This window comes from Trichocoleus sp. DQ-U1 (genome assembly GCF_039961925.1).
Lineage (GTDB): Bacteria > Cyanobacteriota > Cyanobacteriia > Cyanobacteriales > FACHB-T130 > FACHB-T130.
This window is the reverse complement of record NZ_JAMPKB010000018.1, coordinates 1-57,671: the sequence shown is the minus strand read 5'-3', so window position 1 is coordinate 57,671 and position 57,671 is coordinate 1. Positions and strand designations below refer to the sequence as shown.

General features: G+C 46.7%; 53 protein-coding genes and 1 tRNA gene. 33 read left to right on the top strand and 21 right to left on the bottom strand.

The window, feature by feature from the left end:
- Positions 1–32: 32 nt before the first annotated feature.
- Positions 33–401, bottom strand: a complete 369-nt coding sequence (locus tag NDI34_RS10070) for an aspartyl protease (protein ID WP_190412966.1) — start codon at positions 399–401, stop codon at positions 33–35.
- On the bottom strand, positions 398–718 hold the full coding sequence (locus tag NDI34_RS10065; protein WP_190412967.1) for a hypothetical protein: 321 nt from the start codon (positions 716–718) through the stop codon (positions 398–400). The genes NDI34_RS10070 and NDI34_RS10065 overlap by 4 nt, the downstream gene beginning before the upstream one ends.
- A 158-nt stretch (positions 719–876) precedes the next feature.
- Here NDI34_RS10065 and NDI34_RS10060 point away from each other — a divergent pair, with 158 nt between their 5' ends.
- Positions 877–1,362 (top strand): gluconokinase, GntK/IdnK-type, encoded by a 486-nt coding sequence (locus NDI34_RS10060; RefSeq protein WP_190527495.1) that lies wholly within the window; start codon positions 877–879, stop codon positions 1,360–1,362.
- Between the two features lie 51 nt (positions 1,363–1,413).
- Here NDI34_RS10060 and NDI34_RS10055 read toward each other — a convergent pair whose 3' ends face one another.
- The gene (locus tag NDI34_RS10055) at positions 1,414–2,016 is read right to left on the bottom strand and encodes a hypothetical protein (RefSeq protein ID WP_242030332.1); all 603 of its coding nucleotides are present in this window, start codon (positions 2,014–2,016) and stop codon (positions 1,414–1,416) included.
- Positions 2,017–2,205: 189 nt separating this feature from the next.
- Positions 2,206–3,033: a fasciclin domain-containing protein gene (locus NDI34_RS10050; RefSeq protein WP_190428676.1), complete on the bottom strand. Its 828-nt coding sequence runs from the start codon at positions 3,031–3,033 to the stop codon at positions 2,206–2,208.
- Between the two features lie 698 nt (positions 3,034–3,731).
- Here NDI34_RS10050 and NDI34_RS10045 point away from each other — a divergent pair.
- The 5 genes from NDI34_RS10045 (at position 3,732) to NDI34_RS10025 (ending at position 9,665) form a co-directional block, all read left to right on the top strand.
- Complete coding sequence (locus NDI34_RS10045; RefSeq protein ID WP_190412970.1) at positions 3,732–4,001, top strand: GlsB/YeaQ/YmgE family stress response membrane protein; 270 nt, start codon at positions 3,732–3,734, stop codon at positions 3,999–4,001.
- A 351-nt stretch (positions 4,002–4,352) separates the two neighbouring features.
- Positions 4,353–5,153: a glutathione S-transferase family protein gene (locus tag NDI34_RS10040; protein ID WP_190437541.1), complete on the top strand. Its 801-nt coding sequence runs from the start codon at positions 4,353–4,355 to the stop codon at positions 5,151–5,153.
- 144 nt (positions 5,154–5,297) lie between these two features.
- Positions 5,298–7,037, top strand: coding sequence for an ATP-binding protein (locus tag NDI34_RS10035; RefSeq protein ID WP_190437538.1), 1,740 nt, complete (start codon positions 5,298–5,300; stop codon positions 7,035–7,037).
- Between the two features lie 563 nt (positions 7,038–7,600).
- Positions 7,601–8,590, top strand: a complete 990-nt coding sequence (locus NDI34_RS10030; protein ID WP_348232582.1) for an RNA polymerase sigma factor, RpoD/SigA family — start codon at positions 7,601–7,603, stop codon at positions 8,588–8,590.
- A 556-nt stretch (positions 8,591–9,146) separates the two neighbouring features.
- A complete protein-coding gene (locus tag NDI34_RS10025) occupies positions 9,147–9,665 on the top strand; it encodes a hypothetical protein (protein ID WP_348232581.1) in 519 nt (172 codons plus the stop codon).
- Between the two features lie 143 nt (positions 9,666–9,808).
- Here NDI34_RS10025 and cobO read toward each other — a convergent pair whose 3' ends face one another.
- Entirely contained in the window at positions 9,809–10,483 is a 675-nt protein-coding gene (cobO, locus tag NDI34_RS10020) for a cob(I)yrinic acid a,c-diamide adenosyltransferase (protein WP_190412975.1), read from the bottom strand.
- 207 nt (positions 10,484–10,690) lie between these two features.
- On the opposite strand from cobO, the gene NDI34_RS10015 reads away from it, so the two are divergent.
- Positions 10,691–12,295 carry an ATP-binding protein gene (locus tag NDI34_RS10015; RefSeq protein WP_348232580.1) on the top strand — a complete coding sequence of 535 codons (1,605 nt, stop codon included), beginning with the start codon at positions 10,691–10,693 and terminating at the stop codon, positions 12,293–12,295.
- Between the two features lie 212 nt (positions 12,296–12,507).
- Positions 12,508–13,599: a response regulator gene (locus NDI34_RS10010; RefSeq protein WP_190412977.1), complete on the top strand. Its 1,092-nt coding sequence runs from the start codon at positions 12,508–12,510 to the stop codon at positions 13,597–13,599.
- 200 nt (positions 13,600–13,799) lie between these two features.
- On the opposite strand, the gene NDI34_RS10005 is transcribed toward NDI34_RS10010, so the two are convergent.
- Complete coding sequence (locus NDI34_RS10005; RefSeq protein WP_190428680.1) at positions 13,800–14,153, bottom strand: hypothetical protein; 354 nt, start codon at positions 14,151–14,153, stop codon at positions 13,800–13,802.
- A gap of 155 nt (positions 14,154–14,308) precedes the next feature.
- On the opposite strand from NDI34_RS10005, the gene NDI34_RS10000 reads away from it, so the two are divergent.
- Positions 14,309–14,827, top strand: a complete 519-nt coding sequence (locus tag NDI34_RS10000; RefSeq protein ID WP_348232579.1) for an O-acetyl-ADP-ribose deacetylase — start codon at positions 14,309–14,311, stop codon at positions 14,825–14,827.
- 74 nt (positions 14,828–14,901) lie between these two features.
- Here NDI34_RS10000 and NDI34_RS09995 read toward each other — a convergent pair whose 3' ends face one another.
- Positions 14,902–15,072 (bottom strand): hypothetical protein, encoded by a 171-nt coding sequence (locus NDI34_RS09995; protein ID WP_348232578.1) that lies wholly within the window; start codon positions 15,070–15,072, stop codon positions 14,902–14,904.
- 27 nt (positions 15,073–15,099) lie between these two features.
- On the opposite strand from NDI34_RS09995, the gene speY reads away from it, so the two are divergent.
- The 9 genes from speY to NDI34_RS09950 all read left to right on the top strand — a co-directional run bounded on the left by speY (position 15,100) and on the right by NDI34_RS09950 (position 30,495).
- Positions 15,100–16,293 carry a deoxyhypusine synthase gene (speY, locus tag NDI34_RS09990; RefSeq protein WP_190412981.1) on the top strand — a complete coding sequence of 398 codons (1,194 nt, stop codon included), beginning with the start codon at positions 15,100–15,102 and terminating at the stop codon, positions 16,291–16,293.
- 354 nt (positions 16,294–16,647) lie between these two features.
- The gene (locus tag NDI34_RS09985; RefSeq protein WP_190683646.1) at positions 16,648–17,865 is read left to right on the top strand and encodes a response regulator; all 1,218 of its coding nucleotides are present in this window, start codon (positions 16,648–16,650) and stop codon (positions 17,863–17,865) included.
- 29 nt (positions 17,866–17,894) lie between these two features.
- Positions 17,895–18,260: a response regulator gene (locus NDI34_RS09980; RefSeq protein WP_190412983.1), complete on the top strand. Its 366-nt coding sequence runs from the start codon at positions 17,895–17,897 to the stop codon at positions 18,258–18,260.
- Between the two features lie 35 nt (positions 18,261–18,295).
- On the top strand, positions 18,296–18,883 hold the full coding sequence (locus NDI34_RS09975; RefSeq protein WP_190437513.1) for a chemotaxis protein CheW: 588 nt from the start codon (positions 18,296–18,298) through the stop codon (positions 18,881–18,883).
- Positions 18,884–19,005: 122 nt separating this feature from the next.
- The gene (locus tag NDI34_RS09970; RefSeq protein WP_348232577.1) at positions 19,006–24,429 is read left to right on the top strand and encodes a GAF domain-containing protein; all 5,424 of its coding nucleotides are present in this window, start codon (positions 19,006–19,008) and stop codon (positions 24,427–24,429) included.
- Positions 24,430–24,640: 211 nt separating this feature from the next.
- Positions 24,641–28,471 carry a response regulator gene (locus tag NDI34_RS09965; RefSeq protein WP_348232576.1) on the top strand — a complete coding sequence of 1,277 codons (3,831 nt, stop codon included), beginning with the start codon at positions 24,641–24,643 and terminating at the stop codon, positions 28,469–28,471.
- A gap of 112 nt (positions 28,472–28,583) precedes the next feature.
- Complete coding sequence (locus tag NDI34_RS09960; RefSeq protein ID WP_348232575.1) at positions 28,584–29,138, top strand: chemotaxis protein CheW; 555 nt, start codon at positions 28,584–28,586, stop codon at positions 29,136–29,138.
- 263 nt (positions 29,139–29,401) lie between these two features.
- On the top strand, positions 29,402–29,878 hold the full coding sequence (locus NDI34_RS09955) for a deaminase domain-containing protein (RefSeq protein ID WP_348232574.1): 477 nt from the start codon (positions 29,402–29,404) through the stop codon (positions 29,876–29,878).
- Between the two features lie 143 nt (positions 29,879–30,021).
- The gene (locus NDI34_RS09950) at positions 30,022–30,495 is read left to right on the top strand and encodes an SMI1/KNR4 family protein (protein ID WP_348232573.1); all 474 of its coding nucleotides are present in this window, start codon (positions 30,022–30,024) and stop codon (positions 30,493–30,495) included.
- Between the two features lie 122 nt (positions 30,496–30,617).
- Here the strand turns inward: NDI34_RS09950 and NDI34_RS09945 are convergent, their stop codons facing one another.
- The 3 genes from NDI34_RS09945 to NDI34_RS09935 all read right to left on the bottom strand — a co-directional run bounded on the left by NDI34_RS09945 (position 30,618) and on the right by NDI34_RS09935 (position 33,131).
- Positions 30,618–31,250 carry a hypothetical protein gene (locus NDI34_RS09945; protein WP_348232572.1) on the bottom strand — a complete coding sequence of 211 codons (633 nt, stop codon included), beginning with the start codon at positions 31,248–31,250 and terminating at the stop codon, positions 30,618–30,620.
- Between the two features lie 63 nt (positions 31,251–31,313).
- Positions 31,314–31,718 (bottom strand): hypothetical protein, encoded by a 405-nt coding sequence (locus NDI34_RS09940; RefSeq protein ID WP_348232571.1) that lies wholly within the window; start codon positions 31,716–31,718, stop codon positions 31,314–31,316.
- A gap of 15 nt (positions 31,719–31,733) precedes the next feature.
- Positions 31,734–33,131, bottom strand: a complete 1,398-nt coding sequence (locus NDI34_RS09935; protein ID WP_348232570.1) for a hypothetical protein — start codon at positions 33,129–33,131, stop codon at positions 31,734–31,736.
- A 282-nt stretch (positions 33,132–33,413) separates the two neighbouring features.
- On the opposite strand from NDI34_RS09935, the gene NDI34_RS09930 reads away from it, so the two are divergent.
- Both NDI34_RS09930 and NDI34_RS09925 read left to right on the top strand, forming a co-directional pair.
- The gene (locus NDI34_RS09930; protein ID WP_348232569.1) at positions 33,414–34,763 is read left to right on the top strand and encodes an inorganic phosphate transporter; all 1,350 of its coding nucleotides are present in this window, start codon (positions 33,414–33,416) and stop codon (positions 34,761–34,763) included.
- A gap of 640 nt (positions 34,764–35,403) precedes the next feature.
- Positions 35,404–37,161, top strand: a complete 1,758-nt coding sequence (locus NDI34_RS09925; RefSeq protein WP_190414759.1) for an EamA family transporter — start codon at positions 35,404–35,406, stop codon at positions 37,159–37,161.
- Between the two features lie 304 nt (positions 37,162–37,465).
- Here the strand turns inward: NDI34_RS09925 and NDI34_RS09920 are convergent.
- Positions 37,466–37,550, bottom strand: a tRNA-Ser gene (locus NDI34_RS09920).
- Positions 37,551–37,613: 63 nt separating this feature from the next.
- Between NDI34_RS09920 and NDI34_RS09915 the strand changes: the two genes are divergently transcribed.
- From NDI34_RS09915 to NDI34_RS09870, 10 genes are all read left to right on the top strand, one after another.
- The gene (locus NDI34_RS09915; RefSeq protein ID WP_348232568.1) at positions 37,614–37,982 is read left to right on the top strand and encodes a 2Fe-2S iron-sulfur cluster-binding protein; all 369 of its coding nucleotides are present in this window, start codon (positions 37,614–37,616) and stop codon (positions 37,980–37,982) included.
- 52 nt (positions 37,983–38,034) lie between these two features.
- Positions 38,035–38,529: a thermonuclease family protein gene (locus NDI34_RS09910; protein WP_242030333.1), complete on the top strand. Its 495-nt coding sequence runs from the start codon at positions 38,035–38,037 to the stop codon at positions 38,527–38,529.
- A 60-nt stretch (positions 38,530–38,589) separates the two neighbouring features.
- Positions 38,590–39,414: an inositol monophosphatase family protein gene (locus NDI34_RS09905; protein WP_190683630.1), complete on the top strand. Its 825-nt coding sequence runs from the start codon at positions 38,590–38,592 to the stop codon at positions 39,412–39,414.
- 113 nt (positions 39,415–39,527) lie between these two features.
- Positions 39,528–40,502, top strand: coding sequence for a J domain-containing protein (locus NDI34_RS09900; protein WP_190427489.1), 975 nt, complete (start codon positions 39,528–39,530; stop codon positions 40,500–40,502).
- Between the two features lie 140 nt (positions 40,503–40,642).
- On the top strand, positions 40,643–41,866 hold the full coding sequence (locus NDI34_RS09895) for an ATP phosphoribosyltransferase regulatory subunit (protein ID WP_190673617.1): 1,224 nt from the start codon (positions 40,643–40,645) through the stop codon (positions 41,864–41,866).
- A 188-nt stretch (positions 41,867–42,054) separates the two neighbouring features.
- The gene (locus tag NDI34_RS09890; protein ID WP_190414753.1) at positions 42,055–42,279 is read left to right on the top strand and encodes a 4Fe-4S dicluster domain-containing protein; all 225 of its coding nucleotides are present in this window, start codon (positions 42,055–42,057) and stop codon (positions 42,277–42,279) included.
- 90 nt (positions 42,280–42,369) lie between these two features.
- Entirely contained in the window at positions 42,370–43,098 is a 729-nt protein-coding gene (locus tag NDI34_RS09885) for an ABC transporter ATP-binding protein (protein ID WP_190427495.1), read from the top strand.
- Positions 43,099–43,473: 375 nt separating this feature from the next.
- Positions 43,474–43,959: a M67 family metallopeptidase gene (locus NDI34_RS09880; RefSeq protein ID WP_348232604.1), complete on the top strand. Its 486-nt coding sequence runs from the start codon at positions 43,474–43,476 to the stop codon at positions 43,957–43,959.
- Positions 43,960–44,057: 98 nt separating this feature from the next.
- Positions 44,058–45,230: a molybdopterin-synthase adenylyltransferase MoeB gene (gene moeB / locus NDI34_RS09875; protein ID WP_190534159.1), complete on the top strand. Its 1,173-nt coding sequence runs from the start codon at positions 44,058–44,060 to the stop codon at positions 45,228–45,230.
- A 293-nt stretch (positions 45,231–45,523) separates the two neighbouring features.
- Positions 45,524–46,171 carry a hypothetical protein gene (locus tag NDI34_RS09870; RefSeq protein WP_348232567.1) on the top strand — a complete coding sequence of 216 codons (648 nt, stop codon included), beginning with the start codon at positions 45,524–45,526 and terminating at the stop codon, positions 46,169–46,171.
- A 41-nt stretch (positions 46,172–46,212) separates the two neighbouring features.
- Here the strand turns inward: NDI34_RS09870 and NDI34_RS09865 are convergent, their stop codons facing one another.
- From NDI34_RS09865 to NDI34_RS09850, 4 genes are all read right to left on the bottom strand, one after another.
- Positions 46,213–46,857: a molybdenum cofactor guanylyltransferase gene (locus NDI34_RS09865; protein ID WP_348232566.1), complete on the bottom strand. Its 645-nt coding sequence runs from the start codon at positions 46,855–46,857 to the stop codon at positions 46,213–46,215.
- Between the two features lie 401 nt (positions 46,858–47,258).
- On the bottom strand, positions 47,259–48,395 hold the full coding sequence (locus NDI34_RS09860) for a polymorphic toxin type 47 domain-containing protein (RefSeq protein WP_348232565.1): 1,137 nt from the start codon (positions 48,393–48,395) through the stop codon (positions 47,259–47,261).
- A gap of 15 nt (positions 48,396–48,410) precedes the next feature.
- The gene (locus NDI34_RS09855; RefSeq protein ID WP_348232564.1) at positions 48,411–49,223 is read right to left on the bottom strand and encodes a hypothetical protein; all 813 of its coding nucleotides are present in this window, start codon (positions 49,221–49,223) and stop codon (positions 48,411–48,413) included.
- A gap of 443 nt (positions 49,224–49,666) precedes the next feature.
- Positions 49,667–50,497, bottom strand: a complete 831-nt coding sequence (locus NDI34_RS09850) for an N-acetylmuramoyl-L-alanine amidase (RefSeq protein WP_348232563.1) — start codon at positions 50,495–50,497, stop codon at positions 49,667–49,669.
- A gap of 157 nt (positions 50,498–50,654) precedes the next feature.
- Here NDI34_RS09850 and NDI34_RS09845 point away from each other — a divergent pair, with 157 nt between their 5' ends.
- Positions 50,655–51,863, top strand: a complete 1,209-nt coding sequence (locus tag NDI34_RS09845) for a NupC/NupG family nucleoside CNT transporter (RefSeq protein ID WP_190437462.1) — start codon at positions 50,655–50,657, stop codon at positions 51,861–51,863.
- A 13-nt stretch (positions 51,864–51,876) separates the two neighbouring features.
- The gene (locus NDI34_RS09840; protein WP_348232562.1) at positions 51,877–52,437 is read left to right on the top strand and encodes a DoxX family protein; all 561 of its coding nucleotides are present in this window, start codon (positions 51,877–51,879) and stop codon (positions 52,435–52,437) included.
- 103 nt (positions 52,438–52,540) lie between these two features.
- Here NDI34_RS09840 and NDI34_RS09835 read toward each other — a convergent pair whose 3' ends face one another.
- From NDI34_RS09835 to NDI34_RS09820, 4 genes are all read right to left on the bottom strand, one after another.
- Entirely contained in the window at positions 52,541–52,972 is a 432-nt protein-coding gene (locus NDI34_RS09835; RefSeq protein WP_348232561.1) for a hypothetical protein, read from the bottom strand.
- 131 nt (positions 52,973–53,103) lie between these two features.
- Positions 53,104–53,583 carry a hypothetical protein gene (locus NDI34_RS09830; RefSeq protein WP_348232560.1) on the bottom strand — a complete coding sequence of 160 codons (480 nt, stop codon included), beginning with the start codon at positions 53,581–53,583 and terminating at the stop codon, positions 53,104–53,106.
- 170 nt (positions 53,584–53,753) lie between these two features.
- Positions 53,754–53,963, bottom strand: a complete 210-nt coding sequence (locus NDI34_RS09825; RefSeq protein ID WP_348232559.1) for a hypothetical protein — start codon at positions 53,961–53,963, stop codon at positions 53,754–53,756.
- Positions 53,951–54,448: a 2TM domain-containing protein gene (locus tag NDI34_RS09820; RefSeq protein WP_190437454.1), complete on the bottom strand. Its 498-nt coding sequence runs from the start codon at positions 54,446–54,448 to the stop codon at positions 53,951–53,953. Before NDI34_RS09820 ends, NDI34_RS09825 begins: the two co-directional genes overlap by 13 nt.
- 271 nt (positions 54,449–54,719) lie before the next feature.
- On the opposite strand from NDI34_RS09820, the gene NDI34_RS09815 reads away from it, so the two are divergent.
- Complete coding sequence (locus tag NDI34_RS09815; protein WP_348232558.1) at positions 54,720–55,841, top strand: site-2 protease family protein; 1,122 nt, start codon at positions 54,720–54,722, stop codon at positions 55,839–55,841.
- 297 nt (positions 55,842–56,138) lie between these two features.
- On the opposite strand, the gene NDI34_RS09810 is transcribed toward NDI34_RS09815, so the two are convergent.
- Both NDI34_RS09810 and NDI34_RS09805 read right to left on the bottom strand, forming a co-directional pair.
- Positions 56,139–56,798 carry a hypothetical protein gene (locus NDI34_RS09810; RefSeq protein WP_190527434.1) on the bottom strand — a complete coding sequence of 220 codons (660 nt, stop codon included), beginning with the start codon at positions 56,796–56,798 and terminating at the stop codon, positions 56,139–56,141.
- 5 nt (positions 56,799–56,803) lie between these two features.
- Positions 56,804–57,436 carry an AAA family ATPase gene (locus tag NDI34_RS09805; RefSeq protein ID WP_190414741.1) on the bottom strand — a complete coding sequence of 211 codons (633 nt, stop codon included), beginning with the start codon at positions 57,434–57,436 and terminating at the stop codon, positions 56,804–56,806.
- Positions 57,437–57,671: the final 235 nt, after the last annotated feature.

Here is a 57,671-nt window from a genome sequence, read left to right as displayed (position 1 = left end):
TATGAAGCGCTTGGAAGGCGATCGCTTTCTCCTTACTCTTCTCCTAACGTCAGCAAACCTGCTTTTCTATCTACTACTAACCGCCGATTTTCTAGCCAGGGTAAACCCAGTAAAACCTCGGTAATTTCTTCACCCCCTAAAACGGGAATAGTAAACTCTTTACCCTCCATAACAACAGTTCCTCGATAAAGATTAAACGTTGCCTCTCCCCTTGCTGTCTGCATTTGCTCTTTCTTGACAAATGACCATCCCAAACTCTCTACATCTTGGATATCCATTACCAACCAGTCAGTGAATCCGGTGTCTAGCAACGCATTCACTGTAACTAATGAACCATCATCCGCGATTAAGTCAATCTCAAAAAATAGCTCGCCCTTCTCGCCAAAATAGCCTTGGATCATATTTTGCCGCAAGTCCCGGTTTCATTCAGGCGCATTGCCATCAGCACTGCTGTAGGGTGCTTCTGCTTGGCTTTTTGGAAACTGACTTCTTCATCGGGGTCAATGAAATAGTCTCCGCTTTCTGGCTCAATATGTATGAACCAGTCGTAATGCTCCGCGACTAATTCCGGGTAAACTTGGTTAAAAATTTCCCGACATCGCTTGCCAAATGCTTCATCCTCAGCCTTGCGTTTTGCTATCTCTTCTGGAGAAAGCGGGGGGCGATCGGGAAAAATTCGGCTGCCACGCGGTACTCGTCTGTGGGTTTTCTGGGTCATGATTACCGTTCCGTAGTCGTGTAACTATTTAATAGTATATCTTTATGTATGTGTGGCGATTTAATGGGCGCGATCGCTTAATTTCAATTATTTAAAATCGACAAGATTATGGAAGCGATCGCATTTTAAAATAACTGAAACGGATTAGTAATAAAAAAGTGATTATTCTCGTCATGGGCGTATCTGGTAGCGGCAAATCTACCGTCGCCCAGCTACTCGCACAAGAACTAAACTGGGGCTTCAGCGACGCCGACTGCTTCCACTCAACCGCTAATATTGAAAAGATGAGCCGTGGCATTCCCCTCACCGATGCCGACCGAATGCCGTGGTTGCAAGCCATGCAACACGCCATCGACCAATGGCTACAGGAAGGCAAGAATCGGGTACTAGCGTGTTCTGCCTTAAAAGAATCCTATCGTCAGATGCTGTGGCGAGATCCACAACAGATGCGCCTCGTTTATCTCAAAGGGAGTTTTGAGGCGATCGCGCAGCGGCTGGAGGAGCGTCAAAGTCACTTTATGACCAAAACACTCCTGCAAAGCCAGTTTGACACCCTTGAGGAACCACAGAATGCCCTCTGGGTGGATGTTTCCGAGCCGCTAGACGTAATCGTGCAGCAGATTCGCAGGCGTCTAGAAATCTAAAACGAGCGATCGCAAATGATTCCAACTCCGCTGTCTCGCCACAGGCAATCCCTAAAATCTCAAACCCACACCACCCTGGACTGAAACAGCCGTACCGCCGCCATCGCGGTAGGCATCAAAAGCAATAATCGCATTGCCAAAAAGAACAGCATTGCTGTTGGGAACGACGTAATCAATCCCCGGTTGAATCGCAAAACTGGTTTTATCCCCTACCGGCGAAGGTGTCCGATTCCCACTGCCAAAAGCAACGCCTGCACCCACATAGACATCTGTTTGCCAGTTGAGGGGGATATCATAGGAAATCGTTGGCACAACCGCTGGACTCGCCCCAATTAGCGCTTGTGCCCTTAAGGAAAGGGGAGCTTGCAAGAGTTTGTAGCGTACAGCAACCACCCCACCGATTTGGCGACCTTCTCCAAAATCATTATCATTAATCCCCACCGTAGCACCAACACCCACATAGCTGCCGTATGCTGCTTGAGCCGATGCTGGCTGACAAAAAGCAAACCCTATCTTACCGGAAGTCGAATCCGTTACGGGAAGCAAAAAGTAAAACGCAAAAAATAAAAAGTAAAAAAGGCTTTTTTTTACCTTTTTCCTGTCACCTTCTAAGGCGACTCCTTCTTGCAGAAATAAATCCTTGAAACGCTCCATTTCCCCACTCCTCAGCGCCCATGAAGCAAAATGCTCCATGTTTGTGTCGATTGTATTCTAATTTATCCTGAATTTCCTCAGTACCAAATTATTCATAGCCAGAGATAAAAAACACCGCCCCAAGCTTTCTCGGAACGGTGTTTATTCTTTTGAAACGTTAGCGTTACAAACGATGACTCTGTTTCACATCTACTTGGTCGGCATCGGTGGCATAATCACCTTGTCAATCGCATGAATGATGCCATTAGTGGCTTCGATGTTAGCCTGAGAGACATTGGCGTTGCCCACCATCACGCCATCGTTTCCAACCTTAACGGTGACTGGGCTGCCTTCAACTGTCGTCACTTCTCCAGATTTCAACTGGGAAGAACTCACTTTGCCGGGAATGACGTGGTAGGTCAAAATCTGAACCAGCATCGCTTTATTTTCTGGTTGCAGTAACTTTTCGACAGTGCCTTCGGGTAAAGCTGCAAATGCTGCATCAGTCGGTGCAAAAACCGTGAACGGTCCTTGTTGTTCCAGGGTTTCGGTCAAACCTGCGGCTTCCAAAGCAGCAGTCAGAATTTTGAATGAACCATTTTGGGCAGCAAGCGCAACCAAGTTGCTACTTGAAGGCATCGTCCCTTGTGTAGCAGCCGGGTCAGGACCTTCGCCGGGGGCTGGCATCATCCCTTCTGTGGCAGGGGGCTGAGTGCTGTTGCTGGGGGATTGCATCATCCCTTCTGTAGCAGGGGGCTGAGTGCTGTTGCTGGGGGATTGCATCATCCGGTCGGTAGAAGACGGCTTCGGCTGAGCGCCTTGGCTAGGGATAGCGGTAGGGGATGGTACAGTTCTTGGGGTTGACTGAGCGCTGCGATCGCGATTGTAGGGCGGCTTGCTGAAAACGTCTGATTGAAGAATTTCAGGGTTGGGATTCACCTGGGCACCAGCTGGCAGACCCATAAGGGTACTAGCACCGATAACTCCCATCAGGCTAGCCAGTTGTTTAATCAAACTGTTGCGTTTTTGATTGGTCATTGCTAAGGGTTTCCCTAAAAACTTAGACCTAGTTAACTTCACATTTTGTTACATATGTTTACCTCTGCCTAAAGTGTGAGTTCCTCTGCCAACCGATGGGGAAACCGGGACAACACAGGGGGATTGAACAATCTAAGTAGCTAAATAGGCGAAAAGGTGCAACTTATTTCTTATTAAGAATATCAGCGTTAGCTTTCTTCGTGGCGGCTTGTTAAGAGTTAGAGGTTGCAAGGCGGCTGGTACGCTCTTCAGACTAAAAGGAGAATTTTGTTGCGATCGCGCCTACGTTTACCTACGCTCATCTAGGCAGAAACCATTCCTGTCTCGGAGCGATTCCGGCTTTTCTCCCTCCTGCCTACTTTCTGTTAGGGGAGTAAAAAGTTCGCGCGTCTGACTAAATAGAGCTTTGTTCTCCGCTTTGCTGAGGCTAGCACCGCCCTCTCCACTGGGCGAGTTGAGTCATGATTGCCGTTTCTGGCTTCAACCGCCCTCAGTCAGCCAAAATTTATTGCAATCCAGTTAATTAACTGGAAATACTACTTCTTTATATATAAACAAACTTAAGCAATAGCTTCATTATCTATGCCTTTTGATTATACCCTCTGATAGAGGTGGACAATTAAGCCAGCTTGTTATTCTAATAACAACAAAAAGATAACAACATCAACAAAAAACATTAATAAGAACGGAGCAAAAAAATGGGAATTATTGCTTGGATTGTTTTAGGTCTGATTGCAGGTGCGATTGCTAAAGCTATTTATCCCGGTCATCAAGGCGGCGGTATCCTCGCCACAATGGTATTAGGTATTTTAGGTGCCTTGGTTGGTGGTTATTTAGGACAAGTTTTACTGGGATCATCGGGAGGCGCAGCCTACGGAGCGTTGACAGTACCGAGTATTGCTTTTGCTGTTCTAGGCGCAATGGTTCTGCTATTCCTGTGGGGCTTGTTAACTCGCCAGAGAGCTTAATTAAGGGTTCCCTTTTATTACCATCTAGCATTTAGAAAGCACCCCAGCTTAGCCTGGGGTATTTTTATTGGCTCTATTTTGTGTTACAGCCGTCGTTATTTGGCTGCATTTAACAAAGCCGATTCGCTCATTTTTTATTAAAAAAATAAAGCCATTTGAACTCAACTTTTAATTTGGCAAAGTTGTAATTTTTCAAGCTGTATTTTTTATAAGCAAAAATAAGTAATTTAATAAGTACATCTGCCCAAAAACAATAATTTTTGCTTTTAGTTCCACCGATGCAAATAATAACAATAGTAGGCTAAAAGCGTTAGATTAACAGTGTTACTTAAAAATAGAAGGAGATAAAAAATGCTGGAGTTGTACCAATTTGAGCTATCCCACTACTCCGAAAAAGTGCGACTGCTGCTGGATTATAAAGGTCTGCCCTACCGCAAAATTGAGGTAACACCAGGAGTGGGACAGGTAGAATTGTTCCGGATGTCTGGTCAACGACAGGTACCCGTCCTGAAGGATGGCAATACAGTAATTGCTGATTCGACAGCGATCGCTAAGTACCTCGATAAGCAATATCCCGACCGACCCCTAATCCCCGTTGACCCGAAACAAAAGGGACTGTGCTTACTGATTGAAGCCTGGGCAGATGAATCTATTGGTTCCAAAAGTCGTAAGGTGTTATTTGGGGCACTCAGCCAAAATCAGAACTTCCGCACCTCGATTTTACCGAGCAACACGCCAGATGCTCTCAAGACTCTCGTGGGGGCACTGCCTGGTGAAGTGCTGAATCTCCTGGGTCTTGGCGTCGGATACGGCCCCGATGCCGTACAAGCGGCGACAGAGGATCTTCAGCAAGACCTAGAGAGCCTATCCCTGCTACTATTGGAAAGCCCTTACTTAGTCGGCGATTATCCAACCTTGGCAGATTTTGCCGTCGCTGGACTGAGTATGCTGATTAAATTTCCCTCTGGCCCCTATCTTGACCTTCCCGAAACCCTTAGAGGCAAAGGAATCCCTGGTTTGGCTGACCGTAGCGCCTACGAGACATTTTTCAACTGGCGCGATCGCCTTTATGCCGATTATCGCAAACCCCTAAGTGCCAACACAACCGCCGGAGCTACAGGATCAACGCCGACATCAATTGAGATAGATTAGGCAATCCATTTTAGATTTTAGATTTTGGATTGGTTTAAAAATCCAAAATCTAAAATTGAGTGAATAGCTAGGCTCCGAGAATTAGGGTAAACTTTGGATGCCTAAGGGTTCTGAAGCAACACTAAAAAGACTCCAGAAGCGATTATGGAAATGCCATTAGGGTCGGTAATTCAAGGTTCCCTCAGTCAGGGACTAGAAGTAAGACTGCATCCCGATATTTCTGTTGAGGATATGCGGGTTGGCAAATTTCTGGTAGTCAAAGGTGCCCGTTCAGATTTCTTCTGTATGCTCACAGACGTTTCCCTAGGCACCTCCAGTCAGCGAATTGTCGCCAATCCTCCCAGTCCAGAGGACACTTTTTTGCAAGCGGTTTTAGCAGGGAGTGGCACCTATGGCACCATCAATCTGACGCCGATGTTAATGCTGACACGAGAAGCAACAAAGTCAGTAGGCGCTTATGTGGTGGGTGCCGAAAATCCTAACTCCAACGGCAAATCCAACGGAGGAACTCTCGCATCCTTTCAGCTGCAAAGTAGCGCTGATACTGAGATGGAGTTGATGCCTGTTAAGACAATTCCCAGCCACTTCAGCCAGGTTTATGATGCGACGGAACGCGATTTCCGCGCCGTCTTTGGTTGGGAAGATGACCCCACTCGGTGCAACTTCGCCATCGGTCAACCTTTGGATATGGATGTGCCCGTATGTCTGGATTTACACCGATTCGTGGAACGCAGCAACGGCGTTTTCGGGAAATCTGGCACCGGCAAATCCTTTCTCACCCGCTTACTCTTATCTGGCATCATCCGCAGGCAGGCAGCGGTCAATTTAATTTTTGATATGCACTCGGAATATGGCTGGGAAGCCGTCCGCGAAGGCAAACACTTCAGCACTGTCAAAGGCTTGCGGCAGCTATTCCCAGGACAGGTGCAAATTTACACCCTTGACCCCCAATCTACCAAGCGGCGGGGGGTGCGTGACTCTCAGGAACTGTACCTCAGCTACGACCAAATCGAAGTCCAAGACATCATGCTGGTGCGGAATGAGTTAGGTCTTTCTGAAGCAGCTTTGGACAATGCCAATATTCTGCACGCCGAGTTTGGCAACTCCTGGATTGTCCAACTGTTGAATATGACCAACGAGGAAATCCAGCTGTTCTGCGAGGAGAAGAAGGGTCATAAGGGTTCAATTATGGCGTTGCAGCGCAAGCTGATGCGCCTGGAAAATCTCAAATATCTGCGAACTGCCTGTCCCCACAACTACGTTAATCAAATTTTGCAATGCCTTGATGCAGGTCAGCACGTGGTGATTGAGTTTGGTTCTCAGTCAGATATGCTCTCCTATATGCTGGTGACGAATATGATCACCCGCCGCATTCACAAAGCTTATGTAAGCAAGTCTGAATTGTTTTTGCAGACCAAGAACCCGATCGATCGTCCTCAGCAGCTAGTCATTACGATAGAAGAAGCCCACCGCTTCCTTGACTCCGCCATCGTGCAAAGTACCATTTTTGGTACGATTGCCCGCGAGATGCGAAAATACTTTGTCACCCTTCTGGTGGTAGATCAGCGTCCCTCTGGAATTGATAATGAGGTGATGTCCCAGATTGGCACCCGCATCACTGCTTTGCTAAACGATGACAAAGACATCGACGCCATTTTTACTGGCGTCTCTGGCGGCATGAGTCTGCGTTCCGTTCTGGCAAAGCTGGATTCTAAGCAACAAGCCTTAATTTTGGGTCACGCGGTTCCGATGCCCGTCGTGGTAAGGACTCGCCCTTACGATGAAACGTTCTACAGAGAAATTGGCGATACTTGCTGGGAAGAGATGCCAGACGATGAAGTGTTCGCTGCGGCTGAAGCCGCTAAAGCTGATATTGGTTTTTGATCGTGGTTTTTAATCCGTAGTCAATAGTCATTGGACTATTGACTACGGACTTCTAGGCAAAAATAGTTCGGTTATCCCACAACGACTAGAGTACCCGTTGAAGGGTTTTCCGTGGATGATTATATATATAGGACACAGATAGGACGCTTTTAGCTAATGATTTTCCGGGTGGTACTCAAGGGTTAACAGGAATTTGCCAGAGCAGCAAGTTTAACCCAATCGGATGAACCTTTCAACCTGGAGCGTCGTCTATCATTAGTGATACGATAGAAATGTAAAACAAACTCATACCGACTTTGACTTTTTAGCCTTTATTACCTATCAGGAGTGGCTAAATGGGGGTCGATACCAGCTCTTTAAGGCATCCCCCAGCCGAAAGGTTTGACGATTAGCTTTTTGTGTGTTATGTTTGCCTATTCAATTGGGTAGGCGATCTTTACAACTTTTGCAGGATGTGTTCCACTAATTGACCTAGCTACTCTCATTGTAAGAGCTGGCAATCTCCCGCTAAGGTCAACCCCTGCTACAGAATTGTTGCTTGTTTACGGAGTCACCACTCACTCATGCCCACTGCCAACACCCTAAAAAAGACGACTAAACAACCCACGTTTACGGCTGATATGGTTCGCACCTATCTGCATGAGATTGGGCGCGTGCCCCTGCTGACCCACGAACAAGAGATTGTCTTCGGCAAGCAGGTGCAGCAAATGATGGCGCTGCTGGAGGCGAAGGAGACCTTGGCTGAGACATTGCAGCGAGAACCAACTCATCAAGAGTGGGCAGACCATGTTAGCTTGAGTGAACCCGAACTTGACCGGATAATCAAACTGGGAACGCGGGCAAAGCGCAAGATGATAGAAGCTAACTTGCGTCTAGTGGTCGCGATCGCGAAGAAGTACCAGAAGCGTAACATGGAATTCCTGGATTTGATTCAGGAAGGTACTCTCGGCTTGGAACGCGGCGTCGAGAAATTTGACCCGATGCGCGGTTACAAGTTTTCGACCTACGCCTACTGGTGGATTCGCCAAGCGATTACTCGCGCGATCGCTCAACAAGCCCGTGCGATTCGTTTGCCCATCCACATCACCGAAAAGCTTAATAAAATTAAGCGGGTGCAACGGGAACTAGCTCAGACGCTTGGTCGCAGTGCTACCCCCGGTGAAATCGCTAAGGCGCTGGACTTAGAACCCGCGTTGATCCGCGAGTACTTGAATATCGCCCGTCAACCAATTTCTCTGGATGTGCGCGTTGGCGATAACCAGGATACCGAACTGCAAGACCTTCTGGAAGACGAAGGGCCAACCCCTGACCATTATATGACTCAGGAGTCGCTGCGGCAAGACCTGGACGATCTTCTGGCAGAACTAACCCCACAGCAGCGGGAAGTGCTAACTCTGCGCTTTGGCTTGGAAGATGGTAACGAGCTATCTCTAGCAAAAGTCGGCGAACGCCTAAGCCTCAGCCGCGAACGGGTACGCCAGCTAGAACACCAAGCCCTCGCCCATCTACGCAAGGGTAAGGCGAATGTCCGCGAGTATATCGCTGCTAGTTAATTGTAGAGGCGGGATTGACCCGCTATGCTCCTGCCTCCCAGATCATCCTATAGCGATCGCTCCTAAAACCCGTCCTTACAGCTAAGTAAGGGCGGGTTTTTCAGTCATTTCAATCCCCGCTTTTAGCTGTGTCTACCTGTTGAAGTTTTTTGTAGACATCTAAAATCTGTTACTGCTCTTTTTTTATATTTTTGTAAAGTTTCGTAAAGCCGTTCGGGAACTCGAACGGGTGCCAGTGAAGTCATCCACAGTTAAGGAACAAGTACTACAGACAAGCCCACACTGACCCGATTTGGGAAAGCTCATAAAACGGGTGAATAAAGTGAGTATAAATACGCATTTTGATTTTAGAAGGCAATTTAATAACCGGGAATCAAAGATGAATGCGTTGCTTGTCTTAACAAAAAAAACTCCTTTCGGATGACCTACGGTTCATTCAAATGGGTGAAGCTTTACACCTAAGGAATTAGGTACTTTGTAATTAGATGCTTGAGGGTGTCTGCTCGTAATTGCTAGGGGGGAAAAAACGGTGCTTAACAAGTTTTATCAGCAATTTATGTCTCGGCTTCCGCTTGAAGTACCTGCCCTAGGATTACTTCTAACGATGAGCTTCGCAACCAGCACAGTTGCATTGCAAGCACCAACATCCTTCAGTAAGACGGGAATCGTTGGCACAAATTCCGTTTCCCTTGCACAAATGCCAGCATCAAACACTTCAGTGGCTGACGGTATTTATTTGTATGGTAGCTCCCAAAAGACAGAAGAGATTGGTCAAGAATATATAGTATTTGAGGCGCGTCAGGGAAAGGTAAGGGGTGCATTTTATATGCCTTCCTCAGAATATAGTTGTTTTTCCGGCAAGGTTGGGGCACAGCAAATCAATCTAACCGTTCAAGATCCCTACGACAGTACAACATATTCTCACTCAATTGCCCTCAGCGAAGCCCCCCCAGTCGCCTCTGCCGATAGTCGGTTGCCCATTGAAGATAGTTTACGGCTCCAGGGCTATCACCCAATTAACAAAATTAGCGCTAACGACCAGCAAATCTTGAACGCTTGTAAAGTTAACTTCTAACTAGAAGTAAGCTTTGGCTGTGCAAATCAAGGTAGTTGTCAGTAGTTTGTTGCTACTAACCCATGACTAATCACCAGAAAAACAATTAGCTCCTCCAAAAACCCGTTTTCTTGAAGAAAACGGGTTTCTTTATTTTTTGAACTTCAAAACTCGATTCCTGGCTGCGCTTTGACGCCCTGTTCCCGGAACGGATGCTTAACGAGGGTCATTTCCGTTACCAAGTCGGCTCGTTCAATTAGGGCTGCTGGGGCACCTCTGCCGGTGAGAATAACGTGAGAATCCGCAGGCTTTTCCTCCAACCCAGCTAGCACTTCCTCAACGCTCAAATAGCCGAGTTTTAAAGCTACGTTGATTTCATCCAACAGCACTAGCTTAAATTCAGGATTGCGGATAAAGCTGAGTCCAGTTTCCCAAGCCTGATGCGCTTTCTGGATATCTCGCTGTTGGTCTTGAGTTTCCCAAGTGAAGCCTTCTCCCATCGCGTGGAACTCTAGCTGACCTTCCCAGCGACCGAGGACAGCTTTCTCAGCGGGTTCCCAGGCTCCTTTAATGAATTGTACGATCCCGACTCGATAGCCGTGACCAAGCGATCGCATTACCATTCCCAAAGCAGCAGTGGTTTTTCCCTTGCCATTGCCTGTATTAACAATAATTAAGCCTTTCTCCTGAGATGCCTTTGCCACCCGCTGCTCTTGAACTTCCTTGCGCCGCTGCATCTTGCGCTGGTATTGTTCTGGAGTTAGTGATGATGTTTCTGTCTCCAGTAAGTCAGCAGATTCTAAATTTTTATTTAAATCAGTCGGGGTAGGAGTTGTCATCAAGTCTGCCTAGAAAAAACTTTCACACCTATTAAAATAGCCCCAAAGGGATATGCATCAGGATAAGCCATCGGCAATTCCTTCTAATTGCAGGGAAGCGCTCCCAGTCATCACTTCAAGACAGAGGGCATAACCCCCCTTCCATTTTGCCTATAGATTCAGCAACACTGATTTCAGTATAAATTTACTTACCTTCTTTTAAGATTTATGTCTTTAACCTTATCAATCTCTTCTGAACAAGGTGCAGAGCAACTTAATCTGAATTTGGAGTCTACATTGCAGGGATTAACCCTGTCTGAGGCTTGCATTGAATACAACCACACAGCCGCAGAGGTTCTCAGGCTTTTCGAGGAAAAACCGCTACTACCGGGTTTAATCCTCATGGATAAAAACCAACTAGTCGGGATGATCAGTCGCAGGCGTTTTTTTGAATATCTGAGCCGTCGTTACAGCTTGGAGTTACTGTCGAAACGAAGTTTGCGATCGCTCTATCAATTCAACCATACCGAAATTCTAGTTTTTCCCAGTTATACTTCCATTACCGCAGCGGTGCGGGAGTCTTTGAAGCGAGCGCCTGAATTGATCTATGAACCGATCATCGTACAAACAGCACCCGGAATTTATAAATTGTTAGACGTGCATCAACTTCTGCTGGCTCAGTCAGAGGTGCATGAAATTACAATGGCAGCATATAAGCAAATGGGATTGGCGCTGCAACAGGCAAAAAACCAACTTTTAGCCGTCTTAGATGCCGTGCCTGGATTTGTCTCCTGGATTAGCTCGGATTTACAATACCTGGGCGTCAACCAGCATTTAGCTGCATCCTTTAACTTGTCTTCAGAGGAATTTGTCGGTCAGGAACTTAGCTGTTTTGACAGTAGCCCCAACTTTAGTGAATTTGTGGAGCAATTCTTTGCTTCCCCGACGAAAACAACCTCTCAGGAAGTGACCGCAGAAGTTGACGGCAATATCAAAAATTATCTTATGGTGGCGCAGAAATACAACCAAGATCAAGCGGCTGTCACAGTAGGAATTGATATTACCAAACGAAAGCAATTAGAAGAAGAACTGCGAGCATCGCTTGAGCGAGAAAAAGAACTCGGCGACCTAAAATCCCGCTTTATCTCCATGACTTCCCACGAATTCCGCACTCCCCTGAGTACGATCCTCTCTTCTGCCGAATTATTGGAACATTACAGTAACAATTGGTCTGAAGAGAAAAAACTCATCCACCTGCATCGCATTCAAATCGCTGTTAAGCACATGATTGGACTGCTTGATGATGTATTAATCATTGGTAAAGCCGAAGCCGGACAGTCGGACTTCAAACCTGAACCGCTGCATCTGGAAGAATTTTGTATTGAATTAGTGAAAGAATTGCAACTGAATGAGGGCAATTCCCGTGCAATTAACTTGATTAATCATTGCAAATATACCTCCTTTAGTCTAGATGAAAAATTGCTGCGACATATTCTTAGCAATCTCCTTTCAAACGCGATAAAATATTCGCCTGAAGGGAGTCCAGTCAGATTTGAAATTACCCAACAAAAAGATGCAATCGTCTTCCAAATTGAAGACAAAGGAATTGGGATTCCTCTGCAAGAGCGTCAGTGCTTATTTGAAGCATTTCATCGATCCGCGAATGTCGGCAACATCCCTGGAACTGGTTTAGGATTAGCAATCGTTAAGAAGTGTGTGGATCTTCACGGGGGTGAGATTACCGTTAAGAGTAAAGTGGGTGTGGGCACTAAATTTAAAGTAAGACTACCCCTGAAGAGTGCTGTAGAGGCAAGGTCTACCCGCCCGTGCTAAGGTAAGCTTTCTTGCAAGATAAAGTCTAAAGTCTTTATTTAAAAGGAAAGTTTGGGTGTATAGAAGAAAGTGCCCCGAACATACTCAAACCTTATTAAAGCTGCTCGGTTGTTGTGCATTGAATTTGGACAATCCTAGCGAACATCTTGTTTGCAGTCCTGGGAGCTGACATTTTTAATTTTTAATTGCTTACCTGCTAGGCGATCGCTGATATGGCAAAGATTCTGGTAATTGAAGATGAAATATCTATCAGAGAGAACATTCTGGAGTTGTTAGAAGCAGAGGGATTTGACGCTATTGCAGCCGAAAATGGTCAAATAGGGTTGCAGTTAGCTCAAGCAGAAATCCCCGATTTAATTCTCTCCGATGCGCTAATGCCGGAACTCGACGGTTATGGCGTTCTGAAGGCACTTCGCTCTAACCCTGTCACGGCAACGATTCCCTTTATCTTTCTCACTGCCAAAGCAGCAAAAACAGATTGGCGTCAAGGGATGGAATTGGGTGCAGACGACTACCTCACCAAGCCATTTACGAGAGCGGAATTACTGGGAGCGATCGCAGCGAGGATGGAAAAACAGGCGGCGATTGAGCGACATTCGCAAAAAAAACTCGATGATTTACGCAGCAATATCTCTTTCTCCCTCCCTCACGAACTCCATACTCCCCTCAATGGCATTTTGTGTTGTTCGCAAATGTTAATTGATGAAGCCGACTCCCTAGAACCGCAAGAAATTCTAGAAATGGCAGTCGATATTCGTACCTCTGCGGAACGTTTATCTAAGTTAGTCCAGAATTTTTTACTCTTCGCTCAATTAGAGCTAATCGGAACCGATCCGCTTCAGATAGCGGATCTTAGACAAAACAGCCGAACTGATTCAGCGAAGAGCGCGATCGCAGAAGCGGCGATTAAAAAAGCCAAGCAAGTTTGCCGGGAAATGGATTTGGAATTAGACCTCCAAGAAGCTGCCGTCTTAATTTCAGAGCCAAAATTGCGAAAAATTGTGGAAGAACTAATCGATAATGCCTGTAAATTTTCGTCTCCCAACACCGCAATTCGCGTTGCCACTCGATGTAAAAATAGCACTTTTGTACTGTCCGTGAGCAACTTCGGACAGGGGATGACACCAGAGCAAATTGCGACAATTGGAGCCTATATGCGATTTGAGCGCAAACTCGCTTCACAGCAAGGCTCTGGTTTGGGCTTGCTCATTGCTAAACGCCTAGCCGAACTACACGCTGGCGAATTATCAATTGAGAGTATTCCCACTCAAAAAACCATTGTGCGTGTTGCCCTGCCTATGTGAACGAATTTAAAACTATGTGCAATTTGTAGCACAACTATTATCTGTAAATAGATATAAATAAACTGCTAAATTAAATCTCTCCCCTTGCTGAGGAAAAATCAAAGTTTTGATTTTACATCTCTAATTGAGCGCCGATCGCTAATCGCCCATAACTATTAACAATTAGCTACGAGCGATTAGCCATTAGCGATTATCTGGTCTTAATTCAACCACGGAAACTGGCTGGAAGTAGCATCGGGTTCTTCAACTAAATGAGCCATATCGCCCTGGTAGTTCTCGTTAATGAAAACCGCTTTACTCTTCAAATGTTCGGGTACATAGCGGAGGTTGACAGGGATACCATGCGCCAGCAGAAATTCTGCCAGATGATCGGGATGAATGTACAAACCTTCTGCATGAAGCCGTTGCAACATTTCCTCAAAATTAGACCAATGATTATGGTGCTGACTCTGAGATGCTGATTGAACTCTAACTGGATTGCGAGAGGAAAGATTGCTTGCCATCTTGTCATATTGACTGGACTGAGACAAAATCCTTCTCTGGATTAAAGCCATGAGAATGACCTTTTTCCAGTTTACAAAAATTTGAGATTTATCGAATTGTGGCGAGCGCTTTTGCGATCCCCGCAGGGAGCTTTGCAACACCCCTATGATGGCAATTATGACTCAGCCGGTCTTGGCCAGTTTTTTGTGCTAAGGAAAAAAATCCCATGATTTTAGGCAAAATTGCAATCGTTCAAGGCGATATAACTCAGCAAAAGGTAGATGGGATCGTCAACGCAGCGAATACCTCCTTACTCGGTGGTGGCGGCGTCGATGGGGCGATTCACCGCGCCGCTGGACCAGAATTGTTGTCAGAATGTCGCCAGTTGAAGGGCTGTGCCACTGGTGAAGCAAAGATTACAAAAGGTTACAATCTCCCCGCCAAGTGGGTAATTCACACAGTTGGCCCAATTTGGCGAGGGGGCGATCGCCAGGAAGATGAGCTGCTAGCTAGATGTTATCGCAATTCTCTGGCTTTGGCGGAGCAATACGAGATACGCAGCATTGCTTTCCCAGCTATTAGCACGGGTGTCTATGGGTTCCCGATAGAACGCGCCACTAGAATTGCTGTAACTGAAGTGAAGAAGTTTTTGGAGCGCACTACCTCGATAGAGCAGGCGATTTTCGTTTGCTTTGGGGATACTGCCTATAATTCTTACTCGGCTGCGATAAAAGAAATTATTTAAGACAAGGTAGCGCTCGCCTGAAAAAATCCTAAGTGCTGTAAGGGCAAAAAGACCCCACCGATACTGAGTAGAATTCAATCAGATAAAGGATGGCGCGATCGCGATCGCTGCTTACCCGACAAAATTATCTGCGTGAGGATGCAACGAGTGCGATCGCTCTCGCTCTCATTTATCTTTTCCCCACACTTATATTTTTCCTGCTCCAGTTGGGTTTCTGACTCGCTTTTGCTGGTTATAGTTGACAATGCGGTTCATTCTTTTAAAAGTAAAAAATGTCACAACTGCCCGGTAACAAAATCGCACCCGCCCCCATGCCGACAGCAATTAATGTTGTCGATCTAATTGATGGTTACTTCAGCGCCTACAACTCAGCGCGTCTGCGGGAAATGTGTCACTTGCTCAGCCGAGAGGTCATGCGTGAGGGCGTCACCGTCGGAGTCAGTCTATCAGGCGCGATGACCCCCGCTGGGATGGGTGTGGGAATTTTGGCTCCCCTGATTCGCCACGGTTTTATTGACTGGATGATCAGCACGGGTGCCAATCTTTACCACGATATGCATTTCGGGCTGGGTTTCGACCTTTACGCAGGGAATCCGTTTGCAGATGATGTGAAACTGCGCGAAGAAGGCACCATTCGCATTTATGACATTATCTTTGGCTACGATGTGCTGCTGGAAACTGATGCCTTCATCCGAAAGATTTTGCAAGCAGAACCGTTCCAAAAGCGGATGGGAACTGCTGAATTTCACTACCTGCTTGGAAAGTATGTTCGGGAAGTGGAAAAGCAGTTAGGAGTGAAAAATTCCTGCTTATTGGCGACAGCTTATGAATGTGGTGTGCCTATTTATACTTCTTCGCCGGGGGATAGTTCGATTGGGATGAACGTAGCAGCATTGTCCCTAGAAGGCTCAAACTTAGTGCTAGATCCAGCCATTGATGTGAATGAGACAGCTGCGATCGCCTACTGCGCTCGTGAAACCGGCAACCCAGACGTAGAAGGCAAAAGCGCCGCCGTGATTATTGGCGGTGGTAGTCCCAAAAACTTCCTGCTGCAAACTCAACCGCAACTTCACGAAGTGTTGGGATTAGAGGAACGAGGTCACGATTACTTCGTACAAGTCACCGATGCGCGCCCTGATACCGGCGGACTCTCTGGTGCAACACCCAGCGAAGCCGTTAGCTGGGGCAAGATTGACCCCGAAGAGTTACCTAGCACCATTGTCTGTTACACCGACAGCACAATTGCCCTGCCTCTCATCGCCGCCTACGTGATGAACCAATGTCAGCCCCGCCCCCTGAAGCGCTTGTACGATCGTCGAGAAGAGATGTTCTCAAAATTGCGGACGGACTATCAAGCAGCAAAAACCCAGCCTTCCGATGAAATTCCTGCCGCTGTTGTCGAAAATGCTTCTGAACAACCTGTAGCAACTTATCCCTGCGGCAGGCTAATTCCTAATACCCAATAGCAGGCTGCTTTTGGATCAAATCCCCCAAGTTGCATCAACCTGGGGGATTTTTTATTCCGTTTTATGCTCAATAAACTATCTTAATTTTTACTCAACTAAGACTCAATTTACTATTATCAAAGCGAAATCAAATTGTTTGCTCGTATCTTAATAAAAATTATTAAAATAGGGGGGTTTCGTAAATTTACGGAACGCCTAAAATTCTAAAAATATTTCAGTGAAATTACTGAGACTTGTTATTTCTATATAGTGCTATTAATTAAATTAATAGGCTTTTTTATCAGAAATATTTATAAATGTAAACTCTGGTTTTCGCTAAAGTCAAGCGAACTTTGCAAGAAGGAATCAAGAATTATGACCGCCCAACCTATGACGATTACTGCTTTTGCTAGCAAGCTGACTACTTTGAAGGAAGCTCGCTTTAGTGGGCGGCTGTTCCTGAAAGGTACTTTGGGGCGAGAGTGGATTCTTTACTTCTACCTGGGTCGGATTTTGTACGCAACTGGAGGAACTCATCCGGTTAGAAGGTGGCAAAGACATTTAGGAATAAATTGTTCTAATGTTAGTCCGAATCAACTTAGTTTACAAACTGATATTTCTGAAACTTCTTCCGATCTTAGCAAAAACTGTCGAGAATATTATTTGTTATGTTTATGGCTGAAGCAGCAAAAAATTACCCGCGAACAAGTTGTAAAAATAATTCAAGGCATTGTTCTTGAATTATTGTTTGACATTACTCAAGAAGTACCAAAAGCATTACAAATCAAGCAAGAAAATGCCTTAGCCCCCCAGTTGTTATTGATTGATGCCGAACAAGCGATCGCGAAAACTCAAGAAATTTGGCAAGCCTGGAAAATCGCTAAAATTTCTGATGTGCTTCCCAATCGAGCGCCATCGATCAAGCAACCAGAACAACTCCAACAAAAAACCTCGCCTACCGTTTATAAATCTCTGACATTGTTATTAGATGGGCAAAGAACCTTACGAGATATTGCGGTTCAAACTAAGCGCAATGTTGCGGAAGTAACCCGATCTCTATTGCCTTACCTTGAAACTGGATTAGTAGAGTTAAATGATATTCCTGATTTAGCAAATCCGGTTTCCCCGACTTCTTCAGAATTACCTGCTAAGAATCTTCCGACTTCTTCAGGCAAAACACCCGCTCAAGCGGCAACTCGAAAACCACTCATTGCTTGTGTGGATGATAGCCCGTTGGTTTGCAAAAATATGGAAAAGATTCTTACGTCAGCCGGGTATCAATTTTTGGCAGTACCAGATTCGATGCGAGCGATCGCTACTTTATTAAACCGCAAACCTCATATCATCTTTTTAGACTTGGTAATGCCCAATACGAACGGCTATGAAATTTGTACCCAATTGCGTAAAGTTTCTGCTTTCCGAGATACCCCAATTATTATTTTGACAGGAAATGACGGTATCATTGACCGAGTCCGAGCTAAGGTTGTCGGAGCTTCAGATTTCATGGGGAAACCAGTCGATGCAGAAAAGGTGCTAGCGATAACCAACAAGTACCTCAAGCACCTCAAAAACAGTTCCCTCGTGGTCAGTTGATTTTTGTTTTTCCTAGGAGCCTTAATACAATGCATACTGCTTTAATCGTTGAAGATACCCTAACTGAAAGGGAAACTTTTGCTAGCTGCTTGCGACGAGGTGGATTAAATGTTTTAACAGCCAATACTGGAGAAGAAGCCTTAGAAAAAATCAGTAGCCATAAACCTGATGTGATCATTTTAGACGTTGTATTGCCCGGTCGTAGCGGCTTTGAACTCTGCCGCGAACTCAAAGCAGATGCAGAAACCAGCAAAATTCCAGTCGTGATGTGTTCCACCAAAAGCACTGATATGGATAAATTTTGGGGTATGAAACAAGGAGCAGATGCCTACATTCCAAAACCAGTCGATCAAGAGGAACTACTGCGTACTGTTAATCAATTAATTAAAGGTTAGGAAAAATCTTCGTCAGCACCGTCAAGAGACAAGCAATGGAATCTGAATTTTTGTCTGGAAACAAAGCTTTAATTCAACAATTTGAAATCCCAACCGCAGAACATAAAGCAGTCGTGGGAGAGCAATTTTTGCGGTTTCATCTTTTTCCTGACATTACCGCACTATTCCCCATGCACCAAATGACAGAGGTGCTGACAATTCCAGTTAGTCAGATTGTCCCCATTCCTCATATGCCAGCTTGGGTGATGGGAGTTTATAACTGGCGCGGTGAGATTTTATGGATTGCGGATCTCGGTCATTTGGTAGGGCTGACTCCCTTATACTTACAGGCAATTAACCGATCAACCTACACAGTCATTGTGATTCATGGGGAACAGCAAATCCTTGGTAAACAGCGAACTGGTAGCCAAATCACAGGAAAAAAGATGCTGGGATTGGTAGTGAATCGAGTCGAAGACATCGAAAGCTGCGATCCAGATTTAATTCAATCTCCTCCACAATCATCTGTCACCCCGGAATTGGTGCCATTTTTACGGGGATATTGGCTGAAATCAAATGGTGAAATACTGGTGGTTCTAGAGGGAGAATCCATCATGGCTGGAATGCCTAAGCCAGAAGTTTGAATGGCTGTTTGAATATCCAGATGTCTTTCTTTGGGTCTGGAATTTCAATTTTTTAACCTCTATCTGTATCCCTTAATCAACTCAACTCGCCACACTCATCTACCTTTAGCAAAGTTTAAACTATGAAGACGCCTTCCGATCCTCAATCAGATACAACAAAAGCCAATATTAAGCGTCGTCTCCGGGGTCGCAAGACAGGTGTTAGCCATCAACCCCCTCCTCTTAAGCTCATTCCGAACCAACAAGATTTAAACGGCTCTCAAAATCTTGAGCAAAAGGTAGAGAACAAGGGAAAAGAGCAGCTAGAGCAAACAGAGCAAGACCAGCTTAACCCGCCGTCTCCACAACTGAATCTATCTAAAAGTCCCACGCTCCGCAGCCAATTGTTGAGGACAATCTTACCTGTGGTACTAGCACCGCTAGCGATCGCAGGTATCGTGAGCTGGGGGATGACGAATTATCAAGCATCTGGGCGCACCGAGACGAAATTATGGAATGACGCGCTGCTATCCTCCAACTTGGCTGGCGTAAAGGTCAAGGATGCTTTGATTTCGTCGTCTTTGACAGAAAATTCCTTAACTATTGATGTTGCGCGTGCTGCTAACTTTGACGAACTAGCGGTGCCGTTGGAGCATGTGGGACTGAGTAACACTGAAAAAATTCAGATTTTGGCTCCGGCAAGCAAAGCCGTTATTAGTACCATTACATCTAACGGAGCGATCGCGCAGAAAGAAGTGTTGGGTGGCGATGCGGTTTTACAAACAGCCACCGCTCTGTTAGCCGAACTAGAAGTACAAAAGGCTAATTTTGGGGAAAACGCTCCCCTTGGGAAAAAACCAAGCTACGTTGCCACTACAGGTCAACTCCAGGGACTTACCATTGTCCCTTACGTTCGCCAAGAGGGACAATTAGTTCTGAGTACTTCATTCGATCGGGACGGCAGAAAGTATAGCCTTGCCGCAGTTCCTGGCATCGATTTGGTCAGTGTCACCTCAATTGAACTTTCGGAAATTGCTGCGGCTGGAAATGAGCATGGACTAATTTTTGTCCTAATTTTTCTTTCCTTGGGAGCCGTAGGTGCAGGCATTGTGGTGAGTTTAGCACGTCGCTGGTCTGCTCCTTTGAAAGAATTGACGGGTACATCAGAGCAGGTTGCTGCTGGAAATTTGGATGCCTACGTTGAACCTCGCGGGACTACTGAAACCCAAACTCTAGCTGTCAGCTTCAATAACTTGGTGGCACGAGTTAAAGACTTATTAAGCAAGCAAGAAGTTGAAGGCAAGCGATTACAACTGTGTGCCGATATTGCTACCAGTGCCAGAGAATCTCTTGATATTCACGAAGTATTCAAGAAAGCAGTTCAAGGCACGCAACAAATCCTGAATGCAGAACGAGTATTCATCTATCGCTTCAATCCTGACTGGAGTGGCTATGTTGTTGCCGAAGCGGTAGCGCCCGGATTGCCGACCTGCATGAAAATCAAGGTAGCTGATACCTACTTCACCTCTTCCAAGGTGGGAGTAGAACTCTATCGGAAGGGCCGCGTTTTTGTCATTGATGACATCTACAAAGCCAATCTCACCCCTTGCCACATTGAATTATATGAGCGATTAAAAATCAAAGCCAATGTAATTACCCCGCTGATTAGCGGAGACAAACTACTCGGCTTGATGTGTACGCAGCAGTGTTCTAATCCTCGGACTTGGCAGCAGTCTGAAGTCGATTTCTGTACCCAGGTGTCCACTCAATTAGGGCTAGCCATAGATCGGATTGGCTATTTGCAAAAGCGGGAAGTTGAAGCTAAACAACAAGAAGTTGAAGCCAAGCGATTACAGTTGTGTGCCGATATTGCCACCAGCGCTAGAGAATCGTTAGATGTCAAAGAAATTTTCGAGAAAGCCGTTCAAGGAACTCAACAAATCCTCAAAGCAGAACGGGTGTTTTTGTATCGCTTCAATCCAGACTGGAGTGGAGATATCGTCGCGGAATCTATTGCTCCAGGTTGGCCTTCCTGCTTAAAAATGACCGTCACGGATACCTACTTCACCGACTCTCCCGCAGGGGTAGAACGATACCGCAATGGTCGCGTGTTTGTCATCAATGACATCTACAAAGCCAATCTTACGGGTTGCCACATTGAGTTGTATGAGCGATTAAAAATCAAAGCCAATGTGATTACCCCGATTGTCAGCGGTGATAAACTATTAGGTTTGCTGTGTACGCAGCAGTGTTCAAATTCTCGGAATTGGCAGCAGTATGAAGTCGATTTTTGCTCCCAGTTGTCTACTCAAGTCGGCTTAGCTCTAGACCGAATCAGTTTCTTAGAACAGAAGGAAGCTGAAGCAAAACAGCAAGAAGTTGAAGCTAAGCGCATTCAGTTGTGTGCTGATATTGCCACCAGCGCTCGTGAATCTCTCGATGTCAAGGAAGTATTTGAAAAAGCCGTTGTTGGCGCTCAACAAATCCTGAATGCGGAACGGGTGTTTTTATATCGCTTCAACCCAGATTGGAGTGGGGATGTAGTTGCTGAATCAGTAATGCCGGGTTGGCCTTCCTGTCTAAAAATGACTGTTACCGATACTTACTTCACCGACTCGAATGTGGGGGTAGAAAGATATCGCAATGGTCGCGTATTTGTCATTAATGATATTTATCAATCTGGTTTGACTTATTGCCACGTTGAGTTGTATGAGCGATTAAGAATTAGAGCCAATGTGATTACCCCGATTGTCAGCGGTGATAAACTATTAGGCTTGCTGTGTACGCAACAGTGTTCTACTCCTCGGAATTGGCAGCAGTATGAAGTAGACTTTTGCTCGCAGTTATCTACTCAAGTCGGCTTAGCTCTAGACCGAATCAGTTTCTTAGAACAGAAAGAAACTGAAGCAAAACAGCAAGAAGTTGAAGCCAAGCGCATTCAACTGTGTGCCGATATTGCTACTAGCGCTCGTGAGTTGCTAGATGTCAAGGAAGTATTTGAAAAGGCCGTTGTTGGCGCTCAACAAATCCTGAATGCGGAACGGGTGTTTTTGTATCGCTTTAACTCGGATTGGAGTGGAGATGTTGTTGCGGAAGCGGTGACAACCGGCTTACCTTCGTGCCTGAAAATGACCGTGACCGATACTTACTTCACCGACTCGAATGTGGGTGTAGAAAAGTATCGCAAGGGTCGTGTATTTGTCATTAATGACATCTATCAAGCCAATCTTACAGGTTGTCACATTGAGCTGTACGAGCGATTAAAAATCAAAGCCAATGTAATTACCCCGATTGTCAGCGGTGACAAACTATTAGGCTTGATGTGTACGCAGCAGTGTTCTACTCCTCGGACTTGGCAGCAGTATGAAGTAGATTTTTGCTCGCAGTTATCTACTCAAATCGGCTTAGCTTTAGACCGAATCAGTTTCCTCAAACAGAAGGAAGCGGAAGCCAAACAGCGAGAAGTCGAAGCCAATTTGACACAATTGTTTGCAGATATTGCCAACAGCGCTCGTGAATCTCTCGATGTCAAAGAGGTTTTCGAGAAAGCAGTGATTGGCGCTCAACAAATCCTGAATGCGGAACGGGTGTTTTTGTATCGCTTTAACCCGGACTGGAGTGGGAATGTAGTTGCGGAAGCGGTGACGCCCGGATTACCGACCTGCATGAACATGAAAGTAGCAGATACCTATTTCACCGACTCAGAGGCGGGGGTAGAGTTGTACCGCAAAGGTCGCGTGTTTGTTATCGATGACATTTATCAAGCGAATCTCGCCCCTTGTCACGTTGAGTTGTACGAGCGATTAAAAATCAAAGCCAATGTGATCACCCCGATTGTTAGCGGTGACAAACTACTGGGCTTAATGTGTACCCAGCAGTGTTCAACCCCTCGGACTTGGCAGCAGTCTGAAGTCGCTATCTGCACGCAGTTGTCCACTCAAGTTGGTTTGGCGATAGACCGCATCAGCTATCTGGAACAGAAAGAAGCTCAAGCCACGCGATCGCAACTTTTGTCGATGATTACCCTCCGCATTCGGGAATCTCTGAAGCTGGAAGACATTCTGAATACAGCGGTCGAAGAGGTGCGACGCGCGTTTAAAACAGATCGCTTAATCGTCTATCGCTTCGATGCGAACTGGGATGGGACGGTAATTGCAGAATCTGTAGCGACGGGTTGGATGCCCACTCAAGGAGTCAAAGTTGAAGATACCTGCTTGAAAGAGACGCAGGGGGGAAGCTACAACAAAGGGCGCATTCGTGCCATTGAGGATATTTATCAAGCGGGTCTGAACGAGTGTCACATTAAAATGTTGGAGCGCTTTCAAGTCAAAGCCAACTTGGTCGTGCCCATCGTAGTAGATAACGAGCTATTCGGCTTGATGATTGCTCATCAATGTTCGGGGACTCGCATTTGGCAGAAGGGTGAAATCGATTTGTTCACCCAGTTGACAACTCAAGTGGGTATTGCCCTCAACCAAGCGACGCTGCTGGAACAGATTCAAACTTTGCTGGCGGCGCAAGAGGAAGCGACCCGCCAACAATCTGCAAATGCCGAACAGCAAAGGTCAGCCAAGGAAGCCCTGCAAAAACGAGCGCTGGAACTGCTGCTGGAAGTCGATCCTGTCAGTAAAGGAGACCTCACCATTCGGGCGCAGGTGACTGAAGATGAAATCGGCACGATTGCTGACTCCTACAATGCCACGATCGGTAGCTTACGGAAAATTGTTAGCCAGGTGCAAACCGCCGCCAAACAAGTGGCAGCAACCACCAGCAGCAATGAAGTCTCTGTTCAAGAGCTATCGGCAGAAGCTTTACGGCAATCAGAGGAAATTTTAGCTGCTCTGGATCGAATTCAGGAAATGTCCACCTCGATTCGAGCGGTTGCTGCCAATGCCGAACAAGCGGAAGCTGCGGTTCAACAAGCGACGCAGATTGTGAAGGAGGGTGACGCTGCCATGAACCGCACGGTGGACGGGATTCTAGCGATTCGGGAAACTGTTGCAGAAACCTCTAAAAAAGTCAAGCGTTTGGGCGAATCTTCGCAAAAGATTTCCAAAGTGGTGAACCTAATTGGCACCTTTGCCGCTCAAACGAACTTGTTGGCGCTCAATGCTTCAATTGAGGCGGCACGCGCTGGGGAAGAGGGTCGAGGCTTCGCCGTCGTTGCGGATGAAGTGCGATCGCTAGCGCGGCAATCGGCGGCAGCAACGGCGGAAATCGAAAAGCTGGTTGCAGGCATTCAGGCAGAAACCAATGAGGTGGTAGCGGCGATGGAAGCAGGCACCGAGCAGGTCGTTACGGGTACGAAACTGGTGGATGAAACCCGCCAAAGCCTGAACAAAATTACGACTGCCAGCGCCCAGATCAGCGCCTTGGTGGAAGCGATCGCCCAAGCGGCTGTCGTGCAATCCAAAGCTTCCGATGCAGTCACCAAAACCATGACCGACGTGGCAGCAATCGCCACCAAAACCTCAACGGGAGCCACCGATGTATCGGCATCCTTTAAGGAATTGCTAGCGTTGGCGCAAGAACTGCAAGCAAACGTGGGTCGATTTAAAGTTAGCTAATGGGTAATTGGTAATGGGTAATTGGTAATGGGTAATTGGTAATGGGTAATTGGTAATGGGTAATTGGTAATGGGTAATTGGTAATGGGAAGAATCCAGCCAATTATTAATTACTAAACCCCTTTTCCCTAATTATCAATTATCAATTCCCAATTCCCATACGCCTTTTCCCCAATTACCAATTACTAATTACCAATTACCAATTCAGTATTATGGCGCTCGACTCTGATATCCGCGACCAAGCCTATCAGTTCTTCATTCAAGAAGCTCCAGAGCTGTTGCAGGTCATCGAATCGGAACTGCTGACGCTCAAGACAGAGCGGACTACTGCTAAAATTCACAGTCTCATGCGTGCGGCTCACTCGATTAAAGGGGGATCTGCTTGCGTGGGACTCGAAACAATCAAAACGATAGCTCACCGCCTTGAAGACATCTTTAAGGCGCTCCACAACAAAGAGTTAGAGATTGATGCCGAACTAGAAAGCTTATTGCTGCAAGCCTATGATTGTCTCCGCCTCCCTTTAACGGAGCAGATTCTGGCGGGTCATTTCAACGCAGAACAGGCGATCGCGATCGCCGAACCCGTGTTTGCCAAAATTGAGGCGCAATTAGGAGATTTCCTCACCGGAGAGGAAGTTTTACCCAATGCGGTGGAATTGGGAATTGATATCACCTTATCGATATTTGAAGTGGACGTGGCGCAAGAACTAGAGCGCCTCACCCATGTTTTAGCCCATCCTGAAAGCAATCAAGTAGCCGGAGAATTGCGGGCACTCGCTGATGTATTTACCGGCATCGCAGAATTATTAAGTTTGCCAGGATTTGGAGCGATCGCGCAAACTACTTTGGCGGCGCTCGATGCTCATCCCGAACAAGCCTTGCAGATTGCTCAACTGGCATTAGCTGATTTTCAGGCAGGGAGAGAAGGCGTACTCGCAGGCGATCGCTTGCTTGGCGGTTCTCCCTCTACCGCTTTAACAAAACTTGCTGCTACTTCTCCAGTTCAAACTTCCCCTGGATCAACGGTTACAGGCGTCCAACTGGCTCCCGAATTAGAGCTACTGACACTGACTGAAGATGAAGAGGAATCAGCGCTCTCCTTTTCCTTTTCTTCTATTGAAGATATTTTTGGTAGCTCTGTCCTCCCTTCTGAAATCAATGAAGATTTCCTAGACGTTTCGGCACTATTCACATCTGAAGAAATTTCCGAAACAGAGTTAGGCATTCCAGGAGAAACGCTAACTTCTATCGCTGCTTTCGACGAAATTCTTGATTTCTCAGATTCCAGCCTATCAACTCAAAATCAACTCCCTCTTCTCAAATTTGATGAACCTGAGCATCTAACCTTAACTACAGATGAGGAAAGTCTCAAACCAAACTTAGACGAGCGAAAACAGAAACAAACTTCAGATAAAATTTTTAAGGATTCAAAATTAACAGCAGAAATTACAGATTTTTATAATAATTCATCTTTCAACGGGCTGAAACTTCCGGCGCTACCAGCAGCTAATCTAAATCAAGAATTTGAGTTAATCGCTCAAGAAGAAATCCTCGCTTCCCCTCCTTCTCTAGATGAAGTTTTTGGTAGTTTTGCCTCAAATTTACCAGAGATAGAAATTGAAAACTCATCTTCTTTTGAAGTAGCTGAGCCGATGGCGCTGATTGAGGAAATTCCTGAATTAGAGCTAGCTGTTGAAGAAACTAACCTAGTTACTATTTCTCCCCCAGCTCCAGAACTACACTCAGAATTAATTGCAACAAAATCCTCAACGAATATTCAAGCAGTTGTTCAGGAAATCGAGCAATTATTTGATAGTTTGCCTTCCGTAACCGAGCTTCCGGTCAATCTAGTCAACACAGAAAATTCGCCTCAGATAATTCAGTCTGAAATCGACAAAGCAGCGCCTAAAACTTCTAGACCCGCTAAATTGCCTGCTGCCAAAGACAAGAAGAAAGAAACCATTGTCCCTACCAATTCTACTCCCCAACTTTCTGTTCGAGTTGACTTAGATCGACTGGAACGAATGAATAACTTGGTGGGTGAACTTGCCATTAACCGAAACGGTCTTTTCCTCCAAAACGAACAACTGCAAGCAACGGTACAAGAACTGCTGCGGCGGTTTACTAAATTTCAGGAAATCGCCAATCATCTGCGCGATTTATCAGACCAGATGATAGTGGCTCCAGAACGCCATTCTATTGCGTCAGACCAGCAAATCGCATCTCGAAAAGCAGAAAAGCCGGATGTAAAAACGCGATTTCCTGCGTCTGAAACCGAGGAAAATATAGAGCAAAATCTCCTGTCTTCTAGCACCTCTACACCCCTAACTTCTTCGTTTGACTCCCTAGAGATGGACAGCTATGGAGCATTGCACTCAATGGTGCAAGAGAGCCTCGAAGAGATGGTGCAACTCGAAGAAATCGTCGGGGATGTGGCACACTTAGCTGGACAGTCAAGCCAAACTTTAGAAAGTCAACGTCAAATGATCGCCCACTTGCGGGATGATTTGATGTGGGCGCGGATGCTTCCCCTGCGCGAAGTGTTGAGCCGCTTTCCTAGAGTTTTGCGCGACCTTTCCACAAAATACAAAAAGCCAGTCGAGCTGAAATTAAGCGGGACGGGAGTTTTAGTTGATAAAGCCGCTTTAGAAAAACTCAACGATCCTTTACTGCACTTGCTCCGCAATGCCTTCGATCACGGGATTGAGCCACCAGAAGTACGCCGTCAGCAAGGGAAACCGGAGCGGGGTCAGATTGAAATTCAGGCTTATCATCAGGGGAGTCACACGATTATTGAAGTACGGGATGACGGTCAAGGAGTCAACCTAGAACGCATCCGTTTGAAAGCACTAGAGTTGGGGTTGCTTTCACCAGAACAAGTGGTTACAACTTCAACCACTCGACTTTTAGATTTACTATTTGAGCCAGGATTTTCCACTGCGGCTCAAGTCAGCGAACTGTCGGGTCGAGGTGTGGGATTAGATGTGGCGCGATCGCAACTGCGATCGCTCAAAGGTACCATCACGGTCACGACCACTCCTGGAAAAGGTACCACCTTTACGTTACGCATCCCGCTGACGCTGACGATTGCTAAATTACTCGTCTGCTTGGTTGGTTCCACTGCTTACGCCTTCCCCGCTGACAGCATTGAAGAGATCGTCATTCCGAAAACTGACCAGATGAAGCACTCTGGAAAACAGAGATTCTTGCACTGGCGCAAGCGAATCGTTCCTGTCTATCACTTATCAGAATTACTGGACTATAGTTGTCCGTTGCCTGAATCAATTCCCAGCCAAGCTTTAGTCGCCGTTCCCACTCCCGAAGCTTGGGCACCACCGATGCTGCTAATCCGCCGAGATAACCAAATTCTTGCCTTAGAAATCGATCGCTTGGTCACAGAGCAAGAATTGGTGATCAAACCCTTTGGTGCAGCGATCGCGCCTCCAAGTTATATTTACGGTTGCACGATTTTAGGAGATGGGAGCCTGATTCCGGTAATTGATGGGGCAACGCTTCTCACCCAGATGGTTGGGCAAAGTAAGAACGCGATCGCTACGACTACTTTCACCGATCTGCCAACTGCTTCCCCCATCCAAACTGCATCAATTGACAAAACTAAAGTATCCACAAACACAGCTAAATCGCCTTTGATATTAATCGTAGATGACTCGATTACCCTCAGACAAACTTTAGCTTTAACACTCCAAAAAGCAGGATACCGCGTCTTACAAGCAAGAGATGGACGGGAAGCCATCGAACAGTTACAGCAAAATTCCAACATTCAAATGGTGGTTTGCGATGTAGAAATGCCGAATCTAAATGGCTTTGAATTTCTCAACCATCGTCGTCAAGATCCGCAGCTATCAAAAATACCCGTAGCGATGCTGACTTCCCGTAGTAGTGAAAAACATCGACAATTAGCAACTCACTTGGGAGCCAGTGCTTACTTTAGCAAACCTTACTTAGAGCAAGAATTCTTAGCAGCCCTCAAAGCCCTTTTTGAAAAAAGTGGCTCTTTAGGAGCTGCCGTTCGTAGCTCATAATAATGGGAGCATCCCAATGTTTTTAAAAACATCAATTACAGTCCAGAAACCCACCCCACCCCTCTGGGTGAATCGGGAGCGATAAATCCTACTTTCCCCTGAAAAAAAAGGCATGAACAGCACTTTAATCAACTCAACCCCCCCGGATTTCGATCGGTTAGATGTTTCCGCGTCTGTACCCGCTATTAAAGTGCTTGTGTTTAGCATTGGTAGCTTAAACTTGGGTTTGCGGATTGAGTCTATCTACAAAGTGCTCAATTCTACCCAAATTTTTGGCAGCGGACTGAATGGAGTCGGTATTGCTCATGTAGGCGATCGCGAAGTGACTGTTTTGGATCTACAACAGCGGTTGTTTTCATCCAACCCAACCCACGAAACCCTTCAGGGAGCCTACCTGATTGTTATTCAAAATATCGAAAGCGAGTTGTATGGTATCCCCGTTGAAACCGTTCCCGCTTTGATAGATGTACCCTTATCGACGATTCGAGTTTTACCCGAATCCTTTCGTCACGCTAACACGCTAGGGATAGCCAGTCACGTTGCTGTCATTTCTCAACCAGAAACTTCTCTAACCTTATTTCTGTTAGATATTGATACAACAACGAAACTTTCTTGGGGAAATTTGTCTCTGCCACCTGGTACGGATGAGGAGACACAGCATCAATAATACCCGGTTGGAATAGGTAGGAGTTAGCGATCGCATCTCCATCTCTCTTCAACGCGCTCACGACTGAACTTTTCATAAATTTTATAAATTGGTTGACAAATTTAACCTTAAAAGATATAATTAGTGGAGCGTTTATGAATCTAGTAAGGTACGCAGTGACAGGCTCAAATACTTGCTGAGTATGGTTTTTTGTGTACTTCATTCGTCCAAGAAACGCTATATATATATATATTAACTATATTAACTACGTAAAAATAAAAATAATGGGAAATCCTAGCCCTCAAAGCTCTGCTGTTCAACTTCGAGAGCCGTTTAAAGATATGGAAGACAGTGATAATGCCATTCAGGCAGGATCACTCAATCGAGTTAATCAAATTCGGCAACAGTTAGGGGTGTCGCGAGGCAAAAACATTGCCCTTTCTAACTTCAAGATTGCCGGTGACAGTGGCGAACTGATAGCTATTAGCGGTAAATCTACTCGTTCAGGAACCGTTGGCTTACCTCAACAGCCTTTATTTGAAATCTTTGAAGTCCCACCTGGACATTCACGAGCTTATGATACTGAATACAAACTGCTTGAGGAACTAGCATCTCGATACGCTCAGACTCCAGACGTTGAAGGCACTATCAATCTGTTGACAGAACGACCGCCCTGTGATTCCTGTAGCAATGTTATTCAGCAATTTCGTAGGCGGTTCCCAAACATTATGGTAACAGTTAATTATATGGTTTCCGGTTGAACACTTATTATTAGGGAGACGGGGGAGGGGGTAATGGCTTGATGTGCCCGCACCACCTTCCTACTTCCCCAATTTTAGTAATGAGTGATTAAAAGGAAAAGATATTAATATTATAAATGCGAGGCTTTAAAGAGTTAATAGTCATGTACCTAGATAAGGTAAAAAAACAACTGATAGAACTAAAAATCGCATCGCCAGATGAACAGGTGGGCTGTACCCAAGATGAAGTAATTGAGCTTGAGCGGCAGTTGGGGATGTCCCTGCCCCTAGCCTATCAGGAATTTTTATTAACTATGGGGCATGGTGCTGGTAAATTCTTACGGGGGTCAGACTGTTTCTTTGAACATCTGCCCTACCTGCAAAAGTGGGCTTTTGAGTTATTAGAGGAAAATAATTTTCCCCACTCTTTGCCAGAAGATGCTTTTGTTTTCTTGATGCACCAGGGGTATCAGTTCAGCTTTTTCAGGCTTTCGGAAGGAGGCGATCCGCCGACTTACTCCTACTGTGAAGGAACAAATCAAACTTCTTTCATTAGAAGTCATGAAAGATTTAGTGATTTTCTGGCGACAGAGGTAGAAATTCACGCTCGGTATCTCTATTTATCTGTTAATAGATGAAAGCGATCGCATCTCCATCTCTCTTTAGCGCGATCGCTCTCGTTAATTGATATTGACTCAAAAAAAATCCCCCAGTCCCTCTTTTTCAGGGGGGCTGGGGGAGCAAAATCATGAAATTGCAATTAGCGGATTGGCGGACAGGGAACGGGTGGAAACCCTCCCGCCTCAATCACGAAATCATCAAAATCCTCATCTTTTCCCGGTTGGGGTAGCCCTGTATCGTCCCAAGCGATGCGAACGCCAGTAATTTCTTCGTTTGTGCCACCAGCCAAACTGCCATTAAACGCAGCTGCTAAGTTGGTGGTGGATCTGACACTGCGTCGAGTTTGACCCGTAGGGCTAACAGATTCCAGGTAAAACGCATACCGGGTATTCGCCTTAAAAGTATATTCGCTGAGTCGATTTTCTACAGCTCCCCCATCAACTGTCCCCAGAAAATCGATTGCCGTGCCAATATTATTTTGACCAGGCGAGGAAGGCTGAGGCTGTTCGCTTCCGAAGCCGTCATAGGGTTTGACTTCTTGAAACAGCACGGTCTCTTCACCCGTATCTAAATTGACAACGCCAAGCGTTGATAGATAAGCTCCGTGAGACTCTTTGAATTCAAATTCAACCGTCGTATCCACCGGGAACTGGACAGCTTCATTTCCAAACAAATCTTCAGCGTGAACGGGTGTTGCCACGCCCATAAACCCAGCCGCGATCGCTCCCAGTAGCCACTTGAACCCGGCGGTTCTACCGTTTTTACGCTTCATCTGCCTCATCGTATTCTTGCTCCTGCTCACACTAGAATGACTCTGCAACTGACAACCAAACCTCTACCAAGTCCGCAAACCGGAGTTGGCTCTGGAAAGGTCTTGTTGCTGCAAAGTCGTTCTTAAGTTTTCGACTTCTGTCCTTAACTCCTCTAGACGCTGACACGCTTGGGGAACCGGGGGGGGTGTTTGAGGCTGTCGAGTAAACCGGCGCGTAGTAGGAGTTTGTTCCGTCAGAGCAGCCCCGCAGGCTTGAAAGGCTGTTTCTGACTCTTGGTTAAGCCGGGTAATATTTGCAGTTAGTTCCGGATCTAACTTGTCATCAGTATCAAAAACGGGTGCCGTGTTGTTCCAGATATTCGTTCCCGTGATGTCAGAATAACTACGGTCGGCTCTCGCAGGCGCAGCCATACCGAGCGCCACAATTGATAAGCCAACAACCCAACCCAGAGATTTAATGGTGTGCATTTGGGGTACTCCTCCTTAAAACTTCAATGCTGTCCCAACACCTAATACAAATCGAGAGCCATCACCCGCACCCGCAACATCGCGCAAGGCTGGAGTAATCACAAAAGGAAAGTTTTTGAAGGGAGCGATGGAAAGACCCAATGCTAAGTCCTGTCCTGTCCATTCCGCAATCAAACTAACAGGTCGAACAACGCGAACTGCCAAATTTCCAAACACGTTGATATTGTTTTCACCCGCATCAACCGCACCGTTGGAACGGAACTGTCCATCGCCGACACCAACCGTAAAAGCAACGCGGCTGAAAGCATCATTGAGAGATTCTCTCGTTCGGAATACTTTGGTAACAACTCCATATTTGGATTGTTCAAAGTCGTTGTGACCAATATTTAAAAAACCATTCCAGCCTAATGCTGCTGATACATCTCCCCCAAATCGACGATGCAGCTTGCCATTAAAACCACCTTCGCCGAAGCTATCATTTGTCGCTAAAGCGTAGGATAGTTCTACCCCCACGGCTTTATCGGCATTGCCTAAGCCGATGCCGATTCCCGCAGCCCCGACAGAACCGCTATCTTCTCGCACGTTGGGTTGATAGGTGCCGCTGATAAAGGCGGTGTTTCTATCTGCACCATAGCCAACTGGGATATAAATGCTCAGGGCGGGCGAAGCTTCAAATTCCTCGATGGGTGCTGGCAACGCTAGCGGCGCAACAGGTTCCGGACTCGGACAGGATTCTGTCGCCAGTGTGGTTCCTTCTTGAGCAACTTGATAAGTTGCATTATCTAAGGATTTAACGTTCTTGATTCTTTGCGAGGCACAGGTATTTCTGGCTTTCGGTTCCGTTGCCATTGACTGGCTGGTCTGTACCGTTGACGAGTTAGCGATCGCTCGATCTGGACGGAGTGCTTCAGCCTTGGATGTAAATGCACTTCCACCGGGTATCGTTCGTTCATTGACAGCCGCTTCGTTAACGGTTTCCCCGTTTCGGAAGGAAGCTAAGTCAGAAGCTTTCCTCCCGGATTCCTCAGATGCAGACTGGTTAATGTCAGAAGCTGTTGATAACTGGGAGAGGAGGTTATTTGAGGGAAGCGCCGCAGTTTCAGGGATTTCTTGCAAATCAGTTTGGGGAGCAGCCGTCAATGCCGGAAGTTGCCTTGCAGCGAATCCTGGGGCATTCTGAGAAGGCGATCGCGCAAATTCCTGCCTGGATGCCAATCGTGGTTCTGGTTGGATTTCTGGGGCAGCGATCGCTGTCATACTTCTAGGAGTCACCATCGGGGTGGCAACACTCCCCTCATCGGTCGCGGCTGCCTGGGGAGAACCCTCGGAACTCGGACTTTCACTTGCTTGGGCTGTCATCCCTCCAGCCACAAAAGCAGCTAAAGTACAAACAGCAACATGAGGAAAACGCATAAATTAGCCCTACTAAACTCACACCGCTCCAATTGAGAAGTCGGTCTTCCCAAATCGTTGAATAGATACTTATACAGAGTTGGGCGCGTGTATCCGCAGTGATAGTCGCGCAAATTTTGCCTCGATTTGTAAAAATCATCGCTTCAAATCCCGATCGCCGCTTCCTCTCCCTTCAGCGCGATCGCGTTAGAGAAGCGAGGCGTTAGCCGCACGCTGAGTTCTCAGTTCGCTCCCCTATCCTTCACCGGATAAACTAGCTGTGTCGATATCTATATTTACGGCATGATTGTTTTTGTTGCCCTGCTAGCTTTCTACGTTGCCTGGAATCTGGGCGCAAACGACGTTGCTAACTCGATGGGAACGTCGGTGGGATCGAAGGCTGTCACCCTACGGCAGGCATTGGTGATTGCCGGAGTGTTGGAATTTACAGGTGCCGTGCTGTTTGGTCGTTCCGTATCGGAGACGCTGGCAACCGGGGTTGTCAATCCAGAACTGTTCGCTGCCGTACCTCAGATGCTACTGATTGGCATGGTTTCGGTATTGATAGCCTGTGGCGTCTGGCTGCAAATTGCCACCAGTCTGGGCTTGCCAGTCGCATCATCTCATGCGGTAGTCGGCGCGATCGCTGGTTTTAGCTGGGTGGCTGCGGGTATCGGTGCCATCGATTGGTCATTAATTGGTCTAATCAGCTTCGCCTGGGTAATCACGCCGGTCATCAGTGGCACGATTGCCGCGTTATTCTACAGCGTTGTCAAGCGTTGGATTCTCGATCAACCCAACCCACTTTTTCAACTGCGCGAATGGATCCCCTGGTTGAGCGTGACGTTGCTGGGCGTCTTTGGGGTGATTGTTCTACCCTCTGTGAGTCAACCCATCGATACCTGGCTGACAAATCGTTTCGGCATCAACCTTCCTGCCCACGATATCCCTCTCTTGATTGGCGCGATCGCATCAGTTGGCCTTACCCGGTTCATCTGGCGACAATTAGCCCGCGAGGAAGCAGAACAGCTTGTAGACACAAGGGTTATCGCGGGAGCCAATGAGACGGACAACCGCGAAATCCCAAACTCCCAATCTAAAATTCTCAATCCCATTGAGCGCCAGCTTGCAAGGTTTCAGCTATTAAGTGCCTGCTTCGTCGCCTTTGCCCACGGTTCCAATGATGTTGGCAACGCGATCGCTCCCTTAGCGGCGATCGTTTATATCAATCGCACAGGTTCCGTTCCTATCACTGGCTTTAGCATTCCCCTCTGGATTCTAGTATTGGGCGGTGCCGGTATCGTTGCCGGTCTTGCCGTCTGGGGCAAAAAAGTCATTGCGACAATTGGAGAAGGCATTATTGCCCTCCAGCCGAGCGGTGGCTTCTGCGCCGAACTCGCAACCGCTACGACCATCTTGCTTGCTTCCCGGCTCGGCTTGCCCGTCTCCACCTCCCACGCCCTTGTCGGTGCTGTGGTTGGCATTGGTGCAGTCAAAGACTGGAAATCCATCCGCTTCCAAACGCTGCAATCGATTGGACTCGCTTGGCTAATTACCCTTCCCATTAGTGCGGGTTTGGGGGCAATTATCTTTCTAGTTATCCGTCAGATAGGGGGACAATTCGGAATTTTCCACTTGATGGATTCAATTTAAAACTTTACATCCCCTCTCCGGTTGCCCGATTGGGATACACTCTTTCTGGAAGGAGTTTCTAGGCGGCGGCTGCTACCCTGTTGGGGAAAATGCGTCCGCGTCCAAAAACTCGATCCTAAATGCCAGCGATCAATTGGCTTTCAGGCAGGGAGACACGGCGCTGTTTCATCCGCGTATTGCAAAGCTCAAACCTCTGCTTTTAAACGTGGCGCGAACTTTCTTCCCCCTTTTATTGGGGCTTTAGGGAGCAAAATATTAGACTTCTTGCAAAAGTTGTCTGAACCCTCCAAAAGTCTCTCGCTCGCGGGAAGAAGAAACTCCCTCTTTGTTCTTCAATATGTCGAGGGAGGATAGTGTCTAAGTAGTTTTTCTTGCAGGCACTGCAAGATTCAACAGTCTAGAAAAAAATTAAATTCACCAGAAAAATCTCTTAAAAATCACCAGAATTTTGGAGTAATCTGTCAGGATTGATGACAAAACATTAAACACTTTCCTTCATCAGAGAAACAACACCTAGTTGAGCAAAATCACATCCATCAGAAAGTGTATCTGCCAAAATATCAGAAATACTAACAAGACTTAAGTAAACTAAGTTAAAACTACACTTCGTTATAGCCAATCGTACCGAGGTTATACGCTAATGGGGCAACTGGACAATCTACCGGAAAATCACAACACCGGAAATGCTACGGCAACAGAGGCTCTTTTGAGGGCGATGACGCAGGAACTTGAGAACCTGAAGCAAAATCTCATCGTCCAGTTGAATCAAGACGTTGAGCGACTCCAGGCTGAGAAATCCCGGTTGGTCGATGAGATCAATCATCTACAAGCTCAGCGTCAGCAATTACCCTCGTCCCAAAGCTCTCTGCCTCAAGAACAAATTGATCAGGATCAGCAGCAATATTTAGTTGGGCAACTCACCCAAGCGATCGCAGAACACCTGCAAGATCTGCTGATGCAACGGCTGTCCCAGCAACCAGGCAGCTCCTATCACCCGCTGGGTGGCACTAGCAGCGCCAATTTGCCGCCCTCGGCAAATGACTACAACGACAGTGCCTACCGAATCCTCTCTTCCTTGGATACAACCCTAAGAACGACTTTTAAAACACTGCAACAAGACATCAGCAGCTATCAAAGTTCGTTCTCCCAGCAGCTGTCGCGGATGCACGGCTTGGAGCAACAAGGAGAAGCAATTTTAGAAACTCTCGTCAATCGCCTGCACGAACAACTGCAAGCAGAAAGCGATGCGCTGCCATTAGTACCATCCGAGTCAGAGGTTGGAGGACAAGCTTATAGCGATCGCAAACAGCCTCCAGAAGCGAATGCGATTCCGTTCTCGGTTCCGGCTGCCCCGCTACCACCGCCACGCCAACCTAAACCAAGCTCCCAAGGTCAGTTAGGGTTATTGTTGATTTTAATTTCTACCGTGGCGCTGTCGGTTCATAACGTGGTTGTCCAAATCATTGGCAGAGAAAGTCAAATTTTTAACTTGTTTTCCTTGGGAGGATTCATCAAGCTAGGTTTGGGCAACTCGCTGTTAATTTTGTGGTTCCGCATGATGGTGGTGCTGCCTTTAATGGCTTTACTTGCCATCGTTCTCTATCCCAACGTGTGGAGGGATATTAAGAAGTTTTTATTAGATCCAGACCGGCGCGGACTTTTAACGGTAGTCGGGAGTGGCTTCTTCCTGTTTTTGTCGCAAGTCCTGATTTATATCGCCATCCCCCAAATTGGCCCAGGGGTTGCAGTGACAATTCTGTTTATGTATCCAATTATTACAGTCCCGCTGGCGTGGCTGTTTTTTGGCGATCGCCCCACCTTCCTGCGCGTTGGAGTGATGTGCACGATTTCCTTGGGTGTTATCCTCGCAGCTTGGCCTAAAATCTTCCCGGCGGTTAATAGTGGGGTGGCAAGCATTTCTGGGGTGGGAGTTGGCACCGCCGCCGCCTCAGGAATCGCCTTTGCCTTCTACCTGATTTTTATGCAGCTTGGCTTTCAAAAGCTTCACCCCGTCCCCGTCAGCTTGGTTCAGTTTACAACCATCTTTGTCCTGGCTAGTATCAGTCTGATGTTGCCATTACCAGAAAATTTGGCTGTTCAGGTCATCCCCGATCGGCGGCTGGGTTTGATTATCGGCGGCGTTGTCTTGGGGATATTAACTCTAGCAGGCTATTTGTTAAATAACTTTGGCGTTCGCTTCTTGGGTGCCGCACGAGCCTCGATTATCGCTTCTAGTGGCCCTGTGTTAACAGCAGTTTTGGCATTTTTGATTATTCCGAGCGCTCAGAATGCTTTACAGCCGATATCAATTTTCGGCATCGTACTGGTGACGCTGGGAGTGTTTGCCCTAAGTTTTGAGCGGCTGCTGGTTCAAAACAAGGCGCAACCCGCAAAATAAACGATGCTGTTGGTTAATTGATTCGTCTTAGGGTGGGCAATGCTCACCCTTTTTTTATTGTTTTTTATTAGGCACTTCTAATTTATTCAAAACGCGCGATCGCGTCTTTCTCTCTAGTCAAATTTGAATCCGATCGCTCTTACCCCACCAACGTCAACACTCCTGCTGCAAAATCAAATACCAATCGCTTTTTCTGCTGGGGATTCACGCGCTGATACTGAAGCGCTCCCCAAAAATAAATATCGCCCCAGAGGATACTTCTAGGGCGATAAGCCTCTCAGCAATGCTGAGTTTTGATTTTCAACGGAGAGGGTGGGATTCGAACCCACGTTAAGTTGCCCTAAACAGCATTTCCAGTGCTGCGCCTTCAACCACTCGGCCACCTCTCCAGAGGTTTATTTATTTTGAAATGTGCAACTCAAAGCTGCGATTTTTAATAATACACTAAAACTATGACGAATTACCACACCATTCGGATACGCAATCGCCAAACCGGCACTCACCATGACCTTCAGGTGCCAGAAGATCGCTATATCCTATCTAGCGTCGAGCATCAGAGCGTCGAGTTGCCTTTTTCCTGTCGCAATGGCGCTTGTACCACCTGTGCCGGGCGCGTCCTCTCAGGGGAAATCCATCAGCCAGAAGCAATGGGGCTTTCTCCGCAACTGCGCGACAAAGGCTATGCTCTACTCTGCGTAAGTTATCCCCGCTCCGACTTGGAAGTAGAAACTCAGGATGAGGATGAAGTTTACGAACTCCAGTTCGGTCGCTATTTTGGCAAGGGCAAAGTCCGCTTCGGTTTACCGCTGGATGAAGAATAACCAAAGGCGATCGCGAAAAACAAAAAGGCAAAAGAATTTTCTCTTTTGCCTTTTGGCTTTTGGCTTTTGGTTTTTCTTGGTCGGTTGCCAAGCGAAAGAAGTTCCGACAGGCGTCACCGTGAAGGTGGAGCGGGTTGTCACCGGACAAACCCTGGAAGTGCTGGATACCAGCAAGCAATCCGCTTTGGTAGAGCGAGTGCGACTGCTGGGAATCGAGGCACCCGACATGAAACAGCAGCCTTGGGGATCGGCGGCTCAAGAGCGACTTAAGCAGTTGATTGCCGGACAATCCGTTTTGTTAGAGTCGGATGGGTCAAGCAAAGACCAGTTTGAGCGCCGGTTAGCTTATGTGTGGAAAGATGGGGTATTGCTGAACGAGCAGATGGTGGTAGAAGGGTATGTGTTTGTACCGCGATCGCTCAACAACAAATATGACCAACGGCTCACCACCGCTCAAGAATATGCTCGAATTATGGGCAAAGGCATTTGGAACCCAGAAAAACCCATGCGCTGGACTCCAGCAGAGTTTCGGCGTCAAAATCGCTAACGGCTCATTGCGAATGGCTAATTATTCATTGTTCAATGCCATTAGCTATTAGCCACAAATATGACACACCATACCCCTGACCAACTGCAAATTTTTCTAGATATTGCCACCGAGGCGGCGCTAGCTGCTGGTGCCGTCTTGCAAAGCTACTGGGGCAAATTAGAAGCCGTTGAAGAAAAAGGACGTCCAGGCGACCTTGTAACCGAAGCAGATAAAGCCGCCGAAGCCACCATTCTTTCAGTCATCAATCGCCATTTTCCCCACCATCAAATCCTGGCAGAAGAATCCGGGCAACTGGGAGATACTAACAGCGAATACCTCTGGGCAATCGATCCCCTAGATGGCACCACAAATTATGCTCATCAGTATCCCTTTTTCTCCGCCTCAATCGGGTTACTGATTGACGGAGTTCCCCAAGTCGGTGTCGTTTACGATCCATTTCATCAGGAGTTGTATCGGGCTGCCAAAGGCTTAGGAGCCACTTGCAACCGGAGGAGCATCCGAGTTTCCAAAACAGCCGAGTTGAGCAAAAGCTTGCTTGTCACCGGCTTTGCTTACGATCGACGCGAAACCGCAGACAATAACTACGCTGAATTTTGTCACCTTACGCATCTCACTCAGGGTGTCAGGCGCAGCGGTTCCGCATCCATCGATCTCGTTCATGTTGCCTGCGGACGCCTGGATGGCTACTGGGAAAGGGGTTTACAGCCTTGGGATCTGGCAGCCGGAGTGGTAATCGTGGAAGAAGCGGGGGGCAAAGTCAGCGCCTATGATGGGAGTCCTTTAGCGATTCATTCCGGTCGGATTTTGGCGACAAATGGTTATCTACACCCACAGCTCAGTCAAGAACTTTTGCAAATTACACCTCTAAGTAGATGGCAATAAGTAGATGGCAAAGTGCTAAAAATCAGGCTTCTCTGTAAGCAAGGTCACACATAGGTTTCGCAAGGGAAGTATATTAGAAAGAATATTCGGCTCTGACGGTGGGACAGCGGGCTATGTCATTTCGGATCGACCGTGGACTGTTCAAGTTTGATTTCACAGACCACCACGCAATTTTAGGGGTGCCAGTAGATGCAGGCGTCAATGACATCCGCAAACGGTATCTCAAAATTGCCCGGAGATTGCATCCGGATAGTTGCAAGGCTGAAAACGAAGCAGAAAAACAGCGTGCCAGCCAGATGTTGTCAAAATTGGTAAATCCTGCCTACGAGCAACTGTCTCAGGATCGCACGCGGGCAGAATACGTCGTTATGGTCGGGCGAATGGGTAAGCGCTTGGCTGGGGAAGGGGCGAACGCTCAACCCCAAGGTGAAACCGCGAAACAGTTAGCTCAGGCGGGGGGCGATTTAGAGCATTCCTATAAAACGGCACTGCAAAAGCTAGCACAAACGCAATATGAATCTTTGAGCCAAGTCCTAGAAGTGACGGCTCAAATCAGCGAACTGAATATGGTTTATCTGAGGCGGAAGGGGGGTTCTGGGGTAGCAACCCCGATGATGTCAGATAAACGTCCTGTCACGGGGGCTGCTGGCGGAAATGCATCGCCGCCCCCACCGCCGCCCCCACCGCCACCAACACCAACACCATCATCAGTGGCGGAACCCTATTTCCGTCGTGCTGATGAGTTGATAACGAAGAACCAGTTTGCGAAGGCGGAGATAGAGTTGCGGGAAGCCCTGAAAATGGAGCCGAACAATAGCCGTTGCCATAGCTTATTAGGGATGGTTTATTTAAAGCAAACTCCCCCTAAGGTGACAATGGCGAAGGTACATATCACCCAAGCTTTGAAATTAAACCCTCAAGATCCGATTGGGATAGAGGGCAAACAGGCACTAGACAAGCTGGCACAAAAAGTTGCGGGTGGCAAGACAACGACGCCGCCTAAGCCAGGGCAGGGCAAGCCAGGGCAGGGCAAGCCGGAGGATAAGTCTGGAGGCGGTTTATTTGGTATGTTTGGTAAGAAGAAATAAGAAAGCGATTTCTTCGATTAGCAACTCGGCTATTAGATGTTTGGAAGTTCTCGGTGAGAGCTAGAGTCAAACCGTCAACTCGCTAATCGTGAATACTTCGCTTGAAAATCGCTTGTCAACTAACAAAAAACAACGACTGAATGGTTTATCAACCCCCGGCAGGCGCGAGGGATTTGCTGCCTCTCGATGTCGCTCAAAAAAGCTGGATTGAAGATCGGTTGCAGCAGGTGTATCACCGCTGGGGCTATCACCGGATTATCACCTCCACTCTAGAGCGGTTGGATACTTTGATGGCAGGCGGAGCAATCCAGCGCTCCACAGTGATTCAAATCCAGGATGCTGAGGAGGGGACGCTGGGACTGCGCCCAGAACTGACGGCTTCGATCGCCCGTGCATCTGTGACGCGGATGGCTGGTGTTACTTATCCGCAACGCCTCTACTACAACGCAAATGTATTCCGCCGTTCGCAGGGCAGTAATTACGGACGTCAGCAGGAATTTTACCAGGCAGGGGTAGAGCTGTTGGGTGCGGGAGGTGTCTTGGCAGATGCAGAGGTGCTGTTATTGCTGGGAGACTGTCTGAAGTGTCTGGGGTTAAGCCAGTGGCAGGTAATTTTGGGAGAAGCGGGGTTAACGCGATCGCTTTTTTCTCCGTTTCCAGTTCATCTGCAAGAAAAAGTGCGACGGGCGATCGCGCATCTCGATCGAATCGCACTGGAAACTCTGCCCCTTTCCCCCGAATTGCGAGAACGAGCTTTATTTCTATTTGAGCTGCGGGGACATCCTGCTGATGTGCTGCAACAAGTTTCCAGCCTAGATTTAGCAGAATCTGAGCGGCAAACAGTCAATACTCTGAAATCCCTGATCGATCTTCTCAATGAAGGCTGTTCCCATCAGCAAAGCTTCCCCGTAACTCTGGATCTCAGCTTGATCCAAACCTTTAACTATTACACCGGCATTGTGTTTGAAGTCGTTAGCGATACAGACACTCAAGCACGGGTTTTAGCCCAGGGTGGACGCTATGACCAACTGCTGGGACTCTATCATCCCCAGGGGCAAACTTACCCCAGTATTGGCTTTGCGCTGAATATTGAAGACTTATATCAAGTCTTGCTCTCGAAGGCTGGGATGCCCCGCGAAACGCCCGCGAGTGATTGGTTAGTCGTTCCTTCATCTCCCCAAGCCTATCTGGCAGCGTTCGCCTACGCCCAAACCCTGAGAGATTCTATTCATCTGGTACGAGTGGAAATGGATTTAGGGGAGCGATCGCCTGAAGATGTGCGAGAATATGCCCGTAGCCGTCACATCCGTCGCATTGCCTGGGTGGAAGCTGAGGGTGCTACTAAAATTGAGACGCTGAGTTAGATTTTTTAACGCAAAGGTACGCAAAGGTACGCGCAGAGGTACGCAAAGGGGAGGCGCTTTTTCTTGCAAAATTTCACCTTTATTTGCGTACTTTTGCATTTAAAAAGTCTCGTTTCAGCTATCAGCTTTCAAAAGACTTTGGTAGGCTATAGAAGCAGCCGTCTGCCAATCCCAAGAGAGAGAACACTGTGCCGCATACGATTGTTACTAATACCTGCGAAGGCGTCGCTGATTGTGTCGATGCCTGCCCTGTTGCCTGTATTCACGAAGGACCTGGCAAAAACACGAAGGGGACTGACTGGTACTGGATTGATTTTTCCACTTGCATTGACTGCGGCATCTGCCTACAAGTCTGCCCCGTGGAAGGCGCAATTGTCCCCGAAGAACGCCCCGATTTGCAAAAAACACCCTAATTGTTGATTATTCATGGTTCATGGTTGATGCAGGAATTGCAATACATCATGAACCATAAAAAATAAATATTAAATAATAGATAAGAACGAATGACGAATGAACCTTTATTAGAAGTTGAAGATGTTTGGGCGGGATATGTCAAAGATTTGGATATCCTTCAAGGGGTGAATTTCAAGATATATCCAGGTGAATTAGTTGCCGTAATTGGCCCTAATGGTGCCGGAAAATCAACATTAGCAAAGACTATTTTTGGACTTTTAAGCCCTCATAAAGGCAAAATTACTTTCAAAGGCGAAAATATTGCTGGCTTAAAGTCGGATCAAATTGTTCGGCGGGGAATGTGCTACGTGCCCCAAATCTCGAATGTGTTCCCATCGCTGACGGTGGAAGAGAATCTGGAGATGGGCGCGTTTATTCGCAATGTCCCTTTGCAACCGCTCAAAGATCATATCTTTGCCACCTTTCCGGTTCTGGCTCAACGGCGGCATCAGCGGGCTGGAACTCTTTCTGGGGGAGAACGGCAGATGCTGGCGATGGGAAAAGCTTTGATGTTGGAACCTACTCTGTTGCTGCTGGATGAACCTTCGGCGGCGCTGTCTCCCTTATTGGTCAATAACGTTTTTGAGCAGATTCAAGCAATTAATCAAACGGGCAAAGCAATTGTCCTGGTGGAACAAAATGCCCGGAAAGCTTTAGGCATGGCACACCGGGGTTATGTGCTGGATACAGGACGCGATCGCTTCACAGGTCCCGGCTCCGAACTCTTGAACGATCCGAAGGTAGGAGAACTGTATCTGGGCGCAGGTAAAGCTCACTGACGCATTGAGCGATCGCTGCTAAAAATTAAAGAAATTGGCACTATACAAATATTGTTCGCTTTGGTACTATATTTTTTATAATTGGAATCTATGCGCCCATATATATTGCTGAAATTTAGAACAATACAATTAACTTCTGGAATTTTACAGCAACCCTCCGGAAATTAAAAATATTTTTGATTGAATTCCCGATAAAATTTGTCGTTTCAATCTCAACGAATTGATAGACAAGGCAGCAGCGAGAAGAGAGAAGATTTTCTTCAAAATTCCTATAGAAGCAAGGCTGTTGTGAAAGAAAAGCAGATAGTCAGACAATCAAAACGAGAGACATCTGTGGCATACAATAGTTCCACGTCTCGCGCAGGATGATTTGGCATCTTGGCAGTATTAAAACTCCACCCTCAGCATTTGCAAGCCATCCGCACCCATGCCGAAAGCACCTATCCCGAAGAGTGCTGCGGTTTGCTGCTGGGTAAACTGGCGGAAGATGGCAAAACCGTAGTGGAAGTCATGCCAACCGAGAATCGCTGGAATGCAGAAGCAGTAGAAGCATTTCAAGAAATTGAAGGTTTCGCCAAACTGGGTTCAGATAAGCGAGACAGATACGCGATCGCTCCCAAAGATATGCTAAAAGTACAAAAGCTGGGACGCGATCGCCAACTTGATATCATTGGAATTTACCACTCCCATCCCGACCATCCAGCAATTCCTTCTGAATTCGATCGAGCGTGTGCGTGGTCAGTGTACTCGTATATTATTGTCTCTGTTCAACAAGGTAAAGCTGGCGATCTCCGCAACTGGAGTCTCGACGACGCCCACCAGTTCCAGCCTGAAGAAATGATAATTGTTGAAACAACCTAGATTAATAACTTAATTTTAAAAACGATTAAGACCCAAGGATACAAAGACTATTGTATTTTTGATAGGCTGTTAACTCTGTCTGCCCTCACTAAAAGGCCATGCTCAATCCCAATCTGGATGAAATCCAGCTTTCCAAAGAAGAATACGAACGCTACTCTCGCCACCTAATCCTGCCCAAAGTTGGACTGGAAGGACAAAAACGCCTCAAAGCCGCCAGTGTCCTGTGTGTTGGTACAGGTGGACTGGGTTCGCCCCTGCTGCTGTATCTCGCAGCTGCTGGTATCGGACGCATCGGAATTGTGGATTTTGATGTCGTTGATAGTTCCAACTTACAACGGCAAGTCATTCACGGCACCTCTTGGGTAGGGAAACCCAAAATTGAATCGGCAAAAAACCGGATTTTAGAAATTAATCCTGATTGCCAAGTTGATTTGTACGAAACCCGCCTGAGTTCAGAGAACGCCCTGCAAATCCTTGAACCCTACGATGTTGTCGTAGATGGCACCGATAACTTCCCCACACGTTATCTCGTTAATGATGCTTGCGTGCTGTTAAACAAGCCCAACGTCTACGCCTCTATCCTCTTTTTTGAAGGTCAAGCAACGGTATTTAACTACGAAGGGGGTCCCAATTACCGCGACCTCTATCCGGAACCGCCACCACCCGGATTAGTTCCTTCTTGTGCTGAAGGAGGCGTTCTCGGCGTTCTGTGCGGCGTGATTGGCACCATCCAGGCAACTGAAGCGATCAAAATCATCTTAGGTCAGGGGAATACCCTGAGTGGGCGGTTGTTGCTGTATGACGCCTTGCAAATGAAGTTCCGGGAACTGAAACTGCGTCCGAACCCGGAAAGACCAGTCATTGACAAATTAATTGATTACGAAGAATTCTGCGGTATTCCACAAGCAAAAGCGGAAGAGGCAAAACAGCAGATGGAAATGTCAGAAATGACGGTTCGGGAATTGAAGGACTTGCTCGATAGCGGGGCAAATGATTTTGTCCTGCTTGATGTTCGCAATCCTAACGAGTACGAAATTGCTAAAATTCCGGGTTCCGTTTTGGTTCCGTTACCAGATATTGAAAATGGTGCGGGTGTCGCCCAAGTGAAGGAATTGCTCAACGGTCATCGCTTGATTGCCCACTGTAAGATGGGTGGACGTTCGGCGAAGGCGCTGGGTATTTTGAAACAAGCTGGAATAGAAGGCACCAACGTCAAAGGCGGAATTACCGCTTGGAGTCGAGAAATTGACCCTTCGGTGCCTGAATACTAAAAAGGTTTAAGGTTACAGCTTTGAATTTAGTAACCTTTAATAGAGGCGTTCTGTGAGAACGTCTCTATTTTTCTAGATTTGATTCTAGATTTTAACTTGCTAACTTCTTGGGTGCAGATGTGGGGTTCGATTGTTATTCGCTTTTGGAGTGCGATAGCAAAGCGCCGACCTGTCGGTTCGCTTCCCCAAGCCCATTTTTAGTTGCAGCCGATAACATTAGACTGAGTGCAAAGGTGCAAACTGCTACCAATGTCCAAGTAGGATAGCTTGTGACCTACTTATGTAGAACTATCATGCAAAACAAAAGTAGCGAACGAGCCTTGTCTCGTTCTCGACGATTATCCACGACTGGGCTAGCCTTTACCGCAGGATTATTTGCGATCGCTGTTGAGACCGTTCCTGCCACCGCCACCCATTTCAGCCCTTTTCAATACTGCGCTGCCGAATTAAGGGCGGTTGGTATCTCTACAGAACTCTCTGCCTCTAGCTGTTCGGATGCCCTCAAACCCACAGATTTATCCGCTTGCGTGTTTAATATTAACCGAGAAACTCAGATTGCCTCACAAGATGCTCTAGCTGCCTGTCTCAGGGTGCGACGTCCCATCGAGTTAGGCAGGTGCGTGATTAATATTTCCCAAGATACCAAAAACCCGCCATTGCTTGAGGTACTCGAATCCTGCCGTCGTAGCCTCCTACCAATCCGCTTTGCTGAATGCGTTGTCGGTTTGAATCGCCAGTTGGAGATTTCTGCCACCAAAGCGCTGGATACTTGCATTTCAGCAGATAATTTGCCCCGCAACTTATCCCCCACTTTTGCACCGCCGCCACCCCGAAAGCCGACGCCTGACTTTACGCCGCCAGCGGAACCTCTACCTCAGTTAGCACCTTTGCCAAATTTGGAAGCAGAACCCGTTGTTCCTGCTACGCCGGTTAATCCTTAAATGGTAAGGGTAATGGCTAATGGGTCAAACGTTTGAAGTCTCTACAACTCAAACCGCTTATTACCAATTACCTGTTCCAAGTCAGCCGGTGTGTTGCAATTAAATAAGAGCGATCGCTCGGTTAGGGGCAGTTCTTGTACGGGATGTTGAGACAACCATTGCTGAAAGGATCTGCCCCCTTTATTAATGAATTCAGTTAAGCTAGGCAAACAGCGACGGCGATAAAAACCGCATAACGGTTCCCAGCCTTTGGGATGTCGGGGAAGAAACGCAATACAATCTTCTGGCACCTTTAGTAAATGCTGTACCCAATTGAGCAAAAATTCCTCTTTTAAATTTGGCAAATCGCAGGCAAGTAACAGCACCCATTCTGTTTGCACTTGCGCCAGTCCTTGGGCAAAGCCAATCAGTGGCCCGTGTGGTTTCTCGTCTTTAGAAAAAGGCTGGGATTCGCCCGCCCCTACTTCTCGAATTAATTTACATCTGCTGGGTACAATATCTTGGTATCGTTCAATCCACGGCGTTACCACATACACTTTTGAAGCACACGCTTGGGCAACTTCACAAACCCGCCGAATCAGGGGAACGCCGTTAACAGAAATTAAGGCTTTATCCCGCCCCATGCGAGAGCTTTTTCCACCTGCCAAAACAATTGCTGTCAGCGATACAGCCTGGGAATTAGGCATCTTCAGTAAAGATCGTGACTTACATATTAGTAGTTTGAGCAAAATATGAAATTTAGGTAAACCTTGAAGCCAGAATTGCTTGCTTACGAGAACTTCATTCGCTGCTTCAATCCAGAGAATCACCACTAAAGGCAAAAAACACAATGTTTCGGAGCCTTCAAGTATAAGAAATTAGAGCAACGACTGGATAAAGCCATCCTCTGACTCCGGGACGAGACTTTGGAGGACTCAGACAATCTAGCAAGCCCAGACATTTTTGCCCAGCAGACTGCCGAATACTTGGGGGCAGCTTTGGCACTGTTTAAGAGTATCTCTAAGGACTTGGAGCGGAAATAGCGGCGACACTAGAGAAGTAAATACCAACCGCAAGTAGATGTCTTTTAGACCTCTTTGTGTGATTTCTAAAAAGAAGATCGATTTATCGGAGGTCTTCCAGCAGGTACAAAATCCAGAAGAATATGACCGTGCTTAGCCCCTCGCTTTATCTTCCCAGGAGCCTTCCAACCAACGTGTGAAACATTGGGTCCATCAGCATCAATCGCATCGTAAGGGGGGGGGGGGTAATAATCAACGCTTACTTCCGCTTCCGCCGCACCTTCGCCTGCTTTCCATTCAACACGCCACGTTGTACCGTTACCATCTTCAGCCCATTTAGTTACTCTAAATTCTTTCTCGTCAACGCCTGTTCTCTTAAATGCCTCTTTAAGAGCCTTATTGTAAAGTTGATAAGCTTCTGATGTGGTTTTAGCCTGACCTCGCCAGTCAAGATCATCGGGTGTCAGTTGGTACTTAGATTTCCGCTGACCATCAAGCGGGTCTCTTTCTTGTGTAGCCTGTCGAGAATTTCCGTTTCTGCAAGGGACTTGGGCACTTTTTATACTTAACTGAGAGTAGAGCTTGGTAATTAGAGTTTTAGAAGTATAGGTAGGAGCATAGGAGAGGCAGGGTTCTTCAGTGGTAGTGTTACTTCTGTTGTTCTGCCTGCGGTTGGCAATAGTATCATCTACATCATCTACAAGCTGACCTGTGCGGCTGTTTACTATACGGGTCTCGCCAGTATTAATATCTCTAATAGCAATTTTACCATTCCTTCTTTGAACAACAATTGTTCTAGTTCCAGTGTTTCCTCGATATGTGCCAGTAGTAGAAACGCCTTCGTCAATATAGTTAGTAACTCTTCTAACAACAGATGGCGATGGTTTTCGGAAAATACCTAAATCAAAAAAGAACATGACAAGGGCACCGATTGCAGCTTCCGTCTGCATATCTACATAAGCTTGCTCTTCTGGAGTGTATTTGGGGGCACAATGCTCTAAGAATTCAGTTATCTCTTCTTGGCTATTTAGACCACTGATGTCACAAGCTCGTTCTCCCCAAATACGGGTTCCACGTCTACCTAATCCCTCATAATCGCTTTGAGCCTGTATTGGCAAACCGCAGAAGTTTATAACTATCCATACAGTTGTAGTAATACTGGTAGTGATAAATCTTTTTCCAGAATGAAAGGATGTCCGTTTGGAGCGAAATAAATTAAACATATTCTTGCAAGTTTATTATCTAGATTCTTTAAAATAAGCAGGAGATACTATTATTATTCCATTTTCACGAGAAACTGGTTCTAAATCATTGTCTCTAAGTAAAGCTTTATCCCCTATTTCAATAGTAAAACCAATCATATCTCGTTGGATAGGGCTAGTTATAAAAGTATTAATATATTTTCTAATTTTTTCTCTTAAAAACTGAATATCATCCCCAGACATACTAAGTAGTCCGCCTTTGTATTTAGCTGATGGCAAATATATAAGCACTCTACGATCGCTATCTAATATGTTTTTAATATACCTAAACATGATTAGCATTTCTTCATCATTAAGGTTATTGTCCCGCAGCTCGTCTAGGTAGTCCATAACTTTTGGATTGTTTTGACGCATAGCTGACAAAACATTAGTTTGACTAAGAATTTGTAGAGGTATATAAATAATTGGCTTTGCATTGAATGGGCTTATAGAAGCCAAAACCTTTTTGTCAGTACCACTTTTTGCATTACCATAGCTAGTATAAATACCAGGACTTTCTAACTTGTTGATCAGATTTCTGTAAGCACAATTACTTTGATATAAGTCATAACTGTATGTTATTGTAATATCAAAACCATATCTGCCTTTGATCGCTTCAGCTCGGCGAATAATAGTTTCTTGCGAGGGTAGGGATAAGCTTTTACTCTGGTTCTTTATGTCTAGCTGTTTCCCTTGCCCAAATAGGTCAGTAACACTGGATATTTTCGTAGTTGGAATTTCGACAATAATGTGTTGTACTTGTGGTTCAACTTGAAATATTTTAGGTGGGTTGGGAAAGTGTATAGGCATTTTAACGTTTAATTAGTGGACTTACTTCAGGACTTGTAAGAGATATAAGTTCCTATTCAATTAGTTTTCATAGGAGTGGGAATCCTTCCATTAAAACTCTTATTCAGCCTATTGTCTAGAGGAAGTCTGCGAACGGGTCTGATTTTGTAGCGATCAAGCGGAAAAATTGCCGAAAAAATAGCTCAAAACGTTACAGAGTAAGGCATAGTTTTACTAGCCTTATTCCTTAGTTAGAGACGGCAGAGTTATAATCGCTCTCAACCAGTCTCTTCAAGCTAGCAATCGCATCCTAGCTTCTAGGTTTACTTAGACTTTATATTTTTTCAAATGGCAAATCCGTAAGCCCTAAAGCTAAAGCGAGAAAATTGAGTTTTAAGTTACTCTTATATTCAAAACTTAAAACTCAAAGTTTGCTGCACGCCGCTATTGCTAACACAACTCATTTACTGCTTAGTTAAAATGACTGTGCGGGTTGGATTGTCCCATTTAACAGATACTCTAAAGGGCTGCAAATCTACCGCTTTGATATATTCGAGATTCCGGTGAGTAGTGGTGCGGAAGTCTTCGATTTTACTTGGATCGATTCCTAAAGATTTTAGGAAAACAACCGGAATACAAGCATTCCCATTCACCAAAATTCCCTGATTTTGATATAGCTGGGTATTGATTTTGACACTAATAACCGGGTAGCTAGGAGGAGGGGGAGGCGTTAAGCCCTGCCTCTGACCTTCCTTCCGACTCCATGCTTCTAGACCGTCCGCCAATCCACGAGCGAAGTCTAGGCGCTTCGTTTGAAATAAAGTGCGATCGCTTGGATTGGTAACAAACCCCAACTCCATCAGAATCGAGGGAATATCCACTTGACGGCAGAAACCTAAACTCCCGACACCCGTGGCGGTATCCGGTTTAACGCCACGAGACGGCAAACTGGGAACTGCCTTCAGTAAGGATTGCAGCAGCAACTGGGCATCGGTTTCGCGTTGCTCGTTGCCATCAGTATAGAAGGCGCTGGCACCCCGGATATTGGTGTTCCCGACGGAATCGGCGTGAATTTCTAAAGCGACGTCGCCACGGCGGGAGTAGGCGTTGATCCAAGTAATCGTTTCCTTCAAACTCAGGGAATCGGGAACCGAGGAAACCTCTAAACCGCGCGATCGCATTTCCTTAACCGCAGCATCGCGGGTAAGCCGCATTTCTCTGTCTTCTGTAGTGCCTCCAGATTGTGCGCCCGGATCGCCCGCACCATGTCCAGCGGAAAGAAAAATTCGTACCATTTTACGATCTCTCCAAAATTTTAATCGCCTTGAATGTTGTCGTAATTCATTCCGATCCATCCCCACAAAGATAGAATCCGCAGGCTCAGCTGATACTTTCTTGCCCACACATCCAGGCTATGATACGCCGTATTGTAACTTAGCCCTGAGAGAGTCGATGGAGCGGTTGATTTCAGCACTGGGGTTGGCTGTTTTTGTGGGATTATCTTATGCCTTCTCAGTGAACCGGCGTGCTGTGCGTTGGCGTCCGGTATTTTGGGGGCTTGGGTTAGAGTTTATTTTTGCACTGCTGATTCTGAAAACTCCCGGCGGTTTAGCTGTATTTAAGTTTCTCGGCGATGTCGTTAGCCGCTTTTTAGAATTCTCTGATGTGGGTGCCAAATTTGTCTTTGGAGATAACTTTGTCGAACACTTTTTTGCTTTTAAAGTGCTGCCGACGATTATCTTTTTTTCTTCCTTCATCACGGTGCTATACCACTACGGCATTGTGCAGCGAGTGGTGAATGGGATGGCGTGGGTCATGATGAAGACGATGGGAACATCAGGGGCTGAGTCTTTATCGTGTGCGGGGAACGTCTTTTTAGGGCCAACTGAGTCACCGTTACTGGTGAAGCCTTATGTGGCGACGATGACGCAATCAGAACTTCATGCAGTAATGACAGCGGGCTTTGGGACAATTGCGGGTGGCGTATTAGGGGCATATCTCTCCTTTGGGATTCCACCGGCACATCTGATTGCCGCTTTCTTCATGACTGCCCCGACTTCGCTGGTTGCCTCAAAATTGCTTTATCCAGAAACGGAAGTCCCCAAGACGGTTGGCAAGGCAGGGATAGAGGTGGAGAGTACCTTTGTGAATGCGATTGATGCCGCGGCTGGGGGAGCGATTGACGGGACGAAACTGGCAGTGAATGTCGCGGCGATGATTATTGCCTTTTTGGGGTTACTGGCTTTCGTTAATGCGCTCCTGGGATGGTTGGGGGGGCTTCTTGGCGTGCCTTTGCTGTCCTTGGAGTGGATGTTGTCTTTTGTAATGGCTCCCGTTGCGTGGCTGCTCGGAGTGCCTTGGGCTGACTGCGCTCAGGTGGGGGTGTTGTTAGGAAAAAAGACGATTTTGAATGATTTTATCGCCTATCTGGATCTGAAGACGCTGATTGAGCAGAAGGCGATATCCGAACGGGCGGTAATTATCTCAACCTACGCTTTGTGCAACTTTGCCAATATTGGCTCGATTGGAATCACAATCGGCGGGATTGGCGGGATGGCACCGAACCGTCAAAAAGATTTAGCGAGAATGGGTGTCAGGGCGATGATAGGCGGTTTGTTCGCGGGTTTTATGACCGCTGCGATCGCGGGAATATTATTGTGAGCAAGGCATTCAGTTGAAGAATTTTCTAGAAGCACTATTGTTATTCGCTATAGCGAGCGGTTTGGGTAGTCGCAGCAAAGGATGTCATCGGCGGTGGGTGGATGCGATCGCTTATACCATTCTTTGCTTCCCGCCCGCCTGTTGTTGTAAGTTAAAGGCTAAGCGATCGCAGGTCAATATGGAAAAATACATCCCCCTCATAGCACGGGCTTTCTTAGCCGCCATTTTTTTAAAGTCTGGCTTTGACAAGATTACGGGCTTTAGTGGCACGCAGCAGTTTATGGCTAGCAAGGGCTTACCCCTGACAGCATTGTTGCTCGTTGCGGCAATTATTCTTGAATTGGCTGGCGGATTATCAATATTGCTTGGTTACAAAGCGCGTTGGGGAGCGATCGCGCTAATTATCTTTATGATTCCGGCTACGCTAATTTTTCACACCGATTTTGCCGATCGAATGCAGGTGATTGCGTTCATGAAAAACTTAGCAATTATCGGGGGATTGCTCATGGTCTACTATATTGGCTCTGGGCCAATTAGTTTGGACGAGCAGATGGTATCTAAGCGTTCTGATTAACTCACTAGCTGAGTTGATGAAAGATGCGATCGCGTTTCCCCTCACTAGCAAGTGTGCGAGCAACACTAAGAAGACATACGCTGACGCGATCGCTTTTTAGGATTTAACCTTGTATCTGCTCGCCCATCTGCTGCTCTAATCGCTCTAGCAATGTATTAACATCTGCGGCGACTTTCTCAAAGCAAGCGGGAGGTCGAGGTTCTGGTTGAAACTGAACTAGCTTTATTTGCCCCTCACCAATTCCAATGATCAGAACCTCCACTTCAGGGTTATGAGCCTCCACAACTCCTACCATCTCCTGAAGCTGGTTTTCGACTTTATTATTGAGTGTTTCTATCGCCTCTTTTGGACAATAGACGAAATGCGGCTTTGGTTGCACATCGATCCCTAGATAACCTTGAGTGTCTCCATTTTCTAACCACAAACCCCAAGATAATGCTGCCAATTCTTGCTGATTAGCTTTGACAAACTGAGCCAGCTGGTTTCGCCAGCTTTTTTCTCCGGAATCAGAAGGAGTTTTACCAAATTGAATCATTGCTTATCTTCTTGGGTGGTTACAGATGCATTTGGCGCTGCGAATGAGAGAAAAACTCAACAGCGCGATCGCTGCTCAAGTCTGAATTCTCGCTGACGCGATCGCGCAGCGGATGCGCCTAAGCAGAGAAATTAACTTTCAGGAGATTTTAAAGCTTGATCTAACACGCTCCGAGCTTGCTCTGCTTTCGAGCGAGCCTCGTGGTAGCGCAGATTCACTTGAGCAAAGGTTTTGAGAACCTTAAAACCGTCCTTGAGTTGCGCGATTTCCTCTTCACTCACCGACTTTTCTGAAAACAGGATATCTACTTGAGCGCGAACCTTCAGCGCCTCGGCGCGTGATTCCTGCACCTTCAGCTTCAGTGTGGCAAGGTTGCTCAGAACTTGTACAGCTTGGGTTACGGCGTCTTCATCGCTAGTCCCATCCGCTTCCAGCTCTTTGACTTCAATCAGTTGTTCCGGACTAAATCCATCTTCGAGATCGGTGGGGAGCTTGTCTGTATCCATGAGTTCCATGAGCTGCTCCATCGCTTTCTCACGGGCTTTTTTTGAATCTTTGCCTGAAACAGTCAGGATGACTTCTGGGCTTTGTGCGAGAGTGTACTGAACCATATCTAATGCAGGGAGAATGCAGAGAGAACTTGTCTAGCCGTAACTTGTCTAGCCGTAAAAGTCTGGTTAGTTTAACCAAGCCGACAGGATTATTTTAAGGCAAACGAAAGCTGTTCCTGTAGGAGATATGCTGACTGGGGGAAAATGAGAACTGACAAGTCAGCGCGAGGCTAATCCTTCGCTTCGCTGTTTTTATGCCCAAAGGGCTGTACGCGATCGCGCCTTTGGCATATCTGCCAAGCATGAATTACCGAATCCCAAGAGGTTGCATACAACGTCTCTAGACAAAATTCTCGCTCATCAAGACTGATTTTCAACCCCCTTCCTTTGCGTAGCCGCAAATTTCTCTTCGCTAGGGGAATATGCTTTAAGTCTGCCAAGCTTTGAGAACCTTATCCCAAACAGTGGTCAGTGATTGTTTCAATTGGTACTGACGATACCATTTTTGAAAGGCTTTTTCGTAATCTTCGCCTCCCGATTGAAAGGTATTCAAAGCATTAAGCCCTAGAGCTAATCCCCAGAATAAGGCGATATATAAAGACCAAGAAAGCTGACCGGCATTTACTAAATTCAGCAGCATCAAAAACGAATTGACAACTGTATATTTGCCAGCTTGTTTCTGTAATTTGGTGCGTCGGTAGAGATTAAAATCCTGCCGCTTTTGGATTTCTCCCTGTTTGGCTTGCCACTGCTGTTCTGCCACCTGAAGGCACTCTGGAGAGATTTCTAATTCAGAGGCGATTTCCAGTAGCTGTTCGCGGGTAAATTCTGTGTCGTCAGTTTGACGCGCGATCGCTATCTGGAGAATTTGCTGAATCTGTTCTTGATTATAAGAGCGGGTGATTTGAGTTTCGGAGACGGGCATAGGAAGGCACCTGCGGTCGTCGAGGTTGGGAGAGCTTTTCTGCCCCAAGGACGTGATGCAGAAGTCAGCCTTTCAAGAGCAGTACTGATTCTATTATGCCGAGGCAAAAGTAAGAATGCCTCACACTAGGCTATTCCAAAACCGAACCTTAACGGACGGATAGTACGGTAGCTGAAAGATTAAAATCCTCGTTACATATCGTTACGATAAAGAGGTGCAAGAAAGAGAGGTTCAATTTAAGCCTCTCAGATGTTAAAGCAGAGGTGGCGTAATGAACGGCACGATTCGCGTCGGCAATTTATTCGGAATTCCCTTCAACGTACATCCAACCTGGTTCTTTGTCCTGGCTTGGGTGACGGTGAGTTATGGCAGTGGACTAGCGGCTCAATTTCCCGGACTCGGCGGGGGATTACCCTGGCTACTGGGATTAATTGCGGCGCTGCTGTTGTTTGCATCCGTCTTGGCGCACGAACTGGGACACAGTTTTGTGGCTATCAAGCAGGGAATTGAAGTTAAATCTATCAACTTATTTCTGTTTGGTGGTCTCGCCAGCTTAGAAAAAGAATCAAAGACCCCAGCAGGAGCATTCTGGCTGGCAATCGCAGGGCCTTTAGTCAGTTTGGCGCTGTTTGGTCTAATTAGCGCGATTGGCTTTACCACGAGCATTTCCGGGCCGTTTGGAGCAATACTCGGAGTGCTGGCTTACGTCAACTTAGTGCTGGCGCTGTTTAACCTGATTCCTGGCTTGCCCCTGGATGGTGGGAATATCCTCAAGGCGTTGGTTTGGAAGATCACCGGCAATCCTTATAAAGGTGTCGTGTTTGCGGGTCGCGCCGGTCAAGTCATTGGTTGGATAGCGATCGCTTCTGGTCTGGTTCCGCTACTATTAGGCGGCGGTCTTAACTTCTGGAACTTGTTAATCGGTTGGTTCTTGCTGCAAAACGCGGGTCGAGCAACCCAGGCTGCTAGAGTGCAGGAACAACTAGCCGCTTTGACCGCAGAAGACGCAGTTATGAGTGATAGCCCGATTGTATCTGAGTCGCTTTCCCTAAGAGAGTTTGTTAACGAGTACATCATTGGCAAAAACGAAGCGTCGCGGTTCTTAGTTACCAATGAGGAAGGACAATTAGTGGGAGCGATTGCAGTTGACGATCTCAAAGCTGTCCCAACCTCCCAGTGGACTGAAATATCAGTCGCACAGCTAACAAAACCCGTCGAATTCTCTACAACCGTCAAATCCGATCAATCTTTACTAGAAGTGGTGACACTGCTAGAACAAGAAAAACTCACTCAACTACCCGTGATTCGTGATAATGGCGTGCTAGTAGGACTTCTGGAAAAAGCTTCGATTCTCAACTTACTCCAGAGAAGAGCGCAAGCAAATCCTGCTTAATCAATTTCGGATTTTGAATTCAGCTAATTAACAAGTGCGCTTAGATGTAGGGGCGGGTTATTAACCCGCCCCTACTGCTATACATCCCAATCTTGCAAATATACCTGGCGATTAGAAATCGCGGCTACGCCAACCCCCCTTCAACAAGAAGGGGGGCAGACGTTGCTTCGCTTCTATTCAACAAAATCCGCCTATGCGCTAACGCGCACGCTACGCTAACGCGGACTTTTGAAACCCGCATAGGTGGGTTTAGTCTGTATAGATGCGAATTCTATTCGCCCTCTTTACTAAGAGTATTTACAGCAACCAACTTTTTGAGGCAAAATCAGCAGGCTCATCGGTTGGAGGTTCAGAGAAGATGTTAGATACCCGCTCAGATGTTTTGTGCTTCTGTGGTTGAGCAGCTTGCGGCGCTTTGTGTAGAGCATTGGCTTCTTCAATTAGCTTAGAGTTCGCTTCTGCAAGTTGCATCGCTGCTTTTTTGGCTTGCTCCAGCTCTGCTTTCAACTGTTTGGCTTGCTCTTGAGCTTTTTGATGCTTGTTTAGCAATTTTTTTTGCTCATCCAAATCCGCCTGCAAATTGGCAATTTGCTGGTGTAAAGAAGCTTCCACTTTACGGGTTTCCTTCACAACACCTTTCAAGTCAGCCATCAGAGATTTTTGCTCATCCAAATTGGATTGCAAATTGGTAATTTGCTGTTGTAGAGCTTCTTCCCTTTCGCGTGCTTGATCCAGAGCTGTTTTTAACTCTGTCACACTTGCTTCTAAGTCAGCCTTCGTTGGATTTGAGTTTTTAGCAGGAGTTTTATCAGGCGTATCTGTTGATGAATCCTCTATTATTTCCGCCTCCACTTCTATAACTTCCTCAACGGTCGCCTCTAGAACAGGTTCAGTTTCTGAATCTGGGGATTTTTGTGCTTCTTCGTGTAGTAAGTCTGAGATACGTTTTTTAGCCATTATTTTTAGTTTCTCCAATCACGCTGTATTTCATTAGCCACGCGGCGATAGTCTGCTTCCGCCTCCCGCGCCTTTTTCCCCGCCCATTGATGAATCGGCACCCCCTCAAGAGCCGCTCGTTCGTGGGCTTTGTAGGCACGGACAAAGCTATGGCAAGCAGGAATTCCTAGCTCTTGAAGTGTGTTTTGAGCCTCCAGTGCTTCCCCCAAACTTCGCGCATCCACCTTTGTCAGAAGTACCCGATGGGCGATTCCAACTGGCATGACGGTTTCCCTTACTGTCTCAATGAGTACAGCCAGATCCATCGGCGCACAAGGCGTGGGTAAAACCAGATAATCAGCGATCGCTACTACCGCCGCTAATGCTTCCGATCGCAATGCTGGAGGCGTATCCACTACTACTAAATCGTAGCCTTCTATCTTACGTAAACGACCTAAAAGTTTTGGATCTGTCTCTTGAGCGAGATCGAAGCCCATTCCTTTCTCGCTACGCTCAACCCACCAAGTCGCCGAACCCTGAATATCTGCATCGACCAGAAGAACCCGTTTTTCTTCCGAGAAGGTTGCAGCCAGATTGACTGCTGTAGTGGTTTTACCGACTCCTCCCTTTCCGTTGAGAATCGCAATTATTCTTGGCACTGCTCGCTTGTGATGCTGACTCCACCGAATATACCGCTTAATGGGATCGAGGGGAGTTTTTTGTGCCTTAGCGCAGCGCTTGACTGGCGCAATCTTTGTCAATCGCTTATCAATCGCTAGGATAACCTGAGTTCGGGTTAAGCCGAAGGGAGGAAAAACGCATTGATATTGAGAGAGGGCTTCTTAGGCTGATGGCAATAGGCAATTAATCCACAGACCAAATTCACCAAGAAAT

Bases quoted from the DNA above. Each gene is read 5' to 3' on its own strand.
- NDI34_RS09980 (WP_190412983.1), top strand. From the start codon at position 17,895: ATGCATACTGCTTTAATCGTTGAAGATACCCTAACTGAAAGGGAAACT.
- NDI34_RS10025 (WP_348232581.1), top strand. From the start codon at position 9,147: ATGTCTCGGCTTCCGCTTGAAGTACCTGCCCTAGGATTACTTCTAACG.
- NDI34_RS09870 (WP_348232567.1), top strand. From the start codon at position 45,524: ATGCAAAACAAAAGTAGCGAACGAGCCTTGTCTCGTTCTCGACGATTA.
- NDI34_RS09945 (WP_348232572.1), bottom strand. From the start codon at position 31,250: ATGAAGCGTAAAAACGGTAGAACCGCCGGGTTCAAGTGGCTACTGGGA.
- NDI34_RS10070 (WP_190412966.1), bottom strand. From the start codon at position 401: ATGATCCAAGGCTATTTTGGCGAGAAGGGCGAGCTATTTTTTGAGATT.
- NDI34_RS09965 (WP_348232576.1), top strand. From the start codon at position 24,641: ATGGCGCTCGACTCTGATATCCGCGACCAAGCCTATCAGTTCTTCATT.
- NDI34_RS10015 (WP_348232580.1), top strand. From the start codon at position 10,691: ATGTCTTTAACCTTATCAATCTCTTCTGAACAAGGTGCAGAGCAACTT.
- NDI34_RS10030 (WP_348232582.1), top strand. From the start codon at position 7,601: ATGCCCACTGCCAACACCCTAAAAAAGACGACTAAACAACCCACGTTT.
- NDI34_RS09985 (WP_190683646.1), top strand. From the start codon at position 16,648: ATGACCGCCCAACCTATGACGATTACTGCTTTTGCTAGCAAGCTGACT.
- speY (WP_190412981.1), top strand. From the start codon at position 15,100: ATGTCACAACTGCCCGGTAACAAAATCGCACCCGCCCCCATGCCGACA.
- NDI34_RS10040 (WP_190437541.1), top strand. From the start codon at position 4,353: ATGCTGGAGTTGTACCAATTTGAGCTATCCCACTACTCCGAAAAAGTG.
- NDI34_RS09835 (WP_348232561.1), bottom strand. From the start codon at position 52,972: ATGATTCAATTTGGTAAAACTCCTTCTGATTCCGGAGAAAAAAGCTGG.
- NDI34_RS10055 (WP_242030332.1), bottom strand. From the start codon at position 2,016: ATGGAGCGTTTCAAGGATTTATTTCTGCAAGAAGGAGTCGCCTTAGAA.
- NDI34_RS09940 (WP_348232571.1), bottom strand. From the start codon at position 31,718: ATGCACACCATTAAATCTCTGGGTTGGGTTGTTGGCTTATCAATTGTG.
- NDI34_RS09900 (WP_190427489.1), top strand. From the start codon at position 39,528: ATGTCATTTCGGATCGACCGTGGACTGTTCAAGTTTGATTTCACAGAC.
- NDI34_RS09970 (WP_348232577.1), top strand. From the start codon at position 19,006: ATGAAGACGCCTTCCGATCCTCAATCAGATACAACAAAAGCCAATATT.
- NDI34_RS10000 (WP_348232579.1), top strand. From the start codon at position 14,309: ATGATTTTAGGCAAAATTGCAATCGTTCAAGGCGATATAACTCAGCAA.
- NDI34_RS10050 (WP_190428676.1), bottom strand. From the start codon at position 3,033: ATGACCAATCAAAAACGCAACAGTTTGATTAAACAACTGGCTAGCCTG.
- moeB (WP_190534159.1), top strand. From the start codon at position 44,058: ATGCTCAATCCCAATCTGGATGAAATCCAGCTTTCCAAAGAAGAATAC.
- NDI34_RS10005 (WP_190428680.1), bottom strand. From the start codon at position 14,153: ATGGCTTTAATCCAGAGAAGGATTTTGTCTCAGTCCAGTCAATATGAC.
- NDI34_RS10065 (WP_190412967.1), bottom strand. From the start codon at position 718: ATGACCCAGAAAACCCACAGACGAGTACCGCGTGGCAGCCGAATTTTT.
- NDI34_RS10035 (WP_190437538.1), top strand. From the start codon at position 5,298: ATGGAAATGCCATTAGGGTCGGTAATTCAAGGTTCCCTCAGTCAGGGA.
- NDI34_RS09855 (WP_348232564.1), bottom strand. From the start codon at position 49,223: ATGCCTATACACTTTCCCAACCCACCTAAAATATTTCAAGTTGAACCA.
- NDI34_RS09815 (WP_348232558.1), top strand. From the start codon at position 54,720: ATGAACGGCACGATTCGCGTCGGCAATTTATTCGGAATTCCCTTCAAC.
- NDI34_RS09860 (WP_348232565.1), bottom strand. From the start codon at position 48,395: ATGTTTAATTTATTTCGCTCCAAACGGACATCCTTTCATTCTGGAAAA.
- NDI34_RS09930 (WP_348232569.1), top strand. From the start codon at position 33,414: ATGATTGTTTTTGTTGCCCTGCTAGCTTTCTACGTTGCCTGGAATCTG.
- NDI34_RS09960 (WP_348232575.1), top strand. From the start codon at position 28,584: ATGAACAGCACTTTAATCAACTCAACCCCCCCGGATTTCGATCGGTTA.
- NDI34_RS09950 (WP_348232573.1), top strand. From the start codon at position 30,022: ATGTACCTAGATAAGGTAAAAAAACAACTGATAGAACTAAAAATCGCA.
- NDI34_RS09915 (WP_348232568.1), top strand. From the start codon at position 37,614: ATGACGAATTACCACACCATTCGGATACGCAATCGCCAAACCGGCACT.
- NDI34_RS09850 (WP_348232563.1), bottom strand. From the start codon at position 50,497: ATGGTACGAATTTTTCTTTCCGCTGGACATGGTGCGGGCGATCCGGGC.
- NDI34_RS09865 (WP_348232566.1), bottom strand. From the start codon at position 46,857: ATGCCTAATTCCCAGGCTGTATCGCTGACAGCAATTGTTTTGGCAGGT.
- NDI34_RS09975 (WP_190437513.1), top strand. From the start codon at position 18,296: ATGGAATCTGAATTTTTGTCTGGAAACAAAGCTTTAATTCAACAATTT.
- NDI34_RS10045 (WP_190412970.1), top strand. From the start codon at position 3,732: ATGGGAATTATTGCTTGGATTGTTTTAGGTCTGATTGCAGGTGCGATT.
- NDI34_RS09885 (WP_190427495.1), top strand. From the start codon at position 42,370: ATGACGAATGAACCTTTATTAGAAGTTGAAGATGTTTGGGCGGGATAT.
- NDI34_RS09925 (WP_190414759.1), top strand. From the start codon at position 35,404: ATGGGGCAACTGGACAATCTACCGGAAAATCACAACACCGGAAATGCT.
- NDI34_RS09830 (WP_348232560.1), bottom strand. From the start codon at position 53,583: ATGGTTCAGTACACTCTCGCACAAAGCCCAGAAGTCATCCTGACTGTT.
- NDI34_RS10010 (WP_190412977.1), top strand. From the start codon at position 12,508: ATGGCAAAGATTCTGGTAATTGAAGATGAAATATCTATCAGAGAGAAC.
- NDI34_RS09820 (WP_190437454.1), bottom strand. From the start codon at position 54,448: ATGCCCGTCTCCGAAACTCAAATCACCCGCTCTTATAATCAAGAACAG.
- NDI34_RS09810 (WP_190527434.1), bottom strand. From the start codon at position 56,798: ATGGCTAAAAAACGTATCTCAGACTTACTACACGAAGAAGCACAAAAA.
- NDI34_RS09905 (WP_190683630.1), top strand. From the start codon at position 38,590: ATGACACACCATACCCCTGACCAACTGCAAATTTTTCTAGATATTGCC.
- NDI34_RS09895 (WP_190673617.1), top strand. From the start codon at position 40,643: ATGGTTTATCAACCCCCGGCAGGCGCGAGGGATTTGCTGCCTCTCGAT.
- cobO (WP_190412975.1), bottom strand. From the start codon at position 10,483: ATGACAACTCCTACCCCGACTGATTTAAATAAAAATTTAGAATCTGCT.
- NDI34_RS09935 (WP_348232570.1), bottom strand. From the start codon at position 33,131: ATGCGTTTTCCTCATGTTGCTGTTTGTACTTTAGCTGCTTTTGTGGCT.
- NDI34_RS09955 (WP_348232574.1), top strand. From the start codon at position 29,402: ATGGGAAATCCTAGCCCTCAAAGCTCTGCTGTTCAACTTCGAGAGCCG.
- NDI34_RS09845 (WP_190437462.1), top strand. From the start codon at position 50,655: ATGGAGCGGTTGATTTCAGCACTGGGGTTGGCTGTTTTTGTGGGATTA.